53 protein-coding genes and 1 tRNA gene (2 of these 54 only partly in view) are annotated in these 57,516 nt (G+C 69.2%); 33 read left to right on the top strand and 21 right to left on the bottom strand.

The window, feature by feature from the left end; all coding sequences use genetic code 11:
- Positions 1–968 carry the 5' end (the start) of a M3 family metallopeptidase gene (locus ELQ90_RS07385; RefSeq protein ID WP_128494611.1) on the bottom strand. The gene continues 1,072 nt to the left of window position 1, outside the view, so only the first 968 of its 2,040 coding nucleotides appear in the window; the start codon lies at positions 966–968; the stop codon falls past the left edge of the window.
- 63 nt (positions 969–1,031) lie between these two features.
- Here ELQ90_RS07385 and ELQ90_RS07380 point away from each other — a divergent pair, with 63 nt between their 5' ends.
- The gene (locus ELQ90_RS07380; protein WP_128494610.1) at positions 1,032–1,850 is read left to right on the top strand and encodes a methyltransferase domain-containing protein; all 819 of its coding nucleotides are present in this window, start codon (positions 1,032–1,034) and stop codon (positions 1,848–1,850) included.
- A 47-nt stretch (positions 1,851–1,897) separates the two neighbouring features.
- Here the strand turns inward: ELQ90_RS07380 and ELQ90_RS07375 are convergent, their stop codons facing one another.
- The 7 genes from ELQ90_RS07375 to ELQ90_RS07345 form a co-directional block, all read right to left on the bottom strand.
- Entirely contained in the window at positions 1,898–2,134 is a 237-nt protein-coding gene (locus ELQ90_RS07375) for a hypothetical protein (protein WP_128494609.1), read from the bottom strand.
- The gene (locus tag ELQ90_RS07370; protein WP_128494608.1) at positions 2,131–2,613 is read right to left on the bottom strand and encodes a GNAT family N-acetyltransferase; all 483 of its coding nucleotides are present in this window, start codon (positions 2,611–2,613) and stop codon (positions 2,131–2,133) included. The genes ELQ90_RS07375 and ELQ90_RS07370 overlap by 4 nt, the downstream gene beginning before the upstream one ends.
- Positions 2,614–2,623: 10 nt before the next feature.
- Positions 2,624–5,209, bottom strand: coding sequence for a valine--tRNA ligase (gene valS / locus ELQ90_RS07365; protein ID WP_128494607.1), 2,586 nt, complete (start codon positions 5,207–5,209; stop codon positions 2,624–2,626).
- A 74-nt stretch (positions 5,210–5,283) separates the two neighbouring features.
- Positions 5,284–6,972: a nickel ABC transporter ATP-binding protein NikE gene (nikE, locus tag ELQ90_RS07360; RefSeq protein ID WP_128494606.1), complete on the bottom strand. Its 1,689-nt coding sequence runs from the start codon at positions 6,970–6,972 to the stop codon at positions 5,284–5,286.
- Positions 6,969–7,835 (bottom strand): ABC transporter permease, encoded by an 867-nt coding sequence (locus ELQ90_RS07355; protein WP_128494605.1) that lies wholly within the window; start codon positions 7,833–7,835, stop codon positions 6,969–6,971. Before ELQ90_RS07355 ends, nikE begins: the two co-directional genes overlap by 4 nt.
- Positions 7,832–8,788, bottom strand: coding sequence for an ABC transporter permease (locus tag ELQ90_RS07350; protein ID WP_243696054.1), 957 nt, complete (start codon positions 8,786–8,788; stop codon positions 7,832–7,834). The genes ELQ90_RS07355 and ELQ90_RS07350 overlap by 4 nt, the downstream gene beginning before the upstream one ends.
- 5 nt (positions 8,789–8,793) lie before the next feature.
- Positions 8,794–10,437 carry an ABC transporter substrate-binding protein gene (locus ELQ90_RS07345; RefSeq protein WP_128494604.1) on the bottom strand — a complete coding sequence of 548 codons (1,644 nt, stop codon included), beginning with the start codon at positions 10,435–10,437 and terminating at the stop codon, positions 8,794–8,796.
- A 136-nt stretch (positions 10,438–10,573) separates the two neighbouring features.
- Between ELQ90_RS07345 and ELQ90_RS07340 the strand changes: the two genes are divergently transcribed.
- The 5 genes from ELQ90_RS07340 to ndk all read left to right on the top strand — a co-directional run bounded on the left by ELQ90_RS07340 (position 10,574) and on the right by ndk (position 16,922).
- Positions 10,574–11,269, top strand: a complete 696-nt coding sequence (locus ELQ90_RS07340) for a TetR/AcrR family transcriptional regulator (protein ID WP_128494603.1) — start codon at positions 10,574–10,576, stop codon at positions 11,267–11,269.
- A gap of 167 nt (positions 11,270–11,436) precedes the next feature.
- Positions 11,437–14,781, top strand: a complete 3,345-nt coding sequence (ileS, locus tag ELQ90_RS07335; protein ID WP_128494602.1) for an isoleucine--tRNA ligase — start codon at positions 11,437–11,439, stop codon at positions 14,779–14,781.
- Positions 14,778–16,115 carry a bifunctional folylpolyglutamate synthase/dihydrofolate synthase gene (locus ELQ90_RS07330; RefSeq protein WP_128494601.1) on the top strand — a complete coding sequence of 446 codons (1,338 nt, stop codon included), beginning with the start codon at positions 14,778–14,780 and terminating at the stop codon, positions 16,113–16,115. The genes ileS and ELQ90_RS07330 overlap by 4 nt, the downstream gene beginning before the upstream one ends.
- Entirely contained in the window at positions 16,112–16,492 is a 381-nt protein-coding gene (locus ELQ90_RS07325) for a DUF4233 domain-containing protein (protein ID WP_243696053.1), read from the top strand. The genes ELQ90_RS07330 and ELQ90_RS07325 overlap by 4 nt, the downstream gene beginning before the upstream one ends.
- A 10-nt stretch (positions 16,493–16,502) precedes the next feature.
- Positions 16,503–16,922: a nucleoside-diphosphate kinase gene (ndk, locus tag ELQ90_RS07320; RefSeq protein WP_128494599.1), complete on the top strand. Its 420-nt coding sequence runs from the start codon at positions 16,503–16,505 to the stop codon at positions 16,920–16,922.
- 125 nt (positions 16,923–17,047) lie between these two features.
- Here the strand turns inward: ndk and ELQ90_RS07315 are convergent, their stop codons facing one another.
- The 4 genes from ELQ90_RS07315 to ELQ90_RS07305 form a co-directional block, all read right to left on the bottom strand.
- Entirely contained in the window at positions 17,048–18,418 is a 1,371-nt protein-coding gene (locus tag ELQ90_RS07315; RefSeq protein WP_166408885.1) for an HNH endonuclease signature motif containing protein, read from the bottom strand.
- Positions 18,419–18,483: 65 nt separating this feature from the next.
- Positions 18,484–19,014 carry a hypothetical protein gene (locus tag ELQ90_RS16565; RefSeq protein WP_166408882.1) on the bottom strand — a complete coding sequence of 177 codons (531 nt, stop codon included), beginning with the start codon at positions 19,012–19,014 and terminating at the stop codon, positions 18,484–18,486.
- Between the two features lie 245 nt (positions 19,015–19,259).
- Positions 19,260–19,808: a hypothetical protein gene (locus ELQ90_RS07310; protein ID WP_128494597.1), complete on the bottom strand. Its 549-nt coding sequence runs from the start codon at positions 19,806–19,808 to the stop codon at positions 19,260–19,262.
- Positions 19,809–19,867: 59 nt separating this feature from the next.
- Positions 19,868–20,467, bottom strand: coding sequence for a vitamin K epoxide reductase family protein (locus tag ELQ90_RS07305; RefSeq protein WP_128494596.1), 600 nt, complete (start codon positions 20,465–20,467; stop codon positions 19,868–19,870).
- Between the two features lie 299 nt (positions 20,468–20,766).
- Between ELQ90_RS07305 and ELQ90_RS07300 the strand changes: the two genes are divergently transcribed.
- Positions 20,767–23,367: an Rne/Rng family ribonuclease gene (locus tag ELQ90_RS07300; protein WP_128494595.1), complete on the top strand. Its 2,601-nt coding sequence runs from the start codon at positions 20,767–20,769 to the stop codon at positions 23,365–23,367.
- A gap of 77 nt (positions 23,368–23,444) precedes the next feature.
- Here ELQ90_RS07300 and ELQ90_RS07295 read toward each other — a convergent pair whose 3' ends face one another.
- Positions 23,445–23,717 carry a DUF4031 domain-containing protein gene (locus tag ELQ90_RS07295; protein WP_128494594.1) on the bottom strand — a complete coding sequence of 91 codons (273 nt, stop codon included), beginning with the start codon at positions 23,715–23,717 and terminating at the stop codon, positions 23,445–23,447.
- A gap of 219 nt (positions 23,718–23,936) precedes the next feature.
- On the opposite strand from ELQ90_RS07295, the gene rplU reads away from it, so the two are divergent.
- From rplU to ELQ90_RS07225, 14 genes are all read left to right on the top strand, one after another.
- Positions 23,937–24,245, top strand: a complete 309-nt coding sequence (gene rplU, locus ELQ90_RS07290; protein ID WP_128494593.1) for a 50S ribosomal protein L21 — start codon at positions 23,937–23,939, stop codon at positions 24,243–24,245.
- A 17-nt stretch (positions 24,246–24,262) separates the two neighbouring features.
- On the top strand, positions 24,263–24,520 hold the full coding sequence (gene rpmA, locus ELQ90_RS07285; protein WP_128494592.1) for a 50S ribosomal protein L27: 258 nt from the start codon (positions 24,263–24,265) through the stop codon (positions 24,518–24,520).
- A gap of 128 nt (positions 24,521–24,648) precedes the next feature.
- On the top strand, positions 24,649–26,196 hold the full coding sequence (obgE, locus tag ELQ90_RS07280) for a GTPase ObgE (RefSeq protein ID WP_128494591.1): 1,548 nt from the start codon (positions 24,649–24,651) through the stop codon (positions 26,194–26,196).
- Positions 26,180–26,983, top strand: coding sequence for a glutamate 5-kinase (proB, locus tag ELQ90_RS07275; protein WP_128494590.1), 804 nt, complete (start codon positions 26,180–26,182; stop codon positions 26,981–26,983). Before obgE ends, proB begins: the two co-directional genes overlap by 17 nt.
- Before the next feature lie 87 nt (positions 26,984–27,070).
- Entirely contained in the window at positions 27,071–28,336 is a 1,266-nt protein-coding gene (locus ELQ90_RS07270) for a glutamate-5-semialdehyde dehydrogenase (RefSeq protein WP_128494589.1), read from the top strand.
- An 84-nt stretch (positions 28,337–28,420) separates the two neighbouring features.
- Positions 28,421–28,678, top strand: a complete 258-nt coding sequence (locus tag ELQ90_RS07265; RefSeq protein ID WP_243696052.1) for a hypothetical protein — start codon at positions 28,421–28,423, stop codon at positions 28,676–28,678.
- Positions 28,679–28,689: 11 nt separating this feature from the next.
- Positions 28,690–29,289 (top strand): nicotinate-nucleotide adenylyltransferase, encoded by a 600-nt coding sequence (nadD, locus tag ELQ90_RS07260; protein WP_279432125.1) that lies wholly within the window; start codon positions 28,690–28,692, stop codon positions 29,287–29,289.
- The gene (locus ELQ90_RS07255) at positions 29,286–30,416 is read left to right on the top strand and encodes a hypothetical protein (RefSeq protein ID WP_128494588.1); all 1,131 of its coding nucleotides are present in this window, start codon (positions 29,286–29,288) and stop codon (positions 30,414–30,416) included. Before nadD ends, ELQ90_RS07255 begins: the two co-directional genes overlap by 4 nt.
- Positions 30,417–30,431: 15 nt before the next feature.
- Complete coding sequence (gene rsfS, locus ELQ90_RS07250) at positions 30,432–30,833, top strand: ribosome silencing factor (RefSeq protein WP_128494587.1); 402 nt, start codon at positions 30,432–30,434, stop codon at positions 30,831–30,833.
- Positions 30,834–30,881: 48 nt separating this feature from the next.
- Positions 30,882–30,954: transfer RNA gene (locus tag ELQ90_RS07245), tRNA-Ala, on the top strand.
- Positions 30,955–31,179: 225 nt separating this feature from the next.
- Entirely contained in the window at positions 31,180–32,265 is a 1,086-nt protein-coding gene (locus ELQ90_RS07240; protein WP_128494586.1) for a Gfo/Idh/MocA family protein, read from the top strand.
- Positions 32,266–32,310: 45 nt separating this feature from the next.
- Positions 32,311–32,898, top strand: a complete 588-nt coding sequence (locus tag ELQ90_RS07235; RefSeq protein WP_128494585.1) for a dihydrofolate reductase family protein — start codon at positions 32,311–32,313, stop codon at positions 32,896–32,898.
- Between the two features lie 67 nt (positions 32,899–32,965).
- Positions 32,966–33,742: an EI24 domain-containing protein gene (locus tag ELQ90_RS07230; protein ID WP_128494584.1), complete on the top strand. Its 777-nt coding sequence runs from the start codon at positions 32,966–32,968 to the stop codon at positions 33,740–33,742.
- 64 nt (positions 33,743–33,806) lie between these two features.
- A complete protein-coding gene (locus ELQ90_RS07225) occupies positions 33,807–34,367 on the top strand; it encodes a YceI family protein (protein WP_128494583.1) in 561 nt (186 codons plus the stop codon).
- A 21-nt stretch (positions 34,368–34,388) separates the two neighbouring features.
- On the opposite strand, the gene ELQ90_RS07220 is transcribed toward ELQ90_RS07225, so the two are convergent.
- The 6 genes from ELQ90_RS07220 to ELQ90_RS07195 are packed head-to-tail and all read right to left on the bottom strand — an operon-like array spanning position 34,389 to position 39,346.
- Positions 34,389–35,429, bottom strand: a complete 1,041-nt coding sequence (locus tag ELQ90_RS07220; RefSeq protein ID WP_128494582.1) for an FUSC family protein — start codon at positions 35,427–35,429, stop codon at positions 34,389–34,391.
- A complete protein-coding gene (locus ELQ90_RS07215) occupies positions 35,426–36,154 on the bottom strand; it encodes an SOS response-associated peptidase (protein ID WP_128494581.1) in 729 nt (242 codons plus the stop codon). The genes ELQ90_RS07220 and ELQ90_RS07215 overlap by 4 nt, the downstream gene beginning before the upstream one ends.
- A gap of 3 nt (positions 36,155–36,157) precedes the next feature.
- Entirely contained in the window at positions 36,158–37,195 is a 1,038-nt protein-coding gene (locus ELQ90_RS07210) for an App1 family protein (RefSeq protein ID WP_128494580.1), read from the bottom strand.
- 47 nt (positions 37,196–37,242) lie between these two features.
- On the bottom strand, positions 37,243–37,941 hold the full coding sequence (locus tag ELQ90_RS07205) for a DedA family protein (protein WP_128494579.1): 699 nt from the start codon (positions 37,939–37,941) through the stop codon (positions 37,243–37,245).
- Between the two features lie 9 nt (positions 37,942–37,950).
- Positions 37,951–38,901, bottom strand: a complete 951-nt coding sequence (locus ELQ90_RS07200) for a M56 family metallopeptidase (protein ID WP_128494578.1) — start codon at positions 38,899–38,901, stop codon at positions 37,951–37,953.
- A gap of 52 nt (positions 38,902–38,953) precedes the next feature.
- Positions 38,954–39,346 (bottom strand): BlaI/MecI/CopY family transcriptional regulator, encoded by a 393-nt coding sequence (locus ELQ90_RS07195; RefSeq protein WP_128494577.1) that lies wholly within the window; start codon positions 39,344–39,346, stop codon positions 38,954–38,956.
- A gap of 91 nt (positions 39,347–39,437) precedes the next feature.
- Between ELQ90_RS07195 and ELQ90_RS07190 the strand changes: the two genes are divergently transcribed.
- The 9 genes from ELQ90_RS07190 (at position 39,438) to holA (ending at position 53,600) form a co-directional block, all read left to right on the top strand.
- Positions 39,438–40,868: a cytochrome ubiquinol oxidase subunit I gene (locus tag ELQ90_RS07190; protein WP_128494781.1), complete on the top strand. Its 1,431-nt coding sequence runs from the start codon at positions 39,438–39,440 to the stop codon at positions 40,866–40,868.
- Positions 40,869–40,878: 10 nt separating this feature from the next.
- On the top strand, positions 40,879–41,883 hold the full coding sequence (gene cydB / locus ELQ90_RS07185; RefSeq protein ID WP_128494576.1) for a cytochrome d ubiquinol oxidase subunit II: 1,005 nt from the start codon (positions 40,879–40,881) through the stop codon (positions 41,881–41,883).
- A 10-nt stretch (positions 41,884–41,893) separates the two neighbouring features.
- Positions 41,894–43,579, top strand: coding sequence for a thiol reductant ABC exporter subunit CydD (cydD, locus tag ELQ90_RS07180; RefSeq protein WP_128494575.1), 1,686 nt, complete (start codon positions 41,894–41,896; stop codon positions 43,577–43,579).
- Positions 43,576–45,279: a thiol reductant ABC exporter subunit CydC gene (gene cydC / locus ELQ90_RS07175; RefSeq protein WP_128494574.1), complete on the top strand. Its 1,704-nt coding sequence runs from the start codon at positions 43,576–43,578 to the stop codon at positions 45,277–45,279. The genes cydD and cydC overlap by 4 nt, the downstream gene beginning before the upstream one ends.
- Positions 45,276–46,583: an aminodeoxychorismate synthase component I gene (gene pabB / locus ELQ90_RS07170; protein WP_128494573.1), complete on the top strand. Its 1,308-nt coding sequence runs from the start codon at positions 45,276–45,278 to the stop codon at positions 46,581–46,583. The genes cydC and pabB overlap by 4 nt, the downstream gene beginning before the upstream one ends.
- Positions 46,584–46,659: 76 nt before the next feature.
- Entirely contained in the window at positions 46,660–49,212 is a 2,553-nt protein-coding gene (leuS, locus tag ELQ90_RS07165; RefSeq protein ID WP_128494572.1) for a leucine--tRNA ligase, read from the top strand.
- Positions 49,213–49,345: 133 nt separating this feature from the next.
- A complete protein-coding gene (locus ELQ90_RS07160) occupies positions 49,346–50,140 on the top strand; it encodes a ComEA family DNA-binding protein (RefSeq protein WP_243696051.1) in 795 nt (264 codons plus the stop codon).
- A complete protein-coding gene (locus ELQ90_RS07155; protein WP_128494571.1) occupies positions 50,137–52,461 on the top strand; it encodes a ComEC/Rec2 family competence protein in 2,325 nt (774 codons plus the stop codon). The genes ELQ90_RS07160 and ELQ90_RS07155 overlap by 4 nt, the downstream gene beginning before the upstream one ends.
- A 74-nt stretch (positions 52,462–52,535) precedes the next feature.
- The gene (gene holA / locus ELQ90_RS07150; protein WP_243696050.1) at positions 52,536–53,600 is read left to right on the top strand and encodes a DNA polymerase III subunit delta; all 1,065 of its coding nucleotides are present in this window, start codon (positions 52,536–52,538) and stop codon (positions 53,598–53,600) included.
- Positions 53,601–53,767: 167 nt separating this feature from the next.
- Here the strand turns inward: holA and rpsT are convergent, their stop codons facing one another.
- Together rpsT and ELQ90_RS07140 are read right to left on the bottom strand one after the other, a co-directional pair.
- Positions 53,768–54,028: a 30S ribosomal protein S20 gene (gene rpsT, locus ELQ90_RS07145; protein ID WP_128494570.1), complete on the bottom strand. Its 261-nt coding sequence runs from the start codon at positions 54,026–54,028 to the stop codon at positions 53,768–53,770.
- Between the two features lie 167 nt (positions 54,029–54,195).
- Positions 54,196–54,933 (bottom strand): alpha/beta fold hydrolase, encoded by a 738-nt coding sequence (locus tag ELQ90_RS07140; RefSeq protein WP_128494569.1) that lies wholly within the window; start codon positions 54,931–54,933, stop codon positions 54,196–54,198.
- 75 nt (positions 54,934–55,008) lie between these two features.
- Between ELQ90_RS07140 and ELQ90_RS07135 the strand changes: the two genes are divergently transcribed.
- The 3 genes in view from ELQ90_RS07135 to ELQ90_RS07125 are tightly spaced (at most 38 nt apart) and all read left to right on the top strand, a layout consistent with a single transcriptional unit that may run on beyond the window.
- A complete protein-coding gene (locus tag ELQ90_RS07135) occupies positions 55,009–56,187 on the top strand; it encodes a pyridoxal phosphate-dependent aminotransferase (RefSeq protein ID WP_128494568.1) in 1,179 nt (392 codons plus the stop codon).
- A gap of 38 nt (positions 56,188–56,225) precedes the next feature.
- A complete protein-coding gene (locus ELQ90_RS07130) occupies positions 56,226–57,449 on the top strand; it encodes an amidohydrolase (protein WP_128494567.1) in 1,224 nt (407 codons plus the stop codon).
- Positions 57,446–57,516, top strand: the beginning of a protein-coding gene (locus tag ELQ90_RS07125; RefSeq protein ID WP_243696049.1) for an epimerase. The gene runs 919 nt beyond the window's last position; 71 of the gene's 990 nt are visible here — the first part of the coding sequence; it begins with the start codon at positions 57,446–57,448; its stop codon lies beyond the right edge, outside the window. The genes ELQ90_RS07130 and ELQ90_RS07125 overlap by 4 nt, the downstream gene beginning before the upstream one ends.

Genomic DNA, 57,516 nt, shown 5'->3' with positions numbered 1-57,516 from the left:
ACCCGCTCGAGCTCCGCCTGCTCCCGTCGCGCGTTGCGTGCGGCTGCGGGCGCGAGCTTCTCGAGCATGTCGGCGACGTTCTGCGGGTTCTTCGCCGTCTGGTCTGCCGTCACGAACGACGCGTGGTCCGCGAAGCCGAGCAGACGGGCGCGCTCGGCTCGCAACCTGACGATCTCGAGGAGGACCTCGCGGTTGTCGAAGTCACCGCCGCGAGTGCCGCGCGAGCGGCTCGCCGTCATGATGCGCTCGCGGAGCGGGCGGTGGGTGAGCGATGCGAGGGTCGGGTGACCCGTGGGCAGCACGAGGGTGATGACGTAGCGGCCGTCGAGCCCGCGCTGGCTGGCGGCCTCCGCCGCGGCGGAGATCTCACCGGCGCTCAAGCCGTCGAGTTCGGCGACGTCGTCCACGACGACGGCGAGGTCGTTCGTATCGGCGAGCAGGTTCTTCTCGAACCGCGTCGTGAGGCTCGACAAGCGTGTGTTGTACTCCGTCAGCCGCGACTTCTCCTCGTCGGAGAGGCCGGCGCCCGCCAGGGTGAACTCCGTGTGGTAGCGCTCGAGGAGGTAGCTCTGCTCCGCATCGAGTCCGAGCTCGTCGCGGGACTCCCAGAGCGTGCGGATGCGTGCGTAGAGGCGACTGTCGAGGCGGATGGAGTCCTCGTGAGCCGCGAGCATCGGGGCGATCCGCTCCTCGACGGCGTTGGTGACGTCGTTGGAGTCGGCGGAGCTCTTGTTGTAGAAGACGTGCAGCACACGGGCGAGCAGCACCCCGGAACGTTCGAGAGCCTCGAGAGTGTTCTCGAACGTCGGCGTCGCGTCCAACCCGACGATCGCGTCGACCTCCGCCTTCTGTTCGGCGACGCCGCGCTCGATCGCCGGGAGGTAGTGCTCGTCGGTGATGAGGTCGAATGGCGGGAGCTGGTAGGGGAGCGTACTGGCCTGGAAGAAGGGATTGTCCGATGTCGACATGCCTCCACATTACGGCGTCGTCACACGGCGTCTCCGTCTGCACGGCGCGAGTAGGGTGGTTCCATGACCTCCGCACCACCGCCCACCGAGCGTTACACCCACGGGCATCACGCGAGTGTCCTGCGGGCGCACGCCTGGCGCACCGTCGAGAACTCCGCAGCGTATCTCGCCCCCCATCTCTTGGGCGGCCTTGAGATCCTCGACGTGGGGAGCGGACCCGGCACCATCACGATCGATCTGGCCCGGCGCGTGTCGCCCGGTCGTGTCGTCGGGCTCGACTCCTCGGCGGACGTCGTCGAGCAGGCGACCGCTCTCGCCGCGAGGGAGGGCGTCTCGAACGTCGAGTTCACGACGGGGAACGCCTACGCGCTCGACTTCCCGGACGACAGCTTCGACATCGTGCACGCCCATCAGGTCCTGCAGCACCTGGCCGACCCGGTCGCGGCACTGCGAGAGATGCGCCGAGTGACGCGCCCCGGCGGCATCATCGCCGCGCGCGACGTCATCTACGTGTCGGCGGCGTGGTTCCCGCTCCTGCCCGGTCTCGACGACTGGATGCGTATCTATCAGGACGTTGCGCGGTCGAACGGCGGCGATCCGAACGCGGGTCGTGCCCTCAAGGCGCTCGCCCACCGGGCCGGACTCGCCGACGTCGAGAGCACGGCATCGATCTGGTGCTTCTCGTCGCGCGCCGACCGGGAATGGTGGGGCGGAGCCTGGGCGGAACGCGCTGTGGCGTCGAGCTTCGCCCCGCAGTCCATCGAGTCGGGTGCAGCGACCCGTGACGAGCTTCAGACGGTGTCATCCGCCTGGTCGGCGTGGGTCGAGGACGACGACGCGTGGTTCTCCATGCCGCACGGGGAGATCATCGCGCGGGTGTGACCTCGACCTCGTGCGTCGTCGGTCTCCTACCAGTCGTCGTCGGTCTCCTACCAGTCGTCGTCGGACTCCTCGGCACCGGCCGATGTGGCGGCGTCATCGAGAGTGACCGTCGTCCCGTCGTCGAGAGTCGCGATGGGGCGACCCTCCAGCCATGTGAGAGTCCACGTCTGGTCGGCGGCCTCGCGCACCAGAGCGGCCTCCGCAAGTCGCACGCGGTCGACGAGCTCGGTCGGGACGGCGTCCGGTGGCGTCGCTCCAACGCTCCAGCGCGTACCGAGCCTCACTGTTGCCCCGTCGTGCCCGCCGGAGCCGGGGTCGCGGCCATCTCGTACGTCACCCAGGTCGTCCGGGTGGCGACCCGGTCGTAGACATGCTGAGCCGTCTCGTTGTCCTCGGCCGTGATCCACGAGACCCCGGAGTGCCCCTCCGACGCGGCGAGCGTCCGCAGGAAAGCGAGCAGCTCGGTCGCCAGCCCGCGGCCACGGGCGCGCTCGGCGATGTAGAGGTCGTCGAGATACAGCCCCGTCGTGCCCTCGAGCGGCCGGGCGATCGTTCGGACGTGGGCGAGGCCGACGAGTGAGCCGTCGGAGTCGTCACCCTCGACCACGAATGCGCGGAGGCCGTGCTCGCCGTTCGTGATCCACTGCCAGGTCTGCACGGAGCGTTCGTCCGTGAGGGGGCGCCGATAGAACGACGCGTAGCCCTCGTAGAGCGTGAGCCACGGGAAGAAGTCGTCGGAACGGGCCTGCCGGATGTCGGTCATGCGGTGGACCTCAGGATTCCGTGGGCGTGAGTTCGACGCGCGTGACGGCGAGTTGTGGACCCTCGGCGATCGCGAGCTCCGCGATCCTGCCCACCGCGCGGAGGTCGTCGGCGACGGCCTTCAGCAGATCGACGGCCGCGGCCGGGGCCTCGATCGCCGCGAACGAGACGGGCGTCTTCTGCGACGCCTTCGCGTCGGTCTTGGCGCGACGCACCGAGGTGAGCGCGAGGCTCGTGAGCGCCAGCAGCTCGGGGTCGCCCGACTCGGCGACGGCGAGCTCGTCGACGGTGGGCCAGGCCGCCGTGTGGATCGACGACTCGTGCCACCACGACCACGACTCCTCGGTCGCGAACGGGATGACGGGTGCGAAGAGTCGGAGCAGCGTGTCGAGCGCGAGCCGGAGCGCCGCAGCGGCAGACGCCTGACCCGGCGTGCCCTCCGCGTACGCGCGCTCCTTCACGAGCTCGAGGTAGTCATCGCAGAACGTCCAGAAGAAGCTCTCGGTGATCTCAAGGGCGCGGGCGTGGTCGTACGCCGCCAGGGCGGTGCTCGCGTCGGCCACGACGGAGCGCAGCGTCGCGAGCATACTGAGGTCGACGGGCTCGGTGACGGTCGCGTTCTCCGCCGCGGGGAACGACAGGATGAACTTCGACGCGTTGAGGACCTTGATGGCGAGGCGTCGACCGATCTTCACCTGGGTCGGGTTCTGCGGGTCGAAGCCCGCGTCGGTGCCGAGGCGAGCGGACGCCGCCCAGTAGCGAACGGCATCGGAGCCGTGCTGCTCCAGGATGCCGGCCGGCGTCACGACGTTGCCCTTCGACTTCGACATCTTCTTACGGTCGGGGTCGAGGATCCACCCGGAGAGACCCGCGTGCTCCCACGGCTTCCGATCGAACTCGAGAGTCGAGCGCAGCATCGTCGAGAACAGCCACGTGCGGATGATGTCCTGGCCCTGGGGACGCAGTGAGAACGGGAAGACCGCGTTCCACAGCTCGGGGTCCGTGTCCCACTTGCCGGCGAGCTGGGGGGTCAGGGACGAGGTCGCCCACGTGTCCATGACGTCGACCTCGCCGATGAAACCGCCGGCGACTCCACGCTGAGACTCCTCGTAGCCCGGCGGGACATCGCTCGAGGGGTCGACGGGGAGGGTGTCGGTGCTCGGCACGATGGGGGAGTCGTAGACGACTTCGCCATCGGCGTCGAGCGGGTACCAGAGCGGGATGGGAACGCCGAAGAAGCGCTGTCGCGAGATGAGCCAGTCGCCGCTGAGTCCGTTCACCCAGTTCTCGTACCGGACGCGCATGAAGTCCGGGTGCCACTCGAGTTCGCGGCCGAAATCGAGCAGTCGCGCCCTGAGCTCCTCGTCGCGGGCGCCGTTACGGATGTACCACTGCCGCGTCGAGACGATCTCGAGCGGGCGGTCGCCCTTCTCGAAGAACTTGACGGGGTGCGTGATGTTGCGGGGTTCGCCGATGAGGTCGCCGGACGCGGTGAGCTGCTCGACGACGGCCTGCTTCGCGCTGAACACCGTCTTTCCGGCGAGAGCCGACCAGGCCTCGAGCGCCTCCTCGCCCACGATGACGTCTGGGGCGTCGGCGACGATTCGCCCGTCGCGACCGACGATCGTACGGTTGGGGAGGTCGAGTTCGCGCCACCACACGACGTCCGTGACGTCGCCGAAGGTGCACACCATCGCGATGCCCGCGCCCTTGTCTGGCTGGGCGAGGTGGTGCGCGAGAACGGGAACCTCGACGCCGAAGACCGGCGTCGTGACGGTCGTCCCGAAGTACGGCTGGAAGCGCTCGTCGTCGGGGTGGGCGACGAGGGCGACGCACGCGGGGAGGAGCTCGGGGCGCGTCGTCTCGATCTCGATCGTGCCGCCGTCCGGGCGGTGGAACGCGATGCGGTGGTAGGCGGCGGGCTGGTCCTTGTCCTCGAGCTCCGCTTGCGCGACCGCGGTGCGGAATGTGACGTCCCAGAGCGTCGGTGCCATGGCCTGGTAGGCCTCGCCGCGCTCCAGGTTGGCGAGGAACGACTTCTGACTGATGCGGAGCGAGTCCTGGTCGATCGTGCGGTAGCTCTGTGTCCAGTCGACGGACAGTCCGAGCGTGCGCCACAGTGCTTCGAACTGCTTCTCGTCCTCGACCGTCAGGCGCTCGCACAGTTCGATGAAGTTGCGACGACTCACGGGGACCTGGTCGGCCGCCTTGATGCTCTTGCCCTCACCGCCGTCGTGCGGGGGCACGAAGTCGGCGACGTAGGGGAGGCTCGGTTCGCAGCGGACGCCGTAGTAGTTCTGCACCCGGCGCTCGGTCGGCAGACCGTTGTCGTCCCAGCCCATCGGGTAGAAGACCGTGTGTCCGAGCATGCGCTGGTACCGCGCGACGACATCGGTGTGCGTGTAGCTGAACACGTGGCCGATGTGGAGCGACCCTGAGGCCGTCGGAGGCGGGGTGTCGATCGAGTACACGGAGTCGTGGCCCCGGGAGACGGCCGCGTCGCGATCGAACCGGTAGGTGCCGTCCGACTCCCACGTCGAGCCCCACTTGTCTTCGAGACCTTCGAATGCGGGCTTGTCGGGCAGGGCGTTGCTCATGGGAACTCCGGATCGATGTGGGCGGCACCGTGTCAACGTGCCTCATGTGGATGCGCCCATCCTATCGTCCGGCGTCAGGCCGGAGGGAGCACCGGGACGTCGGCCAGGAGTCGCCGGGTGTACTCGTGGGAGGGAGAGGAGAACACGGCCTCGGTCGGCCCCGTCTCGACGACGACGCCGTCGAGCATCACCGCGACACGGTCGCTCATATGGCGGACGACCGAGAGGTCGTGCGAGATGAGGACGTAGGCGAGACCGCGATCGCGTTGCAGGGCGTCGAGGAGGTCGAGCACCCCGGCGGCCACGGTCGCGTCGAGCGCGGACACCGGTTCGTCGAGCACGATGACACGGGGCTCCGCCGCGAGGGCTCGCGCGATCCCGACGCGCTGCCGTTGTCCTCCCGAGAGCGTTCGAGGCGAGCGCGTGCGGAGGTCCGGGTCGAGAGCGACGTCCGCGAGCGCGTCGCGCACTCGCCGCCGACGCTCGTCGGACGTGAGGCGGGGTGGGAGGGCGTCGGCGATCACGCGTCCGACGCTCCACCGCGGGTCGACGGAGCTCGACGTGTCCTGGGAGACGAGACCGGCGAGCCGACGACGGCTCCGCCGCTCGCGCTCCCGGATCCCCGACCACGGTTCGCCGTCGAGGAGGACCGTTCCGACATCGGGCTCCGTGAGCGCGAGGAGGATCCGACCGAGAGTGGTCTTGCCGCCTCCGGATTCTCCGACGACACCGATCGTCTCTCCCGGATGCACATCGAGGTCGATCCCGCGCACGGCGTGGGTCGCATCCGTGCCGTGTCCGAACGTCTTCGCCACACCGCGGGCGCTCAGGACGGCGCGGCCCTCTCGATCGAGGGAGGCGCCGCCGCGTCCCTCTCTGGCCGGAGTGTGTCCCGCGATCGTCGTCGCCGTCGGGAGTGGCTCCCGCGAGAGCAACGCCGTTCCCCTCGGCACGCCTGCCGGCACGGCACGCACGAGCTGCCGCGTGTAGGCGTGGGACCCGCCGGCGAGGATCGCGGCGGTCGCTCCCTCGTCCACGATGGAACCGTTGCGCATGACGACGACGCGATCCGCCACGGCGGCGACGACGCCGAGGTCGTGGCTGATGAGGAGCAGGCCCGTGTCCTCGTCCCGCAGGGCGCCGAGCAGTCGGAGGATCCCGGCCTGAACGGTCATGTCGAGTGCCGTCGTCGGTTCGTCTGCGATGAGGAGTCGCGGTCCGGCGGCGATCGCCGACGCGATGAGCGCACGTTGGCGGAGCCCTCCAGACAATTGGTGAGGGTACTGGCGGGCCCGGACCTCGGGACGGGGGATCCCGACCCGGTCGAGGAGCTCGATGACCGCGCCGTCCCTCTCGCGCCGGGAGGCGTCGCGATGGAGGCGCAGAGGATCGCCGACCTCGGCGGCCACGCGGCGGAGCGGATCCAGTGAGACGAGAGCGTCCTGCGAAATGAGCCCGACGACGTCACCACGGAGGCGCCGGAGTTCCCGGCCGCCCGCGCGAGAGACGTCGTGGCCGTCGACCGCGAGTCGGCGTGCCTCGACGATCGCTCCCGGGCCCGCCAGACCGAGGATCGATCGGGCCGTCACGCTCTTACCGGACCCGGATTCGCCGACGATCGCGACGCATTCGCCGGCGGCGATCGAGAAGGACACGTCTCGGACGACGGTCGTCCGAGACGAGCCCGAGCCGAAGGACACGGTCAGCCCGTCGAGCTCGAGGAGCGGCCCCGTGCTCGTCTCAGAGACGTCACGGGCGCTCACGAGGACCTCCGCGACCGTGCATCGAGCGACCGGCCGATGGCTGTCGCCGCGAGGGTCGTCGCGACGATCAGGAGGCCGGGGAAGACGGTGAGCCACCAGGCCGTCGTGAGGTAGACGCGAGCGGAGGCGAGCATCGCGCCCCATTCCGGAGCCGGTGGCTGCGCTCCGAGCCCGAGGAAGCTCAGCGACGACGCCCACACCACCGCTTGCCCCACTCCCAGCGTCGCGAGCGCGAGCAAGGGCGCGAGCGCGTTCGGGAGGATCGTGCGCAGGACGACGCGGGCAGGGGAGTGGCCGAGCAGCCGCGCCGACTCGACGTATCCCGAGGCGCGGACCGTCAGGAGGCTCGTCCGGATGATCCGGGCGTAACCGGGGGCCGTCGACAGGCCCACGGCGACCGTCGCGGCGACGGGCCCGGGGCCGAGCACGAGGATCACGAGGAGGGCCGACAGGAGGGCGGGGAACGCGAAGAGCACCTCGATGGTCCGCCCGACGATCCCGTCGGCGACTCGGCCGCCGAAGACCGCCACGAGCGCGAGGACGAGGGCCGTGCCGAGACCGATCGCCGTCGCGGCGAGGCCGATGAGCAATGACGCCCCCGTGCCGTGCACGAGTCGGGTGTACACGTCGCGGCCGGACTCGTCCGTCCCGAAGGGGTGGGAGGGTGACGGCGGTCGGAAGGCCTCGAGCGGGGCGACGGCGGTGGGATCCAGGGGAGCGAGCAGCCCGGGAGCGACGCTCGCGATCACGAGCGCGACGGTGAACAGGACGGCGACGACCTCTCCGACCCGAACGCGTCTCCGTCGCCGCTCGGGTCGAGGGGGCGGGCGGAGCGGGTCGATCGTCGCGGCGTCGAGAGTCATCGCACCTCCGTCGCGATGCGCGGGTCGACGAGTCGCGTGAGAGCGTCCGTCACGATCGTCAGCACGACGTAGACGAGCGCCGACACGAGCACGACACCGGTGACGACGGGGACGTCGCGGACGGTCACGGCCTGGAGCAACGACCGACCGAGACCCGGTCGGGCGAAGATGGTCTCCACGACGACGGCGCCGCCGACGAGGTAGCCGAACGCCCACGCGGAGAGACCGAGAGCGGGGAGCGCCGCGTGCCGGAGCGCGTGCCGCGAGCGCAGCCCCGTCTCCGTCTCACCGCGGGCGAGCGCGGAGACGGCGAACGGGGAGCGGAGCGCCTCGTCGAGGGAACCCCGCATCACGTGCGCGAGGAAGCCGGCGATGGGGATCGCGAGAGTCACGACGGGGAGCACGAGTCCGGCGGGTGTGCCCGTCGACACGGGCGGGAACCAGGACAATCCCGTGCTGAAGACGGCGATGAGGATGGTGCCGAGCCAGAAATGCGGAACGGCGGAGGCGACGATCTCGACGGTGTCGCCGACCGCCGCTCCCACGCGGGATCCGCGCGATTGCGCGAGGGTCAGCGCGAGGGCGAGGACCCACGCGAGGAGCAGAGCCAGTACGGCGAGAATCACCGTGCCCGGGACGGTGTCCCCGAGGATCTGCGCGACGGGCTGCCGGAGTGAGTAGGACGTTCCGAGATCGAGGCGGAGGAGTGCGAGCATCGCCATCCCGTACTGCACGATGAGGGGCTGATCGAAACCGAATCGCTCGCGCACGGCGGCGAGAGCCTCCTCCGACGCCTGGGATCCGGGTCCACCCAGCGCGGCCTCCGCCGGATCGCCCGGCACGAGTCGGGTGATGAAGAAGACGAGTGTCGCGGACGCCCACAGGACGACGGCCGCGCGGAGGGCGGAACGAGCCGCCCACCGCGCGACGGAACGAGCACGGGTTCCGTGCACCGTCGTCAGGAGAGCCAGGCGGCCGCGAAGCTCGGCGTCGAGACCGTGCCGAGGGCTCGAGCGTCGTGGACCGAGGTCGACAGCAGGAAGTGGTTCTGCTGGTCGTACAGCGGGAGGATGTAGTAGCCCTCGAGCACGTCGGCTTGCGCCTCTTCGTACAACGCGGCGCGGTCGGCCTCGTCGAGCGTCGCGCTCGCCTCGTCGAGCAGCGCGTCGACGGCGGGGTCGTCGATCTGCGAGTGATTGGCGAAGTACCCGCTCGGGGCCGGCACGATGCCGTCGGAGTGGTACAGGATCCGGAGCACGTCGGGGCCGACCTTCGTGTACGGGGCGCTGACGAGGTCGTACTCGTTGGCGCCGAGGGCCGAGTACCAGCTCGCGAGGTCGAGTAGGTCGAGCTGGACGTCGAAACCGGCTTCCTTCGCCCCGGCCTGCAGCTGCTCGAAGAGCGACACCTCGGCGGGGATGGACTGGTTCGTGCTGACGGGGAAGGTCAGGGTGAGACGCTCGCCGTCCTTCATGCGGACGCCGTCGGCGTCCTTCTCGCTCCATCCCGCCTCGTCCAGGAGATCGTTCGCCTCGTCGATGTCGTAGGAGAACAGGGAGTCGTCGGAGTACGCGGCGGGCTCGACGCTCGCGAGCGGCGAGTAGGACCGCTCCGCCGTGCCCTGGAAGAGCGACGCGACCGCGTCGTCGACGTTGACCGACCGGATGAAGGCTTCACGCACGGCGACGTCGTCGAAGGGCGCCTTGCCCGAATTGAGCTCGATCCGGTTCGAGGATCCCGGTCGCGGTGCGTCGAGTTCGACGAGATCCTCGGACTGCTCGGCCTGCACCAGGACGTCGGGTTGGACGTTGTCGATGACGTCGACCTCACCGGCCTGCAGTGCCGCATAGCGCGAGGCGGAGTCGGGGATGAAACGCCACTCGATCCCGTCGAGGAACGCCGGGCCGTCGTGCGCGGCGTCGCCCGGTGCCGAGGCGTAGCCGTCGTTGCGGGTCAGGGTAACGCGGTCCTGCTTCGCCCAGGAGTCGACGACGAACGGACCCGTTCCGACGGGGCTCTCGCAGTTCTCCTCCATGCCTCTCGCGATGCCTGTGGGGGATTCGATCGCGAGCCACGGCTGCGACAGCGATTCGAGGAGCGCGCTGTCCGGCGCGCTCAACGTGAACCGCGCCGTCGTCTCGTCGACCGCCTCGACGGATTCGACCTTCTGGACCGCGAGGTACCCGGTGGACGATTGTGTCGCCGGATCCTGCAGGTGCTCGATGTTGGCCTTGACCGCTTCGGCGTCGAACGGCGTGCCGTCGGTGAACTCGATACCCTCCGCGAGTGTGAACTCCCACGTGAGTGCGTCCTCCGACACGGTCCAGGACTCCGCGAGCCACGGGACGATGGCGCCGTCGGCGTCGCGCGAGACGAGGGACTCGAGGAACTGTGTCGCGAGGAGCGCTTGCGGGTAATTGCCGCCGACATGCGGATCGAGGCACGTCGGCTCCGCGTCGCCGCTCGCGTACACGAGAGTGCCGCCCTCGGTCGGGCCGGTCGCGGCGGGCTCGGGCTCGCCGGCACATGCCGCGAGCAGGAGGGCCGACGCCGCGATGGCGGCCGCGGGGGCGAGTGAACGACGAAGTCGGGAGCGCACGATAGTCCTCTTGATGCTCGGGGGAGTCCGCTGCCGCGGCTATTTATGCCGTGCTCGCGGGTTAATGTACTGAGTACGGAAATAGCGTAGTACAGCTTTCGGCGACGGGTGCACGGGTCTCGACCGGCAGAATGGCGGCATGAGTCCCGAGAACCCCCGCGTCGGCCGACCGCGTCGATCGTCGCCGGTCATGCTCGAGGAGGCGGCGGCCGAACTCTTCCTCGAGCAGGGATACGACCGCACGACGATCGATCAGATCTCCGCTCGAGCCGGAGTCGCCCGGACGACATTCTTCAACTACTTCACGACCAAAGGCGACGTGCTGTGGGTCGAGCTCGATGCGGCCATCCCGCGACTGCGTTCCGCACTCGAGGACGCTCCGGAAGACGAGGGGTCCTTCGCGGCCGTCGAAGCGGCGTTGCGGACCGCGGCCGCCGACATCCCCGCTTCCCGCGTGCCGTGGGCGGTCGCTCACCGAGCGCTCATGGGAACGGGGTCCGAGCTCGCCTCCTCCGGCCTGGCCCGACTGCTCGCGGTGGTCGACATCGTCGAGCGGTTCCTCGCGCGCCGGGAACCCGACGCTCGGCGGGAGGACGTCCGGGCAGCGGCCGCCGCGATCGCCGGGGGAGCGATGGCCGGCGCAGGGTCCTGGATCGAGGCGGGGACCTCCCGCGGCTCCCTCGCCGACGCGCTCTCGGCCGCCGTCGGACCCGTCCTCGACGGTTGGCGACGACGACTGCGCGCACCGGCGATCGGCGCGGTAGACTGGCCGGACGAGCATCGATCCGGCATCACCGGGGAGCTTCCGGAAGAACAGGTCGAACGACCTCAGTAGAACCGGACGGGGCAGGCCCGTCACAGCCGTTGGAGAGAGGCCCGGCCGTCCAACCGGACGGAGTCGGAACGACGATCGCGAGACGTCGCCCGCGCTCGGGCAAGCAGGGTGGTACCGCGTCGGAGTCCCGGCGTCCTTGCGGAACGAGATCGATCCGCAGGAGAACGATGACCTACCCCCGATCCTCCTCCCATGAGAGCCCCGACCAGGCCGACTCGTCGTCGACGCCCGGCGCGGCCTTCGGCGTGACCCCCAACCCGGCGTTTCCCGACGTCGAGAAGGCCGTCCTCGCATTCTGGAAGGCCGACGGAACCTTCGAGGAGTCGATCCGACGGCGCGAGGGTGCTCCCGAGTGGGTCTTCTACGACGGCCCTCCCTTCGCCAACGGGCTCCCGCACTACGGTCACCTCCTCACGGGGTACGCCAAGGACCTCTTCCCGCGCTACCAGACGATGCGCGGCAAGCAAGTGCACCGTCGCTTCGGATGGGACACGCATGGTCTCCCTGCCGAACTCGAGGCCATGCGCCAGCTCGGCATCACGACGAAGGACGAGATCGAGGAGATGGGCATCGGGGCCTTCAACGCGAAGGCTCGCGACTCCGTGCTCGCGTACACACAGGAGTGGCAGGACTACGTCACGCGCCAGGCGCGCTGGGTCGACTTCGAGAACGACTACAAGACTCTCGACATCACGTTCATGGAGAGCGTCCTCTGGGCCTTCAAACAGCTGTACGACAAGGGACTCGCCTACGAGGGCTATCGCGTCCTGCCCTACTGCTGGAACGACGAGACGCCGCTGTCGAACCACGAGCTCCGCATGGACGACGACGTCTACACGATGCGCCAGGACCAGTCGGTGACCGTCACGTTCCCCTTCGTCGGCGAGCGGGCCGAAGCGCTCGGGCTGACCGCCGTGAACGCCCTCGCGTGGACGACGACGCCCTGGACCCTTCCCACCAACATGGCACTCGCGGTCGGTCCCGCGATCGAGTACGCCGTGCTTCCCGCCGGACCGAACGGCGCGGCCGACGGCAGCGAGGGCGGCGCGGCGCGCTACCTGCTCGCGCACGACACGGTCGGCGCGTACGCGAAGGATCTCGGCTACGAGAGCGCCGACGAGGCCCTCGCCGCCGTCGAACGCACCATCACGGGCGCCGAGCTCGGCGGAGTCCACTACGGCCGGCTCTGGGACTACTACGCGGACACCGAGGCCTTCGGCACCGAGAACGCGTGGCAGGTGCTCGTGGCCGAGTACGTGGCCACCGGCGAGGGCACCGGCATCGTCCACCAGGCTCCGGCATACGGCGAGGACGATCAGGTCGTGTGCGCAGCGGCCGGCATCCCCGTCATCCTGTCGCTCGACGACGCGGGACGCTTCCTCCCGACCGTCCCCGACGTGGCGGGGCAGCGCTGGTTCGACGCGAACAAGCCGCTCACGCAGTCGCTCCGCGCGGCAGGCCGGCTCCTGCAGGTGAAGAGCTACGAGCACAGCTACCCGCACTGCTGGCGCTGCCGCAACCCGCTCATCTACAAGGCCGTCTCGAGCTGGTTCATCCGTGTCACGGAGATCAAGGACCGCATGGTCGAGCTCAACGAGCAGATCAACTGGGTGCCGGACAACGTCAAGGACGGTCAGTTCGGCAAGTGGCTCGAGAACGCACGCGACTGGTCCGTCTCGCGGAACCGCTACTGGGGATCGCCGATCCCCGTGTGGAAGAGCGACGACCCGGCCCATCCCCGCGTCGACGTCTACGGTTCGCTCGACGAGATCGAGCGCGACTTCGGCGTGCGGCCGGACGACCTGCACCGCCCCTTCATCGACGAGTTGACGAGGCCGAACCCCGACGACCCCACAGGGCGGAGCACGATGCGCCGCATCGAGGACGTCTTCGACGTGTGGTTCGACTCCGGGTCGATGCCCTACGCCCAGGTGCACTACCCGTTCGAGAACCAGGAGTGGTTCGACTCGCACAACCCGTCCGACTTCATCGTCGAGTACATCGGTCAGACGCGCGGCTGGTTCTACGTCATGCATGTGCTCGCCACGGCTCTGTTCGACCGGCCCGCGTTCTCGAACGTCATCAGCCACGGCATCGTGCTCGGCAGCGACGGTCAGAAGATGTCGAAGAGCCTCCGCAACTATCCGGACGTCTCGGAGGTCTTCGACCGCGACGGCGCCGACGCCATGCGGTGGTTCCTGATGTCGAGCTCCGTCATCCGCGGCGGCAACCTCGTCGTCACGGAGGAGGGCATCCGCGAGGGCGTCCGCCAGTTCATCCTGCCGATGTGGAACTCGTGGTACTTCTTCGCGCTCTACGCCAACTCGGCGCGTCCCGGCGGCTACGAGGCGACGTGGCGGACCGACTCGACCGACGTGCTCGACCGCTACATCCTCGCGAAGCTCAGAACGGTAGCGGACGAGGTCACGCGTCACCTCGACGCACTCGACTCGCCGCTCGCGGCGAACGCCCTCCGGGATTTCGCCGACGTGCTGACGAACTGGTACGTACGGCGGTCGCGCGACCGCTTCTGGGAGGGCACCGACGAATCGGGAGACGCCGGTTCCGACGCGTTCGACACGCTCTACACGGTGCTCGAGGTCCTGACGCGCCTCGCGGCACCGCTCCTTCCGCTCACGACGGAACGCGTCTGGAAGGACCTCACGGGCGGACGGAGCATCCACCTGGAGGACTGGCCGGACGTCGACGCGCTTCCGCAGGACGACGCCCTCGTCGCCGCGATGGACTCGATCCGCGTCATCACGGGTTCCGTCCTGTCGCTGCGCAAGAAGGAGGGTCTTCGTGTGCGGCTGCCGCTCGCGGAGCTCACCGTCGTGACGCGCGATGCCGAGGGGCTTTCGCCGTTCGAGGGGATCCTGCGGGACGAGTTGAACGTCAAGACCGTGTCGGTCGTCGAGATGGACGCGTCGAGCGCCGAGCGCTTCGGGGTCACGTCGCGACTCACCGTCAACGCGCGTGCCGCCGGCCCCCGGCTCGGCAAGCGCGTGCAGGAGGCGATCCGGGCGGCGAAGAGCGGGGACTGGAGCGATACCACCGGCGTCGTCACCGCCGGTGGTATCGAGCTCGAGCCCCACGAGTACGACCTCGTGCTCGAGGCGTCGTCTGGGGCCGAGGGATCGGCCGTCGCCGTGCTTCCGACGGGCGGCTTCGTCCTGCTCGACACGCGGCTCACGCCCGAGCTCGAAGCCGAGGGACTCTCGCGCGACATGATCCGCGCCGTGCAGGACACACGCAAGGCTGCGGACTTCGACGTGAGCGACCGCATCCGACTCCACCTCGTCTTCGCCGACCGTGAGGACGAGGCCGCCGTCGAGCGGTGGACGGACGAGATCGCCCGTGAGACCCTCGCGTCGGAACTCATCGCCGGGTGGGATCAGAACGTGGCGGTTCCGGACGATGCCGAGCACGTGGCCGTCGTGGCCGCCGGTCGGTATGCGAACCTCGGGACGACGACCATCGCCGTGAGCCGCGTGGAGAGGAGCGAACGATGACCGAGGACGCCGAGGCCGTCTACCAGGCTTTGCTCGGGCGCATCGGCGAGGGTGCTCCGCGCCGCCGGCTCGAACCCACGCGTCGTGTGCTCGAGCTGCTCGGTGACCCGCAGCGATCGTTCCCGATCATCCAGATCGCGGGGACGAACGGGAAGACGAGCACGAGTCGCATCACCGAGAGCATTCTGCGTTCGTTCGGGCTGCGGACCGGACTCTTCACGAGCCCGCACTTCGTCTCGTTCACGGAGCGCATCGCGATCGACGGCGAGCCCATCGCCGACGAGGCGATCGCGGCGAACTGGGACGACATCCTGCCGTATGTCGAGATGGTCGACGCCGAGCTCGAGGAGGCGGGGGAGAAGCGGCTGACGTTCTTCGAAGCTCTGACGGTGCTCGCCTTCGCGTCCTTCGCCGACGCTCCCGTCGACGTCGCCGTCATCGAGGTCGGTATGGGCGGGGAGTGGGACTCGACGAACGCCGCAGATGCGGCCATCGCCGTCTTCACCCCCATCGGCATGGACCACGCGGCCCAGCTCGGCAACACGGTTCGCGAGATCGCCCGGACGAAGGCCGGGATCGTCAAGCCGGGTTCCGTCGTGGTCACGGCTCCGCAGGCGCCGGAGGCGCTCGAGGAGATCGAGCGGGCGGCCGGGCTGAGCGAGTCGACCCTCGTGCGCTCGGGCTCCGAGTTCGAGCTCGTCGACGACCGCGTCGCCGTCGGCGGTCAACTCATCACGGTGCGCGGGCGAGCCGGAACCTACGACGAGCTGTACCTGCCGCTCTACGGCGACCACCAGGGCGTCAACGCCTCGGTCGCGATCGCCGCGGTCGAGAGTTTCATCGGGGGAGGCGCGGTGGCCCTGGCTGCCGAGCCACTCGGTGACGGTGTCGGAACGGCGACGTCGCCCGGTCGCCTGCAACTCATCGGCACGGATCCGACGATCCTCGTCGACGCCGCCCACAACCCGCACGGCGCGCAGTCGCTCGTCGCGGCTCTCGGGCGCTACTTCGACGCGGAGGAGATCGCCTTCGTCATCGGCGTCCTCGCGGACAAGGACGCCGCGGGGATCCTCGCGACGCTCTCGCCGATCGCCGCTCGCTTCCACCTCACGCAGCCCGAATCGGACCGGTCCATCCCGTGGGAGGACCTGACGAGCATCGCGCGCGCGGTCGGCGGCGTCGAGGCCGAGGGCTACGAGCGCATGGAGGACGCGCTCGAGGACGCCAGGACGTGGGCGGCGGCGGGCGAGAAGCGCATCGTCGTCGTCACCGGTTCGATCGTCCTCGGGGGAGAGGCCGCCGCGTTCGCCGACGACCAGGGGTGGAAGCCGTGAGCGCTGTGCGCTCCGGCGGGCGGCCCCGCTCCGTCCGCGGGTCGCTGCTCTCGATCGTCCTCGGCTTCGAGATCATCGTGGTCTTTCTCGGCGCCCTCGTCGCGTTCGGTCTCGACGCTCTCGAGCCGACGACGGCATTCGTGGGCGGAGGCGTGCTCGTCCTCGTCATGATCGTCACGCTCGGGCTCGTCCGATTCCCGATCGGGGCCGTCATCGGCACGGTCGTCCAAGCCGCTATCGTTGCTACCGGCTTCCTCGTCCCGATCATGTTCTTCATCGGGGGGACGTTCGCCGCGGTGTGGGTGTACTGCCTCGTCGTCGGCACCGGCATCGACCGGAGGAATGCGGCCGCGACAGACACCAGCACGGAAATCTGAGGAGAAACCCATGGACGTCGAAGAAACCCTCGTTCTCGTCAAGCCCGACGGCGTCGCCCGAAACCTGACGGGCGAGATCCTGCGCCGGATCGAGGCGAAGGGGTACTCCCTCGTCGATGTCCGCATGATCGAGCCCGACCGCGCGCTTCTCGCAGCGCACTACGCGGAGCACGAGGGCAAGCCCTTCTACGAGCCGCTCGTCGAGTTCATGCTCTCGGGACCTGTCGTGGCCTTCCGGGTCGCCGGCAACCGCGTCATCGAGGGCTTCCGCGCTCTCGCCGGCACGACGGACCCGACGACCGCGGCTCCCGGCACCATCCGCGGCGACTTCGGCCGCGACTGGGGCCTCGCGGTGCAGCAGAACCTCGTCCACGGCTCCGACAGCCCCGAGTCGGCCGCGCGAGAGCTGGCGCTCTGGTTCGCCGCCTGAGTGGACCCTCGTATTGTCGGCGAACGGCCCGGATCCTTGTGATCCGGGCCGTTCGTGTTCTCGACGGGCGACCACGCCTGGCATCGCTCGCTCTCCGAGGGCGTCGTCGTGCTGCGGAATCGGCGTCAGCCGGTGCGCGGAAGTGGTCGGCGTGTTCGCGCCGGAGCCGTCGGTGTCCATTCGGGGTGGCCGGGGCCGCGAACGTGGGGGACGCCGTCCGGCATGGACAATCGCCACGGCCCAGAATCGATGCGTTCATGGTGTCCCCAGCAGAGGAGGACGCCGTTGTCCGTGTGGGTGGTGCCGCCGTTCCTCCATGGGATGACGTGGTGCACCTCGCACCAGCCGGCGGGCGTCGTGCAGCCGGGGATGACGCAGCCTCCGTCGCGAGCGACGATGGCGCGGCGTTGCGATGCGGTGAAACAGCGTTGGGCTGATCCGAGCGACAGGATCCGACCGGCCGCGTTGAGCGTGACCTTCTGGAGCCCTCGCGAGTCGATGAGGCGCTCGATGGTGTCGACCGAGACGGGAGTCGCTTGTCCATCGATGTAGCCGACGCCGTTCTCCGATTCGAGAGCCTCGGCCGTCACGGTGACGGTGATGGCGGGGGAGGAGCCGGCGAGTTCGGGGGCGTCCTTGACGCGCACCGCCGCGCTGAGCACGTCCGCCAGGACGTCGTGTCGGCGCTGCTCCGGGGTGCGGTCGTCCGGGGGGACGTGCGCGGCGTCGTCGGCATCGATGTCCGGGAAGGCGACGCGTCGCGAGTGCGCATCGAGGAGGCGCTTCAGCGTTGCTCCGACCTCGCACGTCAGCAGGCCGCTCACCGGAATGAGGCCGTCCTCCGTCTCTCGTCCGAGGTTCACCTTGCGCTGCCGACGTGCCCGGACCTCGGCCGGCCGCGCACCGTCGGGATCGATGGCGAGGATGAACGCCTTGACCTGATCGCGTACGAGTTCGACGCGGAGCGGCGGAGCCGTCTGAGAACCCGAGGCGAGTTCGACGAGACTCTGTTCCGCCGCGTGGAGGGCGACCGGATCGACACGGCGCGCGACGGCGTCCAGCTCGCGGACGAGGATGTCGGCGGCCTCGATGCCGGTGCGGCCCTCCACTACGGCTTTGGCGATCTCCGGGTAACGCGGGGAGGTCGGCGCGCCGCTGAGCGAGACGCCGTCGGAGACAGCTCCGCCGACCCGGATGCGACGAGCGGCCTCGAACTCGGAGACGCTCGTGAGTTGAGCGACCGCGTGCTTCGCGGAGGCGTAACCGGCGGCGCCTATGGAGTCGACCGGTGATGCGATGCGATTCTCGGCTTCGGCGGCGTGCGTGACGCGCGACGCGTCGACCAGGCGCCCGAGCTGCTCGACCCGGGGAAGACGCGCGAGATAGTGGGCCGCCGAGAGATGTGCCGGGGCTGCCGTCGCGACGAGCGACGACAGCAGCCCGATGGCCCTCTCGATCACCTCGTCGGCGCCTGCGTTCTCTGCCCCATGGGACAAGTGAACACCCGACCACTGACATTCCCTCGGTACCTTTCGGGGGAGCGGCTCATACCGTCCAGGGGTCAGCAACCGGGCCCTGTCGGGTCCTCCATGCAGTCCCCGTCGACGAGCACCGTCTTCGCTGTTCCGACGTATCCGTCCACCGTCGTCGTCGCGGCAACCGTTCCCGCCACGTGGATCCATTCGCCGCCCTCGACGCTGACCTCGACCGCGTATGCCACGCTCAGCGCGACGGTCGTGGGACCGCGGTCCTCGAAGACGTGTGACGTGTTCGTCGCGGTGAAACGCGGCACGCCGAGGTCCTCCCAGGTCGAACCCGCCGTCGAGAACGTGTCGCTCGAGCCGTCGCCCCAGTCCCACGAGTACGAGGACGGGCTGAATCGCACGGATACGGGGCGCTCGAGCAGAGTGCCATCGTGCACGTTCGTGGTCGACACCGCCACGAAGTTCGCCGGCAGCCCACGAAGGAAGAATCCGTCCGGTTCCATCACGATCGACGGCGCCGTCGGCGCGAAACTCGCGAGATCACTCAGCGTGATGGCCGGTCGGGTCGGCCCGCCACACAGGCCCGGGTCCTGGCATGTGCCGAGCATGTCGGTGATCTCCCGAGGGTCTCGAGGTGATGGGTCATCGTCCCTGGTAGTCGGTTCGCGCTTATCCCCTCCGTGCTCGTTCGTCGGCACGGGGTCGGGCGCGCCGGAAGACGACCGTGCCCCGACGTCCACTGAACTCGGCCCCATTCCTGCCGTAACACAACGGCCATCACCCCAGTCGATACCGCAGTCCGCACTAGCCGATGCAGCAGGCGAGGACACGGCGAGAAGGCCTATCACCAAGGTCACGAGCAATAGTCGGTTTCGTTCCATTGCTCCACCTTCGTTACGACCAGTTCTGATTGCGAAGCGGCCCCGGGCTCGAAAAAGACGATCATCGGAATCCGCGTGCGCGCGCGCTTCGTTGTCGAAGGGTTTCCGTGTTCATCAATGAGTTGCGTCTTGGAGACATCGCGGCAGACAACGAGTGCCAACTCTCCGAAGCCTCCCCACTGAGTTGGGTCGACAAGTTTCTCGCTATCGAAGGTCGATACGCCGACCGTTCGAGTTCTCCGATCTGAGTTCTTTTCCGCCTCGCGAAGCTCATTCAGGAATCCTGATGTCGCGACCGGGGCGAAATCATCGGCGACCGCCGTTCCGCTGTAATAGCCGTCGAGGACGCTGTTGAATCGGGTGAACGCCTCCGTCGCATCGTTGATGGAAGGCGTTGACACCGTGCTGGTAGTGGCAGGTGAAGAGGGTGGCATGCCGTTGACCGCACAACCGCTCGCCAGCAGTGCGAAGCTGAATAGCGCGAGCGCCGTCCACCGTCTCCTACGTCGTGATTCCCCCACGGCAGCCACCGTAGGCGACCGGGCTTTTTCCGGGCGCCGCTCTCCACAGGGCATAGGGCTCAGAAGCTCGCGAGCACGTCCAGACGCAACTGCGCCATGACGGCGATCACGACGAAGCACAGCACGGTCGCGAGCGGGACCCAGCGGAGCATCGTGCGACCGAAACGCCGGCCCGCGGCGCCGAGGGGGATCGCTCCCTCCATGAGGACGTATGCGGTGACGGCGAGGAAGCCCGGGATGGTGACGGACCACGTCACCATGCACCACGGGCAGAGCGTGCCGAGCACGAAGATGCTCTGAGAGATCAGCCAGACCACGAAGGCTGCCGCTCCGACGAACCCGAGCCAGAACAGCACCCAGAACCAACGCGCGAAACGTGCCCCGGCGAGGAGGGCGACACCCACGACGATCGGAGCGATCCATGCCGCGAGTCCGATGAGGGGGTTCGGGAACCCGAGGACCGCGCCCTGTGGAGAATCGAGGTTCGCCGAGCACTGCACGAGCCGGCTGAAGTCGCAGCCGGCGGCCTGACCGGGGTTCTGGAGCGCGTCGAACTTCTCGACCGTGAGCGAGAATGCCGCCCACCAGCCGATGAGTCCGGCGACGATGAGCAGCACGGCGATGGCGACCGGTCGTCGCCCCTGTGAGGTCGGGATCACGGGTCGATTATGTCACCGCAGGCCGAGTGCTCCCGGTGCCGATCATGCGAAAGAGCGGGTCCGTGCGATAATGGCCAGCAGACGAGTTCGGCCCCGCGCGTCGGACATCGTCGTCACGGTTTTTCAGGCAGTTGCCTGAAGTAGTCGGTCACGAAGGCCGACGGTGCGCGACCAGAGTGAGCGAGAGAGCCACCCGGGTCGCCATGGACACAGGATTCGCTCGTGACCGCCTCGGCGGCACGAGCAGGGAAGATTCCCGGGACGGGGCGCGGCCCACCCGGACGAGGAGTGCACCAGCGATGGTGGAAGACAACGAACAGTCAGCCGGCGCAGCCGGAAACGGGGCGGAAACGTCCGACGCGAGCACGCGCGAGGCGGCCGGGGCCCAGCCTCGACGGGACGAGGCGGCGACTGCCGCGGACGTCACCGTCGACGAGGCCGCCGAGCCCACCGACGCCGACATCAGCGCCGCCCCCGACGAGACGGCGCCGGACGTGGACGACTCGGAGGCGGAAGCGACAGCGGAGTCGGATGCTCCGGCTCTCGTATCCGGCGAGGCGGACTCCGCGGGCGGCGATGATCCGTTCGCGGGCGTCGCGATGAGCACCACGACGCTCATCTTCCACGCTCCGACGATCGCTCCGCTGCCGCCGCGTCAGCGCGACGAGCGCATGGACGACGAGGACGACGACGAGCAGGACGAGGACGAGCGCGGGTCGAGCATGCGCCGCCGCTCACGTCGCCGACGCGGTGACGAGGGCGGACGCGGGAGCGACCAGCCGTCGTCGCGCGGCCGCCAGCAGCGCGAGCCGGAGCTCATCACCGAGCCGCAGCGCGTCAAGGGATCCACACGGCTCGAGGCGAAGAAGCAGCGCCGTCGCGACGGTCGCGACGCCGGTCGCCGCCGCGCCGTGGTCACCGAGGCCGAGTTCCTCGCACGTCGTGAGTCCGTCGACCGAGCGATGGTCGTCCGCTCGAAGGACGGCCGCATCCAGATCGGCGTCCTCGAGGACGGCGTCCTCGTCGAGCACTACGTCGCGCGCAACCAGGAGGCTTCCCTCATCGGGAACGTCTACCTCGGTCGTGTGCAGAACGTGCTCCCGAGCATGGAGGCGGCCTTCGTCGACATCGGGCGTGGCCGCAACGCCGTGCTGTACTCCGGCGAGGTCGACTGGGACGCCGCCGCCGAGAACTCGAGCGAAGGCAAGAACCAGCCCCGGCGCATCGAGCTCGCGCTCAAGCCCGGCGACAAGGTCCTCGTGCAGGTCACGAAGGACCCCGTGGGACACAAAGGCGCCCGGCTCACGAGCCAGGTCTCCCTGCCCGGTCGTTACCTCGTGTACGTGCCGAACGGCTCGATGAACGGAATCTCTCGGAAGCTCCCCGACACCGAGCGGGCCCGCCTCAAGCGCATCCTCAAGGAAGTGCTGCCCGAGAGCTCCGGCGTCATCGTGCGCACCGCGGCCGAGGGCGCGACGGAGGAGCAGCTCACGGTCGACGTGAACCGTCTCACCTCGCAGTGGGCGGAGATCAGCCACTACGCCGAATCCGCTCAAGCGCCGGCGCTGCTCCACTCGGAACCCGACCTCCTCATCAAGATCGTGCGCGACGTCTTCAACGAGGACTTCCAGCGCCTCGTCATCTCCGGGCAGGACGCGCTCCAGACCATCGAGTCCTATGTGCGGCAGGTCGCGCCGGACCTCGTCGACCGCATCGAGCGCTACGAGGGCCAGCGGGACGTCTTCGACGAGTTCCGCGTCAGCGAGCAGATCGAGAAGGCGCTCGAGCGCAAAGTGTGGCTCCCGTCCGGCGGCTCGCTCGTGATCGACCGCACCGAGGCCATGACGGTCGTCGACGTCAACACGGGGAAGTTCGTCGGATCGGGCGGCAACCTCGAGGAGACCGTCACGAAGAACAACCTCGAGGCCGCGGAGGAGATCGTCCGGCAGCTGCGCCTTCGCGACATCGGCGGGATCATCGTCGTCGACTTCATCGACATGGTGCTCGAGACCAACCGGGACCTCGTCCTCCGTCGGCTCGTCGAGTGCTTGAGCCGCGACCGGACGAAGCACCAGGTCGCCGAGGTCACCTCGCTCGGGCTCGTCCAAATGACGAGGAAGAAGCTCGGCCTCGGGCTGCTCGAGTCGTTCAGCGAACCGTGTGAGACGTGCGCCGGTCGTGGCGTCATCGTGCACCACGAGCCCGTCGCGAAGGGCGGTCGACCGCAGCACGTCGCCGGTTCGACCGCGGGTGGCTCCGAACGTCGTCGCAAGGGCGGTCAGAACGGCCAGTCGACGCCGCAACCGCCGGCACCGAAGGCCGCGCCGCACGCCATCACGGACGACGCGAAGAACGCGCTCGCCCAGATCGCCGCGAGCACCATCCACCACACGACCTCGGCGGAGTCCGATGGCGAGCACGTGCACATCACGGAGACCCTCGAGACCGTCGAGACGCTCTCGTCGGTCGTCGACGCGTCGCTCGTGGCGTCGGGCGACGACGCGGAGACCGAGTCCGCTCCGGAGTCTCCCGTCGACGAGCCGACGACCGCTACGGAATCCGTCGAAGCCGCCCCCGTCGTGGCGCAGCGACCGGAGCGCAGCCGCGAGGGGCGCAAGGGACGCCGCGGCGGCCGTGCGTCGAGCGAGAGCGTCCTCGGGCCGATCGAGAGTCGTGAGCCGACGGAGTCGCCGCTCGCGATCCTCGACATCCCCATCGCGCCGACCGGCGCCAGCGGGAGCCAGAAGGTCGACAAGCGTGCGGCCGAGGACCTCCTCGGCTCCGTGCTCGACGCGCTGCCGGAACCGAAGCGTCCCGGTCAAGGGCGCGGCCGGAGCCGCCGCGTCACGACGGCAGCCCTCACCGGGACGCCGATCTCGCACGACGACTCGACGTCCTGACGCCGGACATCTCGGGACGGGTCGGATCGCCGGGGAGACCTCGGGTCCGGCCCGTCCTCGTCCCGCGACGGACTCGCTCAGTGCCGCGGGCGGTCCTTCGCCCGGACGCGGAGGCCCGATGCGATGAGTCGTCGGGTCAGCTCGTTGGCCGACACGGGCTCGGCGCCGGACGCGACGAGTCGGTCGTACTCGTGGCGCGGCACGTCGTAGTGGTCGAGATCGAAGCTCCTGGGCGGCAGAGCAGCGGCTCGCGCGAAGCGGTGGAGCTCGTCGATCGACGCGTCGCTCACGAGGTGCGACCAGAGCGTGTCGTGAGCCGGCCACTGCGGGGGATCGATCAGGACCGTCATGCTGCCGAGTCTACGAGGCACGCCGCGCCGGGTGTCATTTGCCGCAAGAGGCTCCCATGGCGTAAACTCGACCCTTGGTGCGCGCAGCTTATCCCTGCGTCCGAACCGAGGTTTTCTGACCGGACAGACTTTTCATCCCACGAGGTCTGGCGAGGGCAGTGACAATCCTTTCCAAATCGAAGCCAGTGAGCGCGAGCTCCCGGGAGAAGTAGGTACGAAGTGGTTTACGCAGTAGTGCGAGCCGGCGGTCGCCAGGAGAAGGTCGAAGTCGGCACCATCGTCACGATGGACCGCGTCAAGGCGGACAAGGACGGCAAGCTCACGCTCGCGCCGGTCCTCCTCGTCGACGGCGAGACGATCACGTCCGACGCCAAGGCCCTCGAGAAGGTCGTCGTGTCGGCCGAGGTCATCGAGAACCTCCGCGGACCGAAGATCGTCATCCAGAAGTTCAAGAACAAGACCGGCTACAAGAAGCGTCAGGGGCACCGTCAGGAGCTCACGCGCGTCAAGGTCACCGGAATCAAGTAGCCAGAGGAGAGACAGACATGGCACACAAGAAGGGTGCGAGCTCTACTCGCAACGGTCGTGATTCCAACGCCCAGCGCCTCGGCGTGAAGCGCTTCGGTGGACAGGTCGTCCTCGCGGGCGAGATCATCGTCCGCCAGCGCGGCACACACTTCCACCCCGGCGTCAACGTCGGTCGCGGCGGCGACGACACGCTCTTCGCGTTGTCCGCCGGTGCGGTCGAGTTCGGCCGCAAGGGTGGCCGCAAGGTCGTCAACATCGTGGCGGCCGCCGAATAGTCGGTGGTCTTCCAGGCAAGGGCGAGCTTCGGCTCGCCCTTGCCGTTTCTCCGGGTCCGCCTCCGGGCCCCGTCCACTCGGACGGACCGGCGGGCCCGCAACCGCATGACAATTAAGGAAGTGGTTCGATGGTCACCTTCGTCGATGAGGTGACTCTGCATCTCAAGGCCGGTAACGGCGGCAACGGCTGCGTCTCGATCCGTCGAGAGAAGTTCAAGCCTCTCGCCGGTCCGGACGGCGGTGCGGGAGGAGACGGTGGCGACATCGTCCTCGTGGCCGACCCGCAGACGACCACGCTCCTCGCGTATCACCGGGCTCCCCACCGTTCGTCGCAGAGCGGCGGCTTCGGCATGGGCGACTACCGCAACGGCACGACGGGTGAGACCCTCGAACTCCCGGTGCCCGTCGGTACGGTCGTCAAGGACGCCGACGGCAACGAACTCGTCGACCTCGTCGAGCCCGGCATGCGCATCGTCGTCGCCCCGGGAGGCCAGGGCGGCCTCGGCAACAACGCCCTCGCGAGCTCCAAGCGCAAGGCCCCCGGCTTCGCCCTGCTCGGCACGCCCGGCTGGGAGGGCGACATCGTCCTCGAGCTCAAGACGGTCGCGGACATCGCGTTCGTCGGCTTCCCCTCAGCGGGCAAGTCGAGCCTCATCGCCGCCGTCTCGGCAGCCAAGCCCAAGATCGCGGACTACCCCTTCACGACGCTCGCGCCGAACCTCGGCGTCGTCCAGGCAGGCGACGTGCGGTTCACCGTCGCGGACGTGCCCGGTCTCATCGAGGGAGCGAGTGAGGGCAAGGGGCTCGGTCTCGAGTTCCTCCGCCACGTCGAGCGCTGCTCTGCACTCCTGCACGTGCTCGACTGCGCGACCCTCGAACCCGGGCGGGACCCGGTGAGCGATCTCGACGTCATCCTCGGCGAGCTCGCCGCCTACCCCGTGCCGGAGGGTCAGACGCCGCTCACGGAGCGTCCGCAGCTCATCGCCCTCAACAAGGTCGACGTGCCGGATGCCCGCGACCTCGCGACACTCGTCCGTCCCGAGCTCGAGAGCCGCGGCTTCCGCGTCTTCGAGATCTCGGCCGCGAGCCACGAGGGACTGCGGTCGCTCACGTTCGCGCTCGCTGAGATCGTCGCCGAGGATCGTGCCCGCAAGGCCGAGGCTCCGGCCCCCGAGCGCATCGTCATCCGTCCGAAGGCCGTCGACGAGAAGGACTTCGAGATCCGTGTCGAGGGCGGCACCTACGGCGACGTCTACCGCATCCTCGGTGCCAAGCCGGAGCGCTGGGTGGCGCAGACGGACTTCACGAACGACGAGGCGATCGGCTTCCTCGCGGATCGGCTCGCGAAGATCGGCATCGAGGAGGCGCTCATGAAGAAGGGCGCCGTCGCCGGGTCCACCGTCGTCATCGGCCCGGGTTCCGGCATCGTGTTCGACTGGGAGCCGACGCTCACCTCGACGGCCGAACTCATCACCACTCCGCGCGGCGTCGACGCCCGCCTCGACACGAACGCCCGCCCGACGCGCGGGGAGCGTCGCGACGCGTACTTCGAGCGGATGGACGCCAAGGCCGAGGCGCGCGAGGAACTCGAGCGCGAGCGCACGGCCGGACTGTGGCGGTCCGGTGACGAACTCGTGCACGAAGACGAGCTCGTCGACGATGGCGACGGCCGCTGACCGGTCCGCGGTGCGCGACGCGCGCCGCGTGGTCGTGAAGGTCGGCTCGTCGTCGATCAGCGGTGCCAACGCCCGCAACATCGAGCATCTCGTGGACGCGATGGCGGCGGCCCGCGCCCGGGGTGTCGAGGTCGTGCTCGTGTCGTCCGGTGCGATCGCGACCGGCATGCCGTACCTCCGGCTGTCGACACGACCGACGGACCTCGCGACGCAGCAGGCCGCGGCCGCGGTCGGCCAGAACCTCCTCGTCTACCGGTATCAGGAGAGCCTCGACCGTCACGACATCGTCGCGGGGCAGGTGCTCCTCACCGCCGGCGACCTCGAGAACCCGACCCACCGCTCCAACGCCCAACGCGCGATGGAGCGGCTGCTCGCCCTCCGCATCCTCCCGATCGTCAACGAGAACGACACCGTGGCGACCCACGAGATCCGCTTCGGCGACAACGACCGATTGGCCGCGCTCGTATCCGTCCTCATCCGGGCGGACGCGCTCGTCCTGCTGAGCGACGTCGACGCCATCTACACACGCCCGCCCGCCGAGCCCGGCGCGGAACGGATCGCCATCGTGACCGACGGCTCCGAGCTCGACGCCGTCACCTTCGGCGCCTCCACGAGCGGTGTCGGGACGGGTGGAGCGTCCACGAAGGTCAGCGCCGCCCGCCTCGCCGCAGCCGCCGGTACGGGCGTCCTCGTGACGTCCGTCGAGCGGGTCGCCGACGCCCTCGCGGGTGGGGAGATCGGGACCTGGTTCGTTCCAAGCGTCGCGGAGCACGATCAAGGCCACTGACCTCCCGTCCCGCTCCCGCCGCTTCGCGACGTGCGCACCGTCGTCCTCGACCGACCGGGAAGGCCGGTCGGTCGGTAGAATCGGACGATGACCGAGACCGCCGTCGCCACGCCCGTCCTCGAGCGATTCCGGGCCGGACGCGCCGCCGCCGTCCGCCTCGCCACCACGACGGGAGCCGAACGCGCGAGCGCCCTCGCCGCTATCGCCGAAACGATCGATGCGAACATCGGTGCGATCGTCAGTGCGAACGGGCTCGACCTCGCGAACGGTCGAGAGAACGGCCTGTCCGTGGCCCTTCTCGATCGGCTGACCCTCACACCCGAACGCGTCACGTCCCTCTCAGCGTCCGTCCGGGAGATCGCCGCTCTGCCGGACCCGCTCGGTCAGACGGTCCGCGGTTCACGGCTCGCCAACGGGCTGAAGATCGATCAGGTGCGGGTGCCGTTCGGCGTCGTCGGCGCGATCTACGAAGCGCGCCCCAACGTCACGGTCGACATCGCCGCGCTCGCCCTGGCGAGCGGTAACGCGAGCGTCCTCCGTGGCGGTTCGGCGGCCGAGCGGAGCAATGCCGTCCTCGTCGCTCTCATCCAGGACGCCGTCTCCTCCGTCGGATTGCCGCGCGAGACCGTCCAGACCGTCGACGATTTCGGGCGGGCGGGTGCGACGGCGCTCATGCAGGCGCGCGGGCTCGTGGACGTCCTCGTGCCGCGGGGGAGTGCGGGTCTCATCGAGACCGTCGTGTCATCGTCCACGGTCCCCGTCATCGAGACGGGCGCCGGCGTCGTGCACATCGTGCTCGACGAATCGGCCCGCGAGGACTGGGCCGTCGACATCGTCCACAACGCGAAGGTCCAGCGGCCGAGCGTCTGCAACGCGGTCGAGACCGTGCTCGTCCACGAGGCGTCGGCCGAGCGTCTGCTCCCTGCGGTCCTCGACCGACTCTCAGCCGCCGGCGTGACCGTGCACGGAGACGATCGGACACGCGAGATCTGGCCGAGCGCCGTTCCGGCCGGCGAGGAGGAGTGGGCCACTGAGCACATGAGCCTCGACATCGGAGTGCGCGTCGTCCGCGACCTCGACGAGGCGATCGAGCACATCCGTCGCTACTCCACGAGTCACACCGAATCGATCATCACGGATGACCTCGCGAATGCGGAGCGCTTCCTCTCCGAGGTGGATTCGGCCGTCGTCATGGTCAACGCGTCGACCCGCTTCACGGACGGCGGCGAGTTCGGCTTCGGGGCGGAGGTCGGCATCTCGACGCAGAAACTGCACGCGCGCGGTCCGATGGGGCTCACCGAGCTCACGAGTACCAAGTGGATCGTGCGCGGGAACGGCCAGAGTCGCGCCTGACCGGCCTGGCGTGGGTTCGTCCGCTGCCGGTATCAGCGGATAGACTGGAGGAGCGCTTGTCGCGCACGAACGAACGGAGCACGGATGTCGATGGTCGCAGCGTCAGTTGACGCGGTGTCGCTGGTGGCGCGAGTGGTCGCAGAGACCGAAGCGCACCACACCGAGTTGCCGATGCCGGCCTTCATGTTCGGTGTCGTCGCCGCTGTGATCTTCGCGATCCTCGGCTTCGTCATGTTCTCCTACCGAGACGTCGCCAATCGTCAGCCGCACTCCTCGAACGCGGCCGCCCGGCCCGGTGGTTCCGACCCGCACGGACACGACGCGACCGCCTCCGGCCACTGACGCGACCCCGCGTGGCTGACCAGAAGCGCCGACCCCGCATCGGGGTGATGGGTGGAACGTTCGATCCGATCCATCATGGGCACCTGGTTGCCGCGAGCGAGGTCGCGACGTCGTTCGATCTCGACGAGGTCGTCTTCGTCCCCACCGGTCAGCCGTGGCAGAAGACGGTCGTCACGGAGAGCGAGCACCGCTACCTCATGACCGTCATCGCGACGGCCGCCAACCCGCGCTTCACCGTGAGCCGGGTCGACATCGACCGCGACGGACCCACCTACACGATCGACACGTTGCGCGATCTGCACCGCGCCAAGCCCGACGCCGAACTCTTCTTCATCACGGGAGCCGACGCCATCGCTCAGATCCTGAGCTGGAAGAACGTCGAGGAGCTCTGGTCGCTCGCGCACTTCGTCGCCGTCACGCGGCCGGGTCATACGCTGTCCGTTTCAGGATTGCCGAGCCGACGCGTAAGCTTGTTGGAAGTTCCGGCCCTGGCGATCTCGTCGACGGACTGTCGGAGCCGGGTGAGCCGGGGATTTCCGGTTTGGTATTTGGTTCCAGATGGCGTCGTCCAGTACATCACCAAACACCACCTGTATCGGAGTAGCACATGACCCCGCCCGCTGAGCAGCAACCGCTCTCGCGTCGGCAGCTGCGCGAGCTGCAGAGAACGGGACAGATTCCGACCTCGCCCGCCGCGGAAGCCCCCGAGGATTCCAACGTCTCCCAAGCTGCGTCGACCGAGTCGGAGAGCCCTCTCTCGGGCCAGGAGATCGACTCGAGCGACGGTGATATCGCAGACGGCGCCGTTTCCCGCTCCGATCGGGGCGAGACGCCTTACGCCAAGGTCGCGCCGACCGACGAGGTCATCGAGACCGCGGAGATCGTGTCCCCGCTCCCGGCGCCGACGTCGCAGGGCTCCGAGGTCATCGTCCCGGTCATCCCGACGAACGGGGTACCGCTCACCCGCCGCCAGGCTCGTGAGCTCGAGCGTGCGCGCACGGCATCCATCACCGTCGTGCCGGCCGGCGCCGGAGCAACACCGGGGGAGACGGGCGAGATCGTCACGGCCGAGCCCATCGACTCGACCGGTGCGCACGCTCCCGTCACCGAGGAGAAGCCCGATACGGAGCTCGAGGTCGTGGAACACAACGCCTCCGAGACCGGCGACCTCACCGAGGTCGTCATCGACGCGGAATCGACGGCGGACGACGCCGACTCGGGGGACCACGGCCAGTCGGTCACCGTCGCCGACGGCTTCGGCGAAGCCGCCCTGACGACGGACACGGATCCCCTCGCCGAGGAGGAGGCGTTCGACACGCTCATCGCCACGGGCATCGCCGACGCGGAGTCCGATCGGACGCCCACCACGTCGAGCACCCTCATCCTCGGATCGCCCATGGCCACGTTCACGGGCCCCATCGGCGGAACCGGCGAGATCATGGTCACGGGATCGATCGATCTGCCGCGCACGATGTCGGGCACGGCCGACCCCGACACGCACGACCGTGCCGACTACGATCGTTCGCTCGACCACGAGCCACCCGCCCCGCCGACCGCCGGCACTCCCGTGTCCGCCAGCCGCGCGGTGAGCACGCACACCTCGGCGCGCGACATCATCGCTCCGCCCGCACGATCCAAGAAGCCCAGCATCGTCCCGATCCTCGCGATCACGGCGGGCGTCCTCATGGTCGCCGTCATCGCCGTCATCGTGACGAGCCTGCTCACGGGCGCCCTCTAGGTTCAGGAGAACCGCATGACTGCATCCGAACAATCGCGCGACATGCTCGCGATCGCGGCCGACGCCGCGACGTCGAAGGCCGCGCAGGACCTCGTCGCCCTCGACGTGTCCGAGCCGCTCCCGCTCGTCGACATCTTCCTCCTCGCGACGGGACGAAGCGAGCGTAACGTCGTGGCGATCGCCGACGAGATCGAGGACCGCCTCATCGCGTCCGGGACGAAGGCGGTCCGTCGCGAAGGCAAGGCCGAGGGGCGGTGGATCCTCCTCGATTTCGGCGACCTCGTCGTCCACGTCTTCCACGAGGAGGAGCGCATCTACTACTCGCTCGAGCGCCTCTGGAAGGACTGCCCGGTCGTTCCGATCCCCGAGACGGCGACGGTGTCCGGAGCCTCGGCTGTCGATTCGACCGACGCCTGATCCTGTTGTAGGATCGATGAGTTGCCTCCCCCGGGAGGGAACGAATCTGGGTCTGTGGCGCAGCTGGTAGCGCACCTGCATGGCATGCAGGGGGTCAGGGGTTCGAGTCCCCTCAGATCCACCGATATAGGAGTCGAAACCCCGCAACCGTCACGGTGCGGGGTTTCGTCGTTTTCCGACCGGGATGATCTCCCGTCGGCGATGTCGCTCGCGGAGCGCGCCGGGGCTCTCGGACGGGGTGTTGCTCGAATCGACGCGCGACAGGCGCTGCACCCGTGCCTCGTCGGCCGCGTCGCCATGGTGGGATGGGTGCACGGGCCGCACGGCCCGGTGACGAGGAGGACACGTGACAACGACACCGCTCAGGGTCGGCATCGTCGGGACGGGGTGGAGGGCCGAGTACTTCGCGCGGATCGCCGTGGCACTCCCGGACAGGTTCGAACTCGTGGGGGTCACGAGCCGCACGCCGGAGAACCGGGAACGCTTCGCCCGCTCGTGGAGGACCAGGCCGTTCGACTCGGTCGGCGACCTCGTGGGCGCCGGTCGGCCCGAACTCGTCATCACGAGCGTTCCCGTGCCCGCGAACCCCGACGTGATCGGCGACCTCGTGGACCTCGGCGCGCACGTGCTCGCCGAGACGCCGCCGGCCCCGACGCTCGCCGGCCTCGTCGACCTGTGGGATCGCGTCGGTGCGGGCGGTCTCGTGCACATCGCCGAGCAGTATCCCGAGTTGCCCGGCCATGCCGCGCGGAGGGCGGTGGTCGCGAGCGGCGCCATCGGCGATGTGTCGAGCGTCCAGGTCTCCTCCACCCATGGGTACCACGCGGTGGCGCTCATGCGGTCGTTCCTCGGATACGCCGGCCACGGAGCCGTGACCGTACGGGCGTCGACGTTCGACGCCCCGCTCGTGGATCCGCTGAGCCGCGCCGGATGGAGCCACGACGACCGCCCGAAGCGGGCCCGCACGATCCTCGCGACGCTCGACTTCGGTGACGATCGCTCCGGTCTCTACGATTTCACCGACAACCAGTGGCACAACCGGCTGCGCTTCCGGCGCATCCTCGTGCGCGGCAGCAGGGGCGAGATCTCCGGAGATGCCGTGGTCCGACTGGCGGGCGACGAGACGGTTCTGACGTCGAGCATCAGCCGATCGCAGCTCGGTCACGATCTGAACCTCGACGGGCACGACACCGAACACCTCGCATTCGACGGGTCGATCGTCTGGCGGAACCCCGTCCTCGGCGCCCGGTTCATGGACGAGGAGATCGCGATGGCTGCCGTGATGCTCCGAGCGGGCACGTGGGCGCGGGGCGAGGGCGACGGTCCCTACTCACTCGCCGACGCGAGTCGAGACCACGCGATCGCCCTCGCGATCGACGAGGCCGCCGAGACCGGTGCGGCCACGGTCGAGTCCGACCTGCCCTGGGCCTGACGCCGTCGGGGGCCGATGTCGGTCGCGTCCTCTAGTGTGCCCGTCATGGGACGCATCATCTTCGACAGTGCAACGAGCATCAACGGGTGGATCGCGGACGAGGACGACTCGCTCGCGTGGCTCTTCGCGGTCGAGGGCGGTGAGCATCCGGACGAGGGGCTCTTCCCCACGGACGCCGTCGTCCTCGTGGAGGGGTCGACCACCTACGAATGGCTCCTCGCCGAGCAGGACATCCTCGCCAATCCCGAGAAGTGGGCGGAGTTCCACGGCGAACGTACGACGTTCGTGTTCACCTCCCGAGACCTCCCGGTGCCGGAGGGGGCGGACATCCGGTTCCTGTCCGGCTCCGTCGCCGATGCGCTGCCGACGATTCGCGTCGCCGCGGGCGATGGCGACATCTGGGTCGTCGGCGGGGGAGACCTCGCGGGGCAGTTCCTCGACGCCGGAGCTCTCGACGAGATCGCACTTTCCGTCGCTCCCGTCGCGCTCACCGGGGGAGCGCCGCTCTTCCCGCGCCGCGTCGAGTCCGACCGGTTACGTCTCGAGTCCGCCACCGCCGTCGGTCAGTTCGCCCGGCTCGTCTACTCGGTGAAGCAGGTGGCGTCCACATCGGATCCCGTCGAATCCCCGTGACCGTTCCGTCGTGTCCGTCCGGCGGGCCACGACGTGCGGCACGCCGAGCGCACGCTAGCGTTGCAGCGTGCAGAATGCGTCGCGACCGAGCGTGATTGGCCGGTTCTTCACCGGCGTCGGATACTTCTGGAAGGGCTTCGCCTACTGGGGCCGACGGCCGAGCCTCATGGCACTCGGCGCCGTCCCGGCACTCATCGTCGGCCTCGTGATGGTCGCCGCGCTCGTCGCCCTCGGCTTCTTCCTCGACGAACTCGCGGTCCTCGTGACACCGTTCGCCGATCCCTGGGGAGCGATCTACCGGGAGACCCTCCGGCTGGCCGTCGGGGCTGCGATCCTCGTCGCGGCCGTGCTGCTCGTCGTCGTGACCTTCACGGCCGCGACGCTCGCGGTGGGCGATCCCGTCTACGAACGGATCTGGTTGCGCGCGGAGCGCGATCTCGGAGCGTTCGAGGCTCCCGTGGAGCTCCCGTTCTGGGCCGGAGTCCGTCGGGCGACGGGATCAGGTCTGCGGCTCGTCGGGTTCACGCTCATCACGGGAGTCCTGGTCTTCGGCATCGGGCTCATCCCCGTCGTCGGAGCCGTCCTCGGTCCGGCGTGCGGTTGGCTCGTCGGCGGCTGGGCCGTGGCGAGGGAATTGCTCAGTCGCCCGGTCGACGCGCGGGACCTCGACCGGCGCGCCGAGCGGGCCATGAGGGCGGCGAACCGGCCCCTCGTCCTCGGGTTCGGCCTCATGGTCTACGTCGTCTTCCTCGTGCCGTTCGCGGCCGTCGTCGCGATGCCCGCCGCCGTCGTCGGGTCGACGATGCTCTTCCGGAAATTCGTCGCACCGATCGGGAATACCTGAGACATCTATTCACTTGAATCCTTTGTGCCCGGGAGAGTCCCGCGGCGACGAAGGAGATCCTGACATGACTGCATCCTCGACGATCGACATCCCCGGCTACAAGGTCGGCACCTGGACCCTCGACCCCTCGCACAGCGAAGTCGGTTTCAGCGTCCGCCACCTCATGATCAGCAAGGTCAAGGGGACCTTCGGATCGTTCAACGGAACCTTCACGACGACGGAGAACCCCACGGACTCGACCGCGACAGCCTCCGTCGACGTCGCCTCCATCAACACCAAGGACGAGGGTCGCGACGCGCACCTTCGTTCGGCCGACTTCTTCGACGTCGAGAATTACCCGACGATCGAGTTCGTCTCGACGGGCGCGCGTGACGAGAACGGCGACCTCAAGGTCGACGGCAACCTCACGATCAAGGGCATCACGAAGCCCGTCACGTTCGACTTCGAGTTCGGCGGCTTCGGCCAGGACCCCTACGGCAACTACAAGGGCGGCGCCACCGCGACGACCGTGATCAACCGCGAGGACTTCGGCCTCACGTGGAACGCCGCCCTCGAGAGCGGCGGCGTGCTCGTCGGCGACAAGGTCACCATCACGCTCGACCTCCAGGCCGTCCACCAGGCCTGAGCCGAACGGCCCCGCGTGGGTTCAGTCCGAGCCCACGATCTCCTCGCGCACCCGTCGCAGGTCTTCGAGCAGCGAACCGATCAGGATCCAGTGATCCGGGTTCGCCCTCGGGACCGCGACGGGTGCGGTGAGTAGAGGCGGTTCCGCTGCGGTTTCCGGTACCGTCCCGAGCCCGGTGTCGACGATGATCCGGAGATCGTGTCCGGCACGCTCGAGCTGCGACGCGATCTCTCCGACCACAGGGTCGTCGAGGAGATCGGGCTCGTACCCGTCGCGGATGCTGCGTGTCATCCCCACGACCCGATGGACGAGCGGAGTGAGCCGCGCGAGGAGCGCAGAGGTCTCCTCGACTGCCGGACCGACCGCCCCGCGGCGGGGATTGAGTGCGAGCGACTCCTCGGCGTCCGTCACAGCGGCGAAAGCGGACTCGCGCATGGGGCGCAGGAGTCGCGCCTCGATCATGAGCGTCTCGAGTCGGCTCCGCTCGATCGGCCCGCGAAGTGCGGCCCCGAGCTGTTCGAGGTGGTCGGCGATCGCGGTTCCGAGTAGTTGGACGGACGACCGTGCCGGCGCGATGGCCACGGGCGGGACGACGAGCGCGTTGACGACGACGGCCGTCGCCGCTCCGATGAGAGTCTCGACGATCCGCAGGGCCGCGTATTCGGGAGTCGCCGCCCCGAGAGCCAGCACGAGCATCGCGCTGATGGCGACCTGGTTGGCCGACGTCGGCGAGAGACGGAGCGCCCACGAGGCAAAGATCGCCACGACGATCGCGACGATCACGATCCAGCCGGCTGCGCCGAAGGCCAGGGAGACGCCCGTGGCGATAGCGACGCCCGCGACGACGCCGACACTGCGCTCGAGCGCCTTCGTGAGGGACTGGTTCACGCTCGGCTGCACGACGATGAGAGCGGCGACGGCTGCGAAGACCGGAAGTTCGCCCGGGAGGGCGACCCCGGCGATGACCCACGCGAGCACCGTCGCGATCGACGTCTTCACAGCCTGGAGGAGCGGGATCCGCGTACTGGATCGGACGGACCTCGCGAGGGCGAGCCGCCTCATGGTGCGGCCGGGTCCTCCACCGGCTCGATGAGCGCGGGCCCGGTGTTCGCGACGTTGCCGACGGCCTTCGACACGGCGTGGAAGCGGGTGCCGTCCACGACCGTCATGCTCGCGTCCAGCACGCGGTCGAGGAGCGCATGGTCGCCCGACGTACTCGGTTCGAGCCACGTCGAGGCGACGTCCTCGCTCAGCATGAGGGGCATCCTGTCGTGTATGTCGGCGAGGGGCCCGGCCGACGGTCGCGTGATGATGGTCGTCGACAGGAGCCAGCGGTTCGGGTCGTCGTCAGTAGCCCCGGGCGTCCGCCACCACTCGTACAACGCGGCGAACGAGAACAGTGCGCCGTCCTCGGGATGGATGAAGTACGGCTGCTTTCCCGCTGCGCTCGTCCGCCACTCGTAGTAGCCCGTGGCGGGCACGATCGCGCGCCGTTTTCGGACCGCTTGCCGGAAGGCCGGCTTCTCGGCCGCGGACTCGATGCGCGCGTTGAACATGCGCGACCCGACGGACGGGTCCTTCGCCCACGAGGGCACGAGTCCCCAGCGCGCCGATTCGAGGCGCTTCACGATGGTGCCGTCGTCGTCGGCGGTCTCGACGACGACGGCAATCTGCGTCGTCGGGGCGATGTTGAAGTTCGGCTCGGGCAGGTCGTCCGCCGCCCGGTCGACGTCGAAGATCGTGAGGAGCTCGTTCGACTCCTTGGCGACGACGAAACGACCGCACATGGCTCAGTCGATCCCGTGGCGCGACAACTGCTCCAGCAGCCCGGCCCCGTCGGGAGCGTAGAACCACGGCGGGGAATCGCCGGCGTGTTCCTCGGCCTTCGAACGGCCACCGGCGAGGACGGCCTCCGAGGGCGAGAGCTGTCGGATGGCCACGGCACGCACGTTCTCCGGGTGGTTCGCGGCGAAGTCGCCGTAGAGGTCCTCGTCGTGCTGACCGTCGTCGCCGACGAGCAGCCACTCGATGTCGGGGAACTCCTGAGCGAGTCGGAGGAGATTCGTGCGCTTGTGCTCCCGCCCGGAACGGAAGATGCGCTCAGGGGTCGGCCCCCAGTCGGTGAGGAGGATCGATCCGTCCGGGTAGAGGTTGCGCGACAGGAAGCGGGTGAGCGTCGCGGCGACGTTCCAGGCCCCCGTCGAGAGGTAGATGATCGGGGAGCCCTCGTGCTGGCGCATGATGCGGTCGTACATGACCGCCATTCCAGTGACGGGCGTCCGGGCGTGCTCGTCGAGCACGAAGGTGTTCCACGCGGCGAGGAACGGCCTGGGGAGCGCCGTCACCATGACGGTGTCGTCGATGTCGGACAGGATGCCGAAACGCACCGACGGATCGACGATGAAGACGGGAGCGGCGATCGGCTCCGATCCGTCGGCGCTCAGAGAGATCTCCTGCCAGCCCGGCGCGAGGTCGGCGTCGACGACCGCGTCGACGAGACCGCCGCGATCGGCGACCACCCGGCTCTCGATGTCACCGATCCGCACGGTGACGGTGCTCGACACGACGGGGATGCTCGTGAAGCTGCGCCACCCCCGTACGGAGCGTTCGGGCTCCTGCTCCTCTTCGGGCTTCCCGAGGACGACGCGGCAGAGGACTCGCACCCATGTCGTCGACCCGTACCCGGCGAAGGGCACGACGGTCGGCACGAGCCCGCGCTTGACGCCCCGCGTGTACCGCCACGCGAGGATGCTGTCGTCGATGCGCGCTGCGCGATGTAGTCGCTTCGCGAGGGCGGTGGTGGGTCCTGCTTCGGTGATCTCTGCCACGTGCTCAGTCTTTCATGAGGCCGGAGGGAGTCCGGAACCCCTCGCCATCAGTCACGAGGCCAGCTAGCAGCGTCGTCGCCCTCCCGAGAGACGCCATCGCCGCGCGCATTCCGCCGCATGTGTCGGGCCTCCGCGCGCCCCAGGAGCTTCTTCACGACGAGGACGATCAGGAGGAACCCGACGATCACCCCCACGAAGAGGTACCCGGCGTAGTGGAGCTGGTCGGCGAGTTCACGGTATCCGCCGGCGGCGGCCGAACCCACGGACACGTACGCGAACGCCCAGATGACGCACGCCGGCGCCGTCCAACTGATGAAGCGACGGTAGCTCATGGGGCTCATGCCGACGGTGAGGGGGATGAGCGAGTGCAGGACGGGGAGGAAACGCGAGACGAAGACGGCGATGCCACCGCGTCGAGCGAGGTACGTCTCCGCCCTCACCCAGTTGGACTCGCCGATCCGGCGCCCCAATCGCGAGGCGCGGATCCTCGGGCCGAAGAACCGGCCGAGGGCGAAGCCGATGCTCTCGCCGCTCAGCGAGCCCACGATGACCGCGGCGACGAGGGCCCAATACTCGACGGGCGAGCCCACACCCGTCGCGGCGACGATCACGACGGTGTCGCCCGGGACGACGAGACCCACGAGGATCGACGTCTCCAGCAGTATCCCCACGGCCGCGATGATGGTCCGAACGACCGGGTCGACGCCGTTCACCACGTCGAGGACCCAGGTCAGCGCGTCGTTCACGCTGCGAGCCTACGCGACCACCATGAGCGTGAGCAGAACCGCGGCCGGGGTGATCACGAGGGCGGCGGCGGCCGTCCGGATGGCGAGTCGTACGGACGACGAGAGGGGCGGCGGCCCGTCCACGAGTCGTTTGATGCGCGTCGTCGCGACGCGTGTGTCGACCCGGAGGTCGCCGGCTGGGGAGTCGGCGTCGAGGGGACCCGTCGGCGCGCCCGACGAGCCGATGATCGCGATCGCACTCGCGAGCTGCCGTCCGTCGACGACGTCGCGCGCCTTGTCGTCGGCGATGAACTCGACGAGTGCCTCGACGGCGATCTCCGCGAGATGCGCGATGGGGAACCACGGGAGCGCATTGCCCCAGGACCGGAAGCTCAACAGGACGAGGGCGTGCTGCTGCTGCAGGTGGGCGCGCTCGTGCTCGATCACGGCGCGGAGCTCGTTCCGGTCGAGCAGTTCGAGGAGGCCTTCCGACAGGACGGTGACCGAGCGGAACGCACCGGGAAGGCAATAGGCCACCGGCGCGGGGTGATCGAGACGCCGCGTGCGCGGCTCGCCCGGTACGGGATCGCTGAGGAGCGCCACGAGGTCGAGGTGACGCCTACGCTGCCGCTCGGTGCGGATGAAGGTCGCCGCCAGGTTGAGCACCAGGTGCCCGGCGAGCAGCACGGCGAAGGTGAGGGACCCGATCTGGAAGATCGTCGCGCCGTCGGGGACCCGACCGTCGAGCGTCTCCGAGACGAGGTCGCCCAGCGCCGGGAACGGGGAGTCGCCGTAGGCGGACAACCCGAAGAGCAGGAGCGAGCCGATCATGGACAGTCCACCCGTGAGGGCGATGGACTGCCAGACGACGAGCGCCGTGCCCGGAGCCCTCGCGGTCCACTGAGCATGGGAGAGTCGTGCCGGGACGGGCCAGGCGAGCGCCACCGCGAGCACGGCGAGGACGATGGACGCGACGATCACGCTGGGGACCGGGATCAGACGGGAGACGTGGAGCGGGCGATCATCGCCGCGATCACGCGGACAAGCCGGAGTCGCGCGGGGGCGAGTCGAGCAGGCCGCGGAGCGTAGCGGCCTCCTCCGGGCTGACCTGGCCGAGGAATCGCGCCAGGACCTCCGAGCGGTCGCTGGAAGCACCGAGGATCTCGTGCATGAGTTCGGCCGTGTGGTCCGCGTGGCTCGAGGAGGCGCGGTAGAGGTGCGGGCGGACCGAGCGGTCGCGCGTGACGAGGCCCTTGTGCTCGAGCCGCGAGAGCACGGTGAGGACCGTCGTGACGGCGAGCTGCTTCCCTGAGACGCCCGCCGATCCGGCCTCCAGAGTGTCCTGCAACTCGGTCGCGGTGAGGGGCGCGTCCGACGCCCAGAGGGCATCCATGATGCTGCGTTCGAGATCGCCGAGCTGTGCCATGCGATAAGAGTACCGCCGATTCCGTTTGTGTTCTACACTTCGTAGAAGAGCGACTTCTACACGGCGTAGAAGTCGCCGAATGGAGGACTCCGTGGAGGAGCTGCTGGACCCGCTCGCACTGTCGAGATGGCAATTCGGCCTCACGACCGTCTATCACTTCCTCTTCGTCCCGATCACCATCGGGATGGCGACCGTCGTGGCCATCTACCAGACCATGTGGGTCCGCACGGGCAACACCGTGTACCTGCAGCTGGTGCACTTCCTCGGCAAGCTCTTCCTCATCAACTTCGCGATGGGCGTCGTGACGGGCATCGTCCAGGAGTTCCAGTTCGGCATGAACTGGTCGAACTACAGCCGCTTCGTCGGCGACGTCTTCGGGGCCCCGCTCGCGCTCGAGGGGCTGCTCGCGTTCTTCCTCGAGGCGACCTTCATCGGCCTCTGGATCTTCGGGTGGGACAAGCTGCCCGCGAAGCTCCACCTCGCGACGATCTGGGCGACCGCCGTCGGCTCCATCCTCTCGGCGTACTTCATCATCGCGGCGAACGCCTTCATGCAGAACCCCGTCGGCTACACGATCAACGAGGCGAAGGAGCGCGCGGAGCTCGTCGACATCGGCGCCGTGCTCACGAACCCCGTCGCCCTCGCGGCCTTCCCCCACACGATACTGAGCGCCTTCATGGTCACGGCCGGCCTCATGATCGCGGTCGCGGCGTGGCACCTCAAGCGGCAGCAGAACATCGAGACGATGCGTCCGACCCTGAAGTTCGGCTTGTGGCTCATGGTCGGCGCGTTCGGTGGCACGGCGCTGTCGGGAGACCAGTTGAGCCTCGTCATGGTCGAGACGCAGCCCATGAAGATGGCCGCGGCCGAGGCGATGTACAACACCTCGACGGGTTATGACGCGTCGTTCTCGATCTTCACGCTCGGCACCCCGGACGGAGTCCACGAGCTGTTCTCGATCCGCATCCCGTACCTGCTGTCCTTCCTATCCACTCACACCTTCGACGGCACCGTCGAGGGCATCAACGACCTGCAGGCGCAGTACACGACCCTCTACGGCCCCGGCGACTACACGCCCGTCATCTGGGTCACGTACTGGGCCTTCCGCTGGATGATCGGTCTCGGTGCCGCCCACGCCCTCGTGGCCGTCGTCGGCCTGTGGCTCACCCGCAAGAACCGCGTCCCCACGCAGGACTGGGTGTGGACGGTGGCGATCTGGGCGTTTCCGCTCTCGCTGCTCGGCATGAGCGTCGGATGGGTCTTCACGGAGATGGGGCGTCAGCCCTGGATCGTGTTCTCCCTGATGAAGACGGCCGATGGCGTCTCGCCGAACGTCTCCGGTCTCGAGGTGCTCATCTCGATCGTGGCGTTCACGCTCGTGTACGGCAGCCTCGCCGTCGTGGAGTTCCGACTCATCCTCCGGGCGGTCCGCACGGGACCGCAGCCCATCGCGTCGCACGACGACCAGACCGATGCCGACCCCGACACCGTGCCGGCCCGCGTCCAGACCACCGTCTACTAGGAGAACCGTCATGGATCTGTCCACCCTCTGGTTCTGGATCGTCGCCGCCCTGTTCGTCGGCTACTTCGTCCTCGACGGCTTCGACTTCGGCGTCGGGATGTCGCTGCCCTTCCTCGGGCGTGACGACACCGACCGCCGCGTCCTCATCAACACGATCGGTCCCGTGTGGGACCTCAACGAGACCTGGGTCATCGTCGCTGGCGCGGCGATCTTCGCGGCCTTCCCCGAGTGGTATGCGACGCTGTTCTCCGGCTTCTACCTGGCTCTCCTCGTCATCCTGCTCGCGCTCATCGTGCGGGGCGTCTCGTTCGAGTACCGCCACCAGCGGCCGGAGCAGTCGTGGAAGCGGCGCTTCGACCTCATGATCACGATCGGATCGGCACTGCCCGCGTTCCTCTGGGGGGTCGCGTTCGCGAACATCGTGCAGGGCGTGCCGCTCGATACCGATCACAACTACGTCGGCGGGTTCTTCGCGCTCCTCAACCCGTACGCGCTCCTCGGTGGCCTCACGACCCTCCTGCTGTTCTTCACGCACGGCGTCTTCTTCGTCGCGCTCAAGACGGACGGGGAGATCCGCGAGCGCGCCAGACGACTGGGCGTCCGCGCGAGCGCGGTGACGATCGCCGTGGCCGCGACATTCCTCGTCTGGACGGTGCTCGCGCACGGAACCCTCGTCGCGACGGGGTTCGCGGCGGTCGCCGCCCTCGCGCTCGTCGGGAGCGCCCTGGCGAACGTACGGGGGCGGGAGGGGATCGCGTTCGCTCTCATGGCCGCGACGATCGCCGCCGCGGTGCTCACGCTCTTCACGAGCCTCTTCCCGGCGGTGATGCCGGCGTCGAACGACATCGCGAACTCGCTCACGATCGAGAACGCGTCGAGCAGCACGTACACGCTCACGATCATGTCGTGGACGGCGCTCGTCTTCCTGCCGCTCGTGCTCGCCTACCAGGGATGGACCTACTGGACGTTCCGGAAGCGGATCACACGCGCTCACATCGAAGCCGCCGCGCACTAGCCTTACAATCGTGCGCCCCCTCGACCCCCGCCTCGTGCGGTACGCATCCGCGGCACGGGTGTTCCTCGTCTTCGGCGGCGTCGTCGCCGTGGCCCAAGCGGCGGGCATCATCGCCTTCGCCTGGCTCGTCACTCAAGCCGTCACCGCCGCGATCGCCGGGCGCGGGCTCACCGACCTCGCTCCCACCCTCACGGTGCTCGGTCTCGTGGTGGCCGCTCGCGCACTGCTCGCACTCGCGCAGGACACGATCGCCGCGCGAGGAGCAGCACGCGTGAAGTCGCAACTGCGCGACCGCGTGCTCGCCACGGTGACCGTACTCGGACCGGGGTGGCTCGGCGGCCAGCGTTCCGCGGAGATCGCCGTCGTGGTCGGTCGGGGAATCGACGCCCTCGACGGCTACTTCGCTCGATACCTGCCCCAGCTGCTGCTGACGGCGATCGTCACGCCGGCGCTGCTGCTCGCCGTGTTCACGCAAGACGTCCTCTCGGCCGTCATCCTCGGTGTCTGCCTGCCGCTCATCCCCGTGTTCATGATCCTCATCGGCTGGGCGACCCAGGCGGCGCAGAAGCGTCAATGGAGCGAGCTCACCGCGCTGTCGACGTCGTTCGACGACATGATCGGGGGCCTCGCGACGCTCAAGGCGTACGGCCGGCAGCACCGGCAGGTGGAGCGGCTCCGGCTCATCACGCGGCGGTTCCGCCAACGCACCATGGCGGTCCTCCGGGTGTCGTTCCTGTCGAGCTTCGCCCTCGAACTCGCGGCGAGCCTCTCGGTCGCTCTCGTCGCGCTCACGATCGGTCTCCGCCTCGTGGCCGGGGAGATCGACCTCGTGCCCGGACTGTTCATCCTCCTGCTCGCCCCCGAGGTCTTCCTGCCGCTGCGTCAGGTGGGCGTCAACTACCACGCCGCCGCCGAGGGGGTCGAGGCCGCCGAGCGCGTCTTCGAGATCCTCGACGCCGCCCCTACGGCCGTGGCCCCCGAGGCTCGTGCCCTCGGGCAGCCGGAAGTCGGCGGTTCCGGACTGCCGTCGGCGCTGCGGTTCCGCGAGGTGAGCATCGCGTACGACGGACGCACCGTGATCGACTCGTTCACGGCGGATGTCCGCCCGGGTGCGCTCACCGTCATGCGAGGGCCGAGCGGCTCCGGCAAGTCGAGTCTCGTCGCCGCAGCGCTCGGGTTCGTTCCGTTCTCGGGCCAGGTCAGCGCCGGAGCGACCGACCGGACGGACGTCGAGGCTCGTCGCGACGCTCTCGCGTGGAGCGGGCAATCGGCGACGCTCTTCCCCGGGTCGATCGCGGACAACGTCGCGCTGGGCGTGGATGAAGCGGACCCCGAGCGCGTCGCTCGAGCGATGCGGACCGCCGCTCTCGACGCGCTCGACCCGGAAACCCGACTCGGTGAGGAAGGGGCGGGTCTGTCCGGCGGCCAGGCGCAGCGTGTCGCGATCGCGCGCGCCGTCTACCGCGCGCTCGAGGACGACCGTCGGGTCCTCGTCCTCGACGAACCCAGTTCGGCTCTCGACCATGAGACCGAGCGACGGGTCATCGACGGTCTCAGCGCCTTCGCCCACGACGGTCGTGCCGTCTTCGTCGTCTCGCACCGCACGGCCTTCGCGGAGGCCGCGGACGTCCTGCTGTCGGTCCCTCCGGTCTCCGACGGCGCGACCACACCGTCCTCCACGGTCGTGCTCGCATGAGCCGGCTCCGGAACCTGGACGAGGAGCGCGCCGAGGTCCTCCGACTGGCTCGACCTGGCGCCGCGGCCTCGGCGCCAGGGGTACTCACGGGACTCGCGGCCGCCGCGAGCACCGTCGCTCTCCTCGCGTGCAGCGCCTGGCTCATCGTGCGCGCGTCCGAGAGCCCTCCCGTCATGTTCCTCGGCATGGCGGTCGTCGGGGTGAGGGCCTTCGCCCTCGGCCGCGCCTTCTTCCGTTACCTCGAGCGCCTCTTGAGTCATGACGCAGCCTTCCGTTCGCTCGAGCGCGTCCGCGTGCACGTGTTCGAGCGGCTCGTGCCGCTCGCGCCGGACGGGCTCGGTCGCACGAGTCGGGGGAGCGCCCTCGCGACGATGGTCTCGGACATCGACGACCTGCAGGATCATCCGTTGCGCGTGGTGCAGCCTCTCGCGACTTCGCTCGGAGTCGCGGTGCTCGCTGTCGGCTTCGTCGCGACGATCTCCCCACTCGCCGCTCTCACACTGCTCGTGAGTCTCGTCGCCTTCGTCGTCATCACCGCTGTCGCGTCGACGGTGGTGGCCGCCAGGGCCGAACGGTCGATCGCGCCGTTGCGGGCCTCGCTCGTCTCCGCCGTCGTCGAGCACATGCGCGCCCTCGACGTCCTCATCGCCTACGGCACGGCGGACCGGTCGCTCGCTCGCGTCCGAGCGGCCGACGACGTCCTCACGCGCGCCGTCGTGCGTCGCGCGGCCGGGACGGCGATCGGGACGGCGGCGCTCTCGCTGTTCGGCGGTCTCGCCGTCGCGCTCGCTCTGCTCGTGTCGATCCCCGCGGCATCGTCCGGGGGGATCGGCGGTCCCGCTTTCGGCGTCATCGTCCTCGTGCCTCTCGCGGTCTTCGAGATCGTCGCCACGGTCCCGCAGGCCCTCGGCGTCTCGCGGCAGGTCGCGGCCGCGGCGGATCGGGTGGCGGCGACCGCCCCGGCGGAACGGCCATCCCACGTCCCCGAGGAATCGGGACTCGATCGTGTGCCGATCGCCTCGGATGCACCGGCGCTCGAACTCGTGGGCGTGACGGCACGCTGGGGCGCCCAGTCACCGGTACTGTCCCGCGTCGACCTGTCTCTCCGGGAGGGGGAGCGGGTCTGGATCGACGGCGAGAGCGGCTCGGGGAAGACCTCGCTCGCCCACGTACTCGTCCGATTCCTCGACCACTGCGGAGAGTACCGACTGCGCGGAGTCGACGTCCGCACGCTCCATCCCGACGCCGTCCGACGGGTCGTGGGACTCGTCGAGCAGCGTCCGTTCCTCTTCGACGAGTCGATCCGGCAGAACCTCCTCTTCGCACGTGATGACGCAGACGACGCCCTCCTCCTCGACGTCCTCGACCGGGTCGGACTGCGCGACTGGGTGGCCTCGCGCGGCGGACTCGACGCCCGCGTGGGGGAGCGGGGAGCCCTCGTCTCGGGCGGCCAGGCCGGTCGCATCGCGCTCGCCCGCGCTCTCCTCCGGGACTTCCCGATCGTCGTGCTCGACGAGCCGACGGCGAGCGTGGAGTCCGACCTCGCGGACCGTCTGCTGCGCGATCTCCTCGACGCGAGCTCGGGGCGTACCGTCGTCCTCATCTCGCACGCGGATGTCCCCGCCGACCTCGACGTCCCGCGCGCGACGATGTCTGCCGGGGTCCTCGACCGCGTCTCGCCGTTACCGAGGGCACCATGACGGCGACGGCCGCACGGGCTTTCGCCGCGCAGGCCCGCTCGCTCATCGAGACGGAGTCGAACGTCTTCTGGCTCGACGCCGGCCCCCGCGCCACGAGGGGTGTGAGCTACCTCGGCTCGGCATCCCGTGTCCTCACGGTCTCGGACGGACGCGTCGTTCTCGACGGCGAGGTCGTCGGTTCCGACCTCCTCGCCGTGCTCCGGGAGTCGCTGCCGTCGGTGGAGACGGGGCCAGGGCGTCACCCGTTCCGCGGGGGATGGGTCGGGTGGTTCTCGTACGAGTACGGCGCCGATCTCGTCGGCGCACCGCGAGCGCCGGGCGACCTGCCGGACGCGGTCTTCCTCGAGTGCGACCGGCTCTGGTCCTTCGACCATGCGACCGGCGCCGTCGAGTCGATCCTCGCGACGCGGCGAGCCCCGGTCGGACCTCCTCCGGTCACCCGCGAGGCGGGAGTCCCCCGGGTGACCTGGCGACACGATCGGCGGTCGTACCTCGACGCGATCGCCGCGAGCCAGGCCGCGATCGCTCGGGGGGACGCGTACCAGATCTGTCTCACGAACGAGGCCCGCATCTCGGCCCCCGGCGACGCGCTCGAGACGTATCTCCGTCTTCGCGAGGACAATCCCGCGCCTTACGGCGGCTTCGTCCGGGGCGGAGGCGTGACGATCGCGAGCTGTTCGCCGGAGCAGTTCCTCCGCGTCGACGCGGCCGGGACGATCGTGACCCGACCCATCAAGGGCACGAGGCGGCGCGACCCGGATCCCGCGATCGACGCGGATCTCGCCGAGGAACTCGCCTCCGACGACAAGGAACGCGCCGAGAACCTCATGATCGTCGACCTCATGCGAAACGACCTCGGTCGTGTCGCGCGTCTGGGGTCCGTCGACGTGACAGCGCTCTTCGCCGTCGAGTCGTTCTCGAGCGTGCATCAGCTCGTGAGCACGGTACAGGCGGAACTCGATCCGGCGATGGACTCGCTCGACCTCGTCGGATCGGCCTTTCCGGCCGGCTCGATGACGGGCGCTCCGAAGCACAGGGCCATGTCGATCCTGCACGACCTCGAACACGGACCGCGCGGCGTGTACTCCGGAGCGTTCGGCTGGATCGGGGCTGACGGTGCACTCGACCTGGCGATGGTCATCCGTACGATCGTCTTCGCCGACGGACAGGCGCGTATCGGCACCGGTGGAGGGATCACGGCGTTGTCCCGTCCCGATGACGAGGTCGCCGAGACCTTGCTCAAGGCCGCCCCGCTCCTCGAGGCGCTCGGGCTCCCGGTGGAACTGACCGACCGCTCCCACTGACCCGGTAACGTAGAGAGGTGGTGTGTGCGGTTCTCCCCGCGCCTCGCCCGATCTCCCCGCAACGAATGAGAGTCACGTGACCGACGCCACTTCTCCACGGCCCACGCTGAAGTACGACCCCGCCGCCATCCAGGCCAAGTGGCTTCCGGTGTGGGAGGAACTCCGCCCCTTCGCGACGGACGATCCTGACGACAAGCGTCCGCGGAAATACGTGCTCGACATGTTCCCGTACCCGTCCGGCGACCTGCACATGGGCCACGCGGAGGCCTACGCCCTCGGCGACGTCATCGCCCGTTACTGGCGCCAGCAGGGCTTCAACGTCCTCCACCCCATCGGCTGGGATGCCTTCGGCCTGCCGGCGGAGAACGCAGCCATCAAGCGCGGACTCGACCCGCGTGGCTGGACGTACGACAACATCGAACAGCAGAAGTCGAGCATGCGCCGCTACGCGGCGTCGTTCGATTGGGACCGCACGCTCGTCACGGCGAGCCCCGACTACTACAAGTGGAACCAGTGGCTGTTCCTCAAGCTGCACGAACGCGGCCTCGCGTACCGCAAGGCGAGCCTCGTCAACTGGTGCCCGTACGACCAGACCGTGCTCGCGAACGAGCAGGTCATCGACGGCCGCTGCGAGCGCTGCGACAACCTCGTCGTCAAGAAGGACCTGACGCAGTGGTTCTTCGGAATCACGAAGTACGCCGACCGATTGGTCGACGATCTCAACCAGCTCGAGGGCACGTGGCCGTCGAAGGTCCTGACGATGCAGCGCAACTGGATCGGCCGTTCGAGCGGCGCCGACGTGATCTTCGCGATCGAGGGACGCGACGAGCCCGTCTCGATCTACACGACGCGCCCCGACACGCTCTACGGGGCGACCTTCATGGTCGTCGCGCCGGACGCGCCGCTCGCGGCGGAGCTCGTCGCGGAGGGCTCCGACGAGCTCAGAGAGCGTTTCGACGCCTATCTGGCCGAGGTGAAGGCGCAGTCCGACATCGAGCGACTCGCGACCGACAAGGAGAAGACGGGCGTCTTCCTCGAGCGGTACGCCGTGAACCCGCTGACGGGGGAGCGGCTCCCGATCTGGGCGGCCGACTACGTGCTCGCCGACTACGGGCACGGCGCCATCATGGCCGTTCCAGCACACGATCAGCGCGACCTCGACTTCGCGCGTCGCTTCGACCTGCCCGTGCGCGTCGTCGTCGACGTCAATCAGCCCGTCACGGGGATGATCCCCGTCATCCCGGAGGGCGCGGACCTCGAGGACCTGCCGGAGCTCGACCCCCTCGCCGACGGCAAAGCGCTCACCGGACCAGGTCGCCTCATCAACTCGGGGCCCTTCAACGGCCTGAGCAAGAACAACGCGATCACGAAGATCACCGAGGCGCTGCGTTCGTCGGGACTCGGCGCTCCGGCGAAGAACTACCGTTTGCGCGACTGGCTCATCTCACGCCAGCGCTACTGGGGCACGCCCATCCCGATCATCCACTGCCCGTCGTGCGGCGAGGTGCCCGTGCCGGAGGACCAGCTCCCCGTGGAGCTGCCGTCCGCCGAGGGGCTCGATCTGCAGCCGAAAGGCACGAGCCCGCTCGGCGCGGCCGAGGACTGGATCAACGTCGACTGCCCGTCATGCGGCGGTCCGGCCAAGCGCGACTCGGACACGATGGACACGTTCGTCGACAGCTCGTGGTACTTCCTGCGCTTCCTGAGCGTCGGCGACGACACGCAGGCGTTCGACCCGAAGCAGGCCGAGAAGTGGGCACCCGTCGACCAGTACATCGGCGGCGTCACGCACGCGATCCTCCACCTGCTCTACGCGCGCTTCATGACGAAGGTCCTGTTCGACATGGGCCTCGTGTCCTTCACGGAACCGTTCAGCGCCTTGCTCAACCAGGGCATGGTGCTCATGGCGGGCTCCGCCATGAGCAAGTCGCGCGGCAACCTCGTGAAGCTGAGCGACCAGCTCGACGAGCATGGCGTCGACGCGATCCGCCTCACGATGGCGTTCGCCGGACCGCCGGAGGACGACATCGACTGGGCCGACGTCTCGCCGGCCGGCTCGGCGAAGTTCCTCGCGCGCGCCTGGCGCGTCGCCCACGACGTCACGAGCGCACCGGACGTGGTGTGGAAGAACGGCGACGCGAAGCTGCGGCGGATCACCCACCGCTTCCTCGCGGATGCGCCGGGCCTCGTCGAGTCGTTCAAGTTCAACGTCGTCGTCGCCCGGCTCATGGAACTGGTCAACGCCACCCGGAAGGTCATCGACTCCGGAGCCGGCCCCGCCGACCCCGCCGTCCGCGAGGCCGCCGAGGTCACGGCAGTCGCCCTCAACCTCTTCGCGCCGTACACGGCGGAGGACATGTGGGAGGCCCTGGGTTACGAGCCGACCGTCGCCCTCGTGCAGTGGCGGAAGGCCGACCGGACGCTGCTGCGCGAGGAGAGCGTCACGGCCGTCGTCCAGGTCGACGGCAAGGTGCGAGACCGCCTCGAGGTGGCGCCGAACATCGACGACGCGTCGCTCGAATCGCTCGCTCGCGCGTCAGCCTCCGTCGTGAAGGCGGTCGGCGACAAGGAGATCGCGACGGTCGTCGTCCGGTCGCCGAAGCTCGTCAACTTCGTCACCAAGCGGTGAGCCGATGCCGCCGTCCTCTCTCGGGGGACGGCGGCATCGACCACTCGTACACGGCTGACGTGTGGATACTCGGGAACCTCCGTCCGCCGGTTCACGGCCGCACGTCGCGAGAGCGACGACCTAGCGTCTTGGGGTGCCAGACCTCCATGACCCCGACTCCTTTGACCGTGCTCCAGACGAGAGTGACGGCCGGACGTCGACAGAGCACTCCGCGCGGGCGTCGCCGCTCTCCGACGTGTCGGCATCACGGCCACGCGAGCGCAGTGGACGGCGTCGCTCCCGGCCGGTGACGCGTCGGGTGCGGATCGGCGCCGCCGCGGCCGTGGTCCTCGTGCTCGCGGTGCTGGGAATCGCCGCCGCGAGTGCTGCCGTCCGCTCGGCGTCGAGCTCGGGAGCGGCGACGATCCCGCTCGGCGATGCTCCGCCGACCGGGTTCTCGACCTCCGCGACCGACGCGGCCGTCGAAGCGGGAACGTCCGACATCTACGTTCACGTGCTCGGGGCGGTCGCCGAACCGGGCCTGTACTCCGTGCCGTCGGACGCGCGGGTCGTCGATGCCGTCGCCGCGGCCGGTGGCTTCTCGGACGCCGCGAACCCCGCCTCGGTCAACCTCGCGCGCACGATGACGGACGGCGAACAGCTCGTGGTCCTCGAGAAGGGTCAAACGCCGGTCGACCCCGGTGGAGCCGTCGCGCCGACCGGTACCGGGGGTGGCGCCGCGGCCGTCGCGCCAGGCACCCCGCTGAGCCTCAACACGGCGACGACCGAGCAACTCGAATCCCTGCCGCGCATCGGGCCCGCTCTCGCCGAACGCATCGTCGCGTGGCGCACGGACAACGGCCCCTTCCGCCTCGTCGACGAGCTGCTCGACGTCCCGGGGATCGGAGACGCGATCCTCGCGGGTCTCGACGGGCTCGTGACGACGTGACCGATCTGAGGCTCGTCGCGCCGGCCGTCGCGGCGTGGGTCACTGCGTTCGCCTGCACCCAGGCGCGCGACCTTCCCACGATGGCACCCATCGGACTCGGGGTGCTCACGGCGGGGCTCGTCGTCGGCGTGCTCCTCGCGGTCGGCCGCGGAACGACTCGACGCCCGAGACTCATCGAGGCCATCGCGACCGCCGCCGTCTCCATGGCCGTCGCGTTCGCCGTCTGCCTCTCGGTATCGGTCTCGTCATCCGACAGACGTCCTGTCGCGCTCGAGGCGGCCGTGGCGTCGGGTCGCACCATCGACGTCCGGGTCGAGCTCGCAGCGACGCCGAGGCCGCTCGACTCTCCCTCGAACCTCGTGGTCGTCGACGTCGACGTGACGGCCGTCCGCAACGACGGAGGAAGCATCGACGGTCTCCGTGCGCCCGCCGTGCTCTTCATGACGCAGCCGGATCGGGCCGTCGGAGACGCTCAGGTCCTCACGCTGTCCGCTCGCGTCGACGACGGCCGTGCGGGTGATCGTGAGTCCTTCGTCCTGCGTGCTATCGGTGAACCGGCGGTCGAGTCGGCAGGCCATGATCTCGACCCGGCGAGCGTCCTCCGTTCGGGCTTCGCGGAACTCGCTCGTGATCTTCCCGGCGACGGGGGAGCGCTCCTTCCCGGTCTCGCGGTCGGCGACACCTCGCTCGTCGACGATGCCCTGGACGACCGCATGACGTCGGCGTCCCTCAGCCACCTCACGGCCGTGTCGGGCGCGAACTGCGCGCTCGTGGTCGGTGCCGTTTTCGCTCTCCTCGGTCTCATCGGCGCTCCCCGCTGGCTCCGCGTGGCGGCGGCGCTGCTGGCCCTCTCCGGCTTCGTCGCGCTCGTGACGCCGGAACCGAGCGTCGTCCGCGCGGCCGTGATGGCCGCGATCGTTCTCGTGAGCATCGCGGCCGGTCGGCCATCGGCCGGTGTGCCGGTGCTCGGGCTCGCCGTCGTGCTCGTCCTCATGACGGACCCCTGGTTGTGCCGATCATTCGGGTTCGCGTTGTCCGCGGCGGCGACCGCGGGACTCCTGCTGTTGTCCGGCCCGCTCGCGCGCGCGCTCGAACGCGTGCTGCCCGCGCCCCTGGCCCTCGCCCTGGCGCTCCCGATCGCGGCTCAGCTCGCATGTCAGCCGATCATCGTCCTGCTCGACCCCGCGGTCCCCCTGCTGGGCGTACCGGCGAACATGCTCGCGGCTCCGGCCGCTCCTGTCGCGACCGTGCTCGGCATGCTCTCGTGTCTCCTCGTCCCGATCGCACCGTCCCTCGCGGCCGGCCTCGCGATGCTCGCGTGGTTACCGGCGCAGTGGATCGCCGGAGTCGCGACGGCTGCGGCGACGGCGCCGGTCGGCACGGTGCCCTGGCCGTCCGGTCTTGCTGGCGCCGCCGTGTGGCTCGCCGTTCTCACGACCGTCGCCGTCGGAGTCGGCGCTCGCGCGGTCCGAGTCCGTCGCGCGGCCGTCGTCCTCCTCGTCTCCGCCGCGGTCGTGTCCGGCGTCGGTCTGTCGGGTGCACGATCGGGTGAGGTGTGGTCGCGCCCCGGGGACTGGGCCATCGCGATGTGCGACGTCGGCCAGGGCGACGCCGTGCTCGTCCGCAGCGGGGGCAGCACGGCTCTCGTCGACACGGGCCCCGACCCTGAGATGCTCGACGATTGTCTCAGGGATCTCGGTATCGCCCACGTGGATCTCCTCGTCCTCAGTCACTTCGATCTCGACCACGTGGGAGGCGTCGCAGCGGTGACCGGTCGCACGACGGAGGTCCTGCACCAACCCGTCGTGGAGGCCGCCGACGCCGCGCTCCTCCGGAGACTCGAGGCGGGAGGGGCGAGCCTCGTCGAGACCACGGCGGGCGATCAGGGCGTCCTGGGCGACGTCCCGTGGCGCGCCTTGTGGCCTCCGCCGGATCGTCCCCGCTACACCGGCAACGACGGCAGTGTCGTCATCGAGTTCCGAGGAGCGCTCGATGCGATCTTCCTCGGTGACCTCGGCAAGGACTCCGAGCTCGCGCTCCTCGCTGACGGGCACGTCGGCACCGGGTACGCCGTCGTGAAGTTCGCCCACCACGGCTCGGCGGATCAGTACCCGGCGCTCTACGAACACATCGGGGCTCGTCTCGCGCTCGTCTCGTGCGGGCGCGAGAACGACTACGGTCACCCGACCGTCACGGCCCTCGACCTGCTCAGGAAGGAGGGCACGGCGGTCGCGCGATCCGATCGGGACGGCACGACACTCGTCGCCGTGCGGGGCAATGCGCTCGCGACCTGGTCCAGCGGCCCTCTCGAGCCCGGGTGAGCGCGGCCAGTGCATCGTCCCCGGCGGATGCCGTCGGCGGTCCGCTTTAGACTGGGGTCGGCTGAGGAGGTCGAGTGGCGGAACGTCGAGGGTCGAAGGCAGCGGGGTCGAAGGCCGGTGCATCACGGTCTCCTGCGAAGGTCGCGATCCCGCAGCTCGTGTGGCACGACGTACGACCGGCTCCCGTCGTCCTCATCTCCGGCGCGCAGGAGTTCCTGGCGTCGCGAGCCGTCTCGGGGTACCGCGACTTCCTCCGCGCGGAGGACCCGAGTCTCGAGATCTCGGACGTGGAGGCGGACGCGTACACATCGGGCGAACTGATCTCCCTCGCGAGTCCCTCGCTCTTCGGCGAACCCCGCCTCGTGCGCGTCTCGAACGTCGAGAAGTGCACGGACGCCTTCATCGAGGACGCCGTCGCCTACCTCGCTCAACCGGCGGACGGCGCGACGGTGCTCCTCCGGCACGGCGGCGGAGTACGCGGCAAGAAGCTGCTCGATGCGGTGAGAGCAGCCTCCGGAGTCGCCGTCGAGGTCGTGTGCGCGGATCTCAAGAAGGACGCCGAGAAGATGGACTTCGCGTCGCGCGAGTTCCGCGTGGCCGGTCGGCGGATCGCCCCCGGCGCGCTCCGTCAGGTCGTCGCCGCGTTCTCGGACGACGTCGCGGAGCTCGCCGCCGCGTGTCAGCAGCTCATCGCCGACATCGAAGGCGACATCACGGAGGACACGGTCACGCGCTACTACGCGGGTCGGGTCGAGACGTCGGCCTTCACGGTCGCCGACGCGGCGATAGCCGGGCGGGCGGGCGAGGCTCTCGTCGCGCTGCGGCATGCCCTCGACTCCGGGGCGGACCCGGTCCCGATGGTCGCGGCCTTCGCCATGAAGGTGCGCACGATGGCCAAGGTGAGTGCATCCCGTGGATCCTCGGCTTCGTCCCTGGGTCTCGCTCCGTGGCAGATCGACCGCGCGCGCCGGGACCTCTCCGGGTGGACCGACGAGGGACTCGGCGTGGTCATCCGGGCGATCGCCGAAGCGGACGCGAACGTCAAGGGCGCAGGCCGCGACCCCGTCTTCGCGCTCGAACGCATGGTCGCGACCGTCGCATCGCGTGGAACCCTCGTGGCGACGCCAGACCCCTGGTGACGACACCCGCACTGATCGCGACAAGCCGCTTCGTCCCATCACCTCAGCGAGCCGGCGAGCACCCCGGAAAACGACGAATGCCCCGTCGGAAAACGACGAATGCCCCGTCGGAGGACGGGGCATTCGTGTCGAGAGGAGCGGAGCGCTCCCTCACGGAGACCTGAGGGTCAGAGCGCGGCGACCTTGCTCGCGATGGCCGCCTTGCGGTTCGCGGCCTGGTTCTTGTGGATGACGCCCTTGCTCACGGCCTTGTCGAGCTTGCGGCCCGCGACCTTGAGCGATGCGACAGCCTTCTCCTTGTCGCCGGCCGTGATGGCCGTGCGCGTCGCGCGGATGGCCGTCTTGAGCTCGCTCTTGACCGCCTTGTTGCGCTCCTGAGCCTTCTTGTTGGTGCCGATTCGCTTGATCTGCGACTTGATGTTTGCCACGTGTACGTACGCTTTCGTCGATTGATTGAGGAGATGCCGGTTGCGAGAGAGGGTCGCGTCCGGCGATTCGTGTGGAAAAACCCACACGCAAGCCAACAGGAAACGATACCAGTTAGCGGGTCGCAGGGGAAATCTCCACCCGCGCGTCGGCGATCGGCGGATGCGGGTCAATCGGCGACGTCCGGCTCCGGGTCGAGATCCGGAGCCGCTGCAGCGGCGTCCCGCACGATCCGCGCGAACGGCTCCGGCGCGACGAGCGAGACGAGGTGACTCGCCCGTGGGACGACGACCACGGGCGCCTCCGGACGCGCCGCGCGGAATCGTCGCTCGTCGAGCCGGAAGTGGTCGAGCGCTCCCGTCACGAACCACACCGGGCCGGGATAGGCGGACAGATCCTCGAGCGGCCGTGTCCGACCGATGGCGGTGAGGGTCTCGTCCATGACGTCGAGCGCGACTCCGCCGCTCCCGATGTCCGCGGCCGCATCCGAGCCGACGGCCAGCCGAGCCATCGTGTCATTGAGCCACCGGCCCCGGTCCGGCAGCCGGTGGATCGCGCGGGCGAGCACCCGATAACCGAGGAGTCCGGCGCCACGGGGCAGCGTGAAGCACGAGGACGCGACGAGGAGGGCAACGGTATCGGGCCGTCGTGCGGCATAGGCGATCCCGACATAGCCGCCCAATGAGAGTCCGACCAGGACGACGCGCCCGCCGAGCGCCGCGACGGCCTCGTCGATCACCTCGATCGCGGCCTCGATCGTGAACGACGAGCCGATCCTCGTGCCGTGGCCCGGGAGGTCGACGGCCTCGGCGATCAAACCCGCCGATCGTGCGGCCTCGAGCTGCCCCCGCCACATCGACGCCGACGTACGGATGCCGTGCACGAAGAGGATGGGCGGTCGGCTCATACCGTCATGCTAGGCGGACGACGACGCCCTCCCGACCGTGCAATCCGTGCCCGCCGGGAGTATTAGCGTTGGCTCATGCCTCAGCTCGCCGCCCACATGTCGTCCGTCCCCGAGTCCGGCATCCGTCGCTTGTTCGAGATCGCCCTGACCCTCGACGACGTGAACATCCTCGCGGTCGGTGAGCCGGATCAGCCGGTCGCCTCGCACATCACCGACGCCGCGGTCTCCGCATGGAGGGCGGGCGAGACGCGGTACACCGCCAACGGCGGCATCCCCGACCTCCGTCGCGCGATCGTCGACAAGCTCGCGCGCGACAACGGCATCACCGCCGAGGTCGAGCAGGTCTGGGTCACGATCGGTGCGACGCAGGCGCTCTTCCAGGCGATGGGACTTCTCCTCGATGCGGGCGACGAGATCCTCGTGCCCGACCCGGGCTACACGACGTTCGGGATGAACGCCCGCATGCTCCAGGCCGTGCCCGTTCCGTACCGTCTGGCACCCGAGGACGGCTTCATCCCCGACCTCGCGCAGCTCGAGTCGCTCATCACACCGCAGACCCGGGTGCTCCTCATCAACTCGCCGTCGAATCCGCTGGGGCGCGTGTTCTCGACCGAGGTGCTCGAGGGGCTCGTCGGTCTCGCCGCACGCCACGACCTCTGGGTGCTGTCCGACGAGGTGTACGAGTACTTCACGTTCCGCGGTGAGCACGTGAGCCCGGCGACGCTCGACCCGGACGGCCGCGTATTCAGCGTGTTCTCCCTCTCGAAGACCTATGCCATGACGGGAGTGCGCGTCGGCTACCTCGTCACCCCTCCGGGATTCGCCGGCGTCATGCGGACCGTCCAGGAGGCGATGATCAGTTGTGTGCCGACGCCCGATCAGCGCGCCGCCGTCGCAGCCCTGACGGGACCACGCGAACCCGTGGACGTCGCGCTCGCGCACTACGCCGAGAACGCCGCTGCGGCGGCAGCGCTCCTCGACGAGCGCGGCATCGCGTACCTCCAACCCGACGGCGCCTTCTACCTGTGGATCGACATGTCGCACGCGTCGCGCGGGGACGTCGCCTCGTGGACGGAGAGGTTCCTTCTCGAGGAGCGTGTCGCCGTCGCGCCGGGCAGCGCATTCGGCCGGTCGGGGGAGGGCTGGGTCCGCGTGTGCCTCGCGGCCGATCGCGCACGACTGCTCGACGGCCTGCGTCGACTTCCCGCTCCGGGTTCCGCTGCCCGGGTGGGCGACGTTCCGTCGGCGAGCTGAGACCGCCGACGGGGAGCGGACGGGGATACGCTCGTTCCATGTCGATCCCACATCCCCCGTTCGCCATCGTCGGCGGTCGTGTCCTGCCCGTGTCCTCCGCTCCCCTCGAGAACGGTGTCGTGCTCGTCGAGGACGGTCTCATCAGCGCCGTCGGCGAGTCGCTCGCCGTCCCCGAGGGCTGGGATGTGGTCGACGCGAGCGGCAAGGTCGTCGTCCCGGGCTTCGTCGAGTCGCACGGACACGTCGGCATCCACGAGGAGGCCAATGGGAAGGCCGGCGACGACACCAACGAGATGACGGATCCGGACACGTCCTTCGTGCGGGCGATCGACGCCGTCAACATCGAGGACGTCGGCTTCGTGGACGCGCTCTCGGGCGGCGTGACGACGGTCGTCGTGAAGCCCGGTTCCGGCAACCCGATCGGCGGCCAGACGGTCGCGATCAAGTCGTGGGGAGGGCGCACGATCGACGAGCAGCTCGTCTCGGGCGCCGTGAGCGTGAAGTCGGCGCTCGGCGAGAACCCCAAGCGCGTGTACGGCGAGAAGGGCAAGACGCCGAGCACGCGGCTCGGTGTCGCCGCGGTCATCCGTCAGGCCTTCATCGATGCTCAGGACTACGCCGAGGCGCGAGCGGCCGCGGCTCGCGACGGGAAGCCGTTCTCGCGCGACCTCGCGAAGGACACGCTCGTGCGCGTCCTCGACGGCGAGCTCGTGTGGGATCAGCACGTCCACCGTCACGACGACATCGCGACGGCGCTCCGGCTCCAGGACGAATTCGGCTACCGCCTCGTGATCAACCACGGGACGGAGGCGCACAAGATCGCCGACGTGCTCGCCGAGCGGGACGTCCCGGTCATCTTCGGTCCCATGCTCACGTCTCGATCCAAGGTCGAACTCAAGGACCGCGCGATCGGGAATCTCGCGATCCTCGCGCGAGCGGGCGTCCGGGTCGCGATCACGACCGATCACCCGGTCGTCCCCGTCAACTTCCTCGTGCATCAGGCGTCCTTCGCCGTGAAGGAGGGTCTCGACCCCGCTGTCGCGCTCGAGGCCCTCACGGTCAATCCGGCGAGCTTCCTCGGCCTCGACGACCGGGTGGGTTCCCTCGCCCCTGGGCTCGATGCCGATGTCGTGATCTGGTCGGGCGATCCGCTCGACATCACAAGCGTCGCCGAGCGCGTCTACATCGGCGGTCGGCTCCAGTTCGAGGTCGTCGACGGCGCGCCCGTCGTCGCCGATCGCTTCTTCCCCTCGGGCCGGTGAGTCCCGTGGCGGGGGAGGGGGCGCCGCGCGCCGTCGTCGCCGGTGCCGGCGGTTTCGTCGGCACCGC

The sequence above is a fragment of the Labedella phragmitis genome, assembly GCF_004078635.1.
Taxonomy (GTDB): domain Bacteria; phylum Actinomycetota; class Actinomycetes; order Actinomycetales; family Microbacteriaceae; genus Labedella; species Labedella phragmitis.
Note: the sequence above shows the minus strand (reverse complement) of the source record. Positions and strands in the feature narration are given on the sequence as shown.

Bases quoted from the DNA above. Each gene is read 5' to 3' on its own strand.
- ndk (WP_128494599.1), top strand. From the start codon at position 16,503: ATGGACGTCGAAGAAACCCTCGTTCTCGTCAAGCCCGACGGCGTCGCC.
- ELQ90_RS07135 (WP_128494568.1), top strand. From the start codon at position 55,009: ATGCCTCAGCTCGCCGCCCACATGTCGTCCGTCCCCGAGTCCGGCATC.
- ELQ90_RS07340 (WP_128494603.1), top strand. From the start codon at position 10,574: ATGAGTCCCGAGAACCCCCGCGTCGGCCGACCGCGTCGATCGTCGCCG.
- ELQ90_RS07220 (WP_128494582.1), bottom strand. From the start codon at position 35,429: ATGAGGCGGCTCGCCCTCGCGAGGTCCGTCCGATCCAGTACGCGGATC.
- ELQ90_RS07265 (WP_243696052.1), top strand. From the start codon at position 28,421: ATGTCGATGGTCGCAGCGTCAGTTGACGCGGTGTCGCTGGTGGCGCGA.
- ELQ90_RS07130 (WP_128494567.1), top strand. From the start codon at position 56,226: ATGTCGATCCCACATCCCCCGTTCGCCATCGTCGGCGGTCGTGTCCTG.
- pabB (WP_128494573.1), top strand. From the start codon at position 45,276: ATGACGGCGACGGCCGCACGGGCTTTCGCCGCGCAGGCCCGCTCGCTC.
- ELQ90_RS07370 (WP_128494608.1), bottom strand. From the start codon at position 2,613: ATGACCGACATCCGGCAGGCCCGTTCCGACGACTTCTTCCCGTGGCTC.
- ELQ90_RS07195 (WP_128494577.1), bottom strand. From the start codon at position 39,346: ATGGCACAGCTCGGCGATCTCGAACGCAGCATCATGGATGCCCTCTGG.
- valS (WP_128494607.1), bottom strand. From the start codon at position 5,209: ATGAGCAACGCCCTGCCCGACAAGCCCGCATTCGAAGGTCTCGAAGAC.
- rpmA (WP_128494592.1), top strand. From the start codon at position 24,263: ATGGCACACAAGAAGGGTGCGAGCTCTACTCGCAACGGTCGTGATTCC.
- cydC (WP_128494574.1), top strand. From the start codon at position 43,576: ATGAGCCGGCTCCGGAACCTGGACGAGGAGCGCGCCGAGGTCCTCCGA.
- ELQ90_RS07270 (WP_128494589.1), top strand. From the start codon at position 27,071: ATGACCGAGACCGCCGTCGCCACGCCCGTCCTCGAGCGATTCCGGGCC.
- ELQ90_RS07355 (WP_128494605.1), bottom strand. From the start codon at position 7,835: ATGACTCTCGACGCCGCGACGATCGACCCGCTCCGCCCGCCCCCTCGA.
- rsfS (WP_128494587.1), top strand. From the start codon at position 30,432: ATGACTGCATCCGAACAATCGCGCGACATGCTCGCGATCGCGGCCGAC.
- obgE (WP_128494591.1), top strand. From the start codon at position 24,649: ATGGTCACCTTCGTCGATGAGGTGACTCTGCATCTCAAGGCCGGTAAC.
- ELQ90_RS07295 (WP_128494594.1), bottom strand. From the start codon at position 23,717: ATGACGGTCCTGATCGATCCCCCGCAGTGGCCGGCTCACGACACGCTC.
- ileS (WP_128494602.1), top strand. From the start codon at position 11,437: ATGACCTACCCCCGATCCTCCTCCCATGAGAGCCCCGACCAGGCCGAC.
- ELQ90_RS07380 (WP_128494610.1), top strand. From the start codon at position 1,032: ATGACCTCCGCACCACCGCCCACCGAGCGTTACACCCACGGGCATCAC.
- ELQ90_RS16565 (WP_166408882.1), bottom strand. From the start codon at position 19,014: ATGCTCGGCACATGCCAGGACCCGGGCCTGTGTGGCGGGCCGACCCGA.
- ELQ90_RS07225 (WP_128494583.1), top strand. From the start codon at position 33,807: ATGACTGCATCCTCGACGATCGACATCCCCGGCTACAAGGTCGGCACC.
- ELQ90_RS07300 (WP_128494595.1), top strand. From the start codon at position 20,767: ATGGTGGAAGACAACGAACAGTCAGCCGGCGCAGCCGGAAACGGGGCG.
- ELQ90_RS07255 (WP_128494588.1), top strand. From the start codon at position 29,286: ATGACCCCGCCCGCTGAGCAGCAACCGCTCTCGCGTCGGCAGCTGCGC.
- ELQ90_RS07140 (WP_128494569.1), bottom strand. From the start codon at position 54,933: ATGAGCCGACCGCCCATCCTCTTCGTGCACGGCATCCGTACGTCGGCG.
- ELQ90_RS07215 (WP_128494581.1), bottom strand. From the start codon at position 36,154: ATGTGCGGTCGTTTCGTCGTCGCCAAGGAGTCGAACGAGCTCCTCACG.
- proB (WP_128494590.1), top strand. From the start codon at position 26,180: ATGGCGACGGCCGCTGACCGGTCCGCGGTGCGCGACGCGCGCCGCGTG.
- cydB (WP_128494576.1), top strand. From the start codon at position 40,879: ATGGATCTGTCCACCCTCTGGTTCTGGATCGTCGCCGCCCTGTTCGTC.
- ELQ90_RS07330 (WP_128494601.1), top strand. From the start codon at position 14,778: ATGACCGAGGACGCCGAGGCCGTCTACCAGGCTTTGCTCGGGCGCATC.
- ELQ90_RS07235 (WP_128494585.1), top strand. From the start codon at position 32,311: ATGGGACGCATCATCTTCGACAGTGCAACGAGCATCAACGGGTGGATC.